Here is a 57,336-nt window from a genome sequence, read left to right on the forward strand (position 1 = left end):
CAGCATCGACGCGCCAGGAACGACGGGGTGGATCATGCATCAGAACGTGAAGAACCGCCGGCTCCTCCAGTCGGTGGGCACCGACGAGATCCTCGCGACCGCGGCGATGGTCGACATCGCCCGCGAGCTCGTCGTCACCGAGAAGCGGCAGCAGCCGACGGCCGCGACCGCTGGCCTCGCTCCGACCGCGGGTGGCCTCGCGTGAGCGCCCCGTTCATCCCCGTCGACGCCCCCTTCACCCGGGAGCAGCAAGCCTGGCTCTCCGGATTCATGGCAGGACTCGCCGCGATCCCCACCGCCGACAAGGAGGTGCAGGCCGCGACGCTGACGCTCGAGATCCTCATCGGCACGCAGACCGGGAACTGCGAGTTCGTTGCTGAGGACCTCGCGGCGGCGGCCCGAGCCGCCGGGCTCGCGGCGACGCTCGCCCCGCTCGACTCGGTCTCCCCCGAGGCGTTGAACGGCGAACGCAACATCGTCGTCGTCACGTCCACGTACGGCGAGGGTGAGATGCCGGACAACGCCGAGCTGTTCTGGGAGGAGCTGTCCGCTGACGGTGCTCCGCGCCTCGAGTCGGCGAAATTCGCTGTCCTCGCGCTCGGAGACAGCAGCTACGACGACTACTGCCAGGCCGGCAAGCTCATCGACACGCGCCTCGAGCAGCTCGGGGCGACTCGTGTCGTGCCGCGCGTGGACTGCGACGTCGACTACGAGGATGCAGCCGCCGAGTGGATCGCGGAGGTGGTCGAGCACTTCGCGGCCCTCCAGCCGAACACCGCCGCTCCAGCGCCAGCCGCTGCCGCTGCGCCGGCCCGAGTGCGCTCGCCGTGGAACAAGAAGACGCCGTACCCGTCGCGCCTCGCCGTCAACCGCGTCCTCTCCGGGCCACGAAGCTCGAAGGAGATTCGCCACTATGAGTTCGATCTCGGCGACAGCGGCATCACGTACGCGGCGGGCGACGCCCTCGCCGTCGTGCCGGTCAACGAGCCCGGTCTCGTCGACGAGCTGCTCGGGCACCTCGGCTTCTCCGGCGACGAAATGCTCGAGGGCGGCTCGATGCTGCGCACGGCGTTCGAGCGAGAGCTCGACATCACGGCCCCCTCAAAGGACCTGCTCGCGGAGCTCTCCGCGCGGGAGCCGAGCGGAGCTGTCGCGGAGCTCGTGCAACGCGGCGACAAGGCGCAGCTGGACAGCTGGCTGTGGGGCAGGGACACGCTCGACGTGCTCCGGGCGGCGCAGGGAGTGAGCTTCACCGCGGATGAGTTCGCGTCGCTGCTACGGCCCATGCAGCACCGCGCCTACTCGATCTCGTCGAGCCCGCTTGCCAGCCCGGACCGCATCCACCTCACCGTCGCCTCGGTGCGCTACGGAAACGAGGCCCGCCGGTACGGCGGCGTGTGCTCCACGTTCCTCGCGGACCGTGTCGGCGACCTCGACCCCGTGCACCTGTTCCTGCAGCCGAACGCGGCGTTCCGCGTGCCTGAGGATGACGACGCCCCCATGATCATGGTCGGCCCAGGCACGGGGATCGCCCCGTTCCGCGGCTTCCTGCACGAGCGTGAGGCGCGCGGCGCATCCGGACGCAACTGGCTGCTCTTCGGCGACCAGCACCGCGACAGCGACTTCATCTACGAGGAGGAACTCGCGGGGCTCAGCGAGCGCGGTGTCCTCGACCGCCTCGACCTGGCGTTCTCGCGCGACCAGGCGGAGAAGATCTACGTGCAGACGCGCATGCTCGAGCACGGCGCCGAGCTCTACGCCTGGCTCGAAGAGGGTGGGCATTTCTACGTCTGCGGTGACGCATCGCGCATGGCGAGAGACGTCGACGATGCCCTCCACGCGGTGGTCGCGCAGGAGCGAGGAGTGACGGCTGAAGGCGCGGCTGAGTACGTTGCCGCGTTGAAGCGCCAGAAGCGCTACGTGAGGGACGTGTACTGAGTCATGCTGCCGGAGGACACCGCGGGCCGGGATGAGGTCTGCGGGGCGGGCGGGGACTGCCCGTGCGCGCGGCGTCGCGGCGGTGGGCTCCGAGGTCTCGGGCGGGATGGCGCAGTCCGTGCGGGCCACTCCCGGCAGGTGAGCGCGCTCAACGCTGGGACGCTCGATCGGCTGCTTTCGTCCCCGCACACCATGCTCCGCAAGGTGACGCTGTCGCCGGAGGCGCTCGCCTACGGTCTTGTCGGGTTCGGCACGGCGACGGCAACCACCAGCAATGGCGCGTGCACGATCCACCAGATCGGCAGCTACGACCTGCCGACGGCGTGCGGTCGGGCGCTCCTCGCGCCCTCCGCCTGGATCACCTTGCGGGTTCGTCCGGCGTCGCTCGGCGTCGCGGTGATCGCCCACGAGGAGGGCCTGCAGGGCGCGCTCCCCGGCCTGTACGTCTATTCGAGCGGCGGGCGACTCGTGCATCGGGTGCTTGTCCACTCTGCCCAGGACGCCGGGCTGCTCGCGAACCTCGGACGTTCTCGGCCGCCGAGCGAGGCGCAGCTGCGCAACCTGCAGCTGCCCGGGGAAGTTGCAGCGGACTGGCGCGACGGCGATCAGCTCGCGCAGCTGGACGCGATTCTCGACGCGGGTGGATCCGATCGACACGCTGCGCTGGTGCGAGGGAGCGCTGCTCGCGGTGTCTGGGGTGTCGGTGGCGTCGGGAACAGCCGCCCCGTGGATTCCTCGCTGCTCCCCGCGGTGTTCGAGCACCTGAGCTCAGTCGGATTGCCGGTCTGCGTGGGTGTTGCGTCGAGTGCTGTGCTGCAGCTGAGCGCGGGGCCGGTGCACCTCGTGGAACGTGTTGGTGCGCTCCTGGTCGTCTCGCTTGGGGATGGCGTCATCGAGCTCGATCTCAGCGCGGTGCGCTCGTGTCTGCTCGTGGCGGCCTGCGGGCCGCGGGGTAGCACGTCGACGCTGGAGCTCTACGATGAGCGCGCCCGCTGCGTCGCCGTGTTGACGCAGCTCGGGCTGGTCTCGGCCGACGTGCATCGCGCCTGGGAGCACATGCTGGAGTCGTTGCCCGCTGCGTGAGGCAGGTGTGAGGTGCTCGAATGACCTCGCCTGGCCCTTGCATGGTCGCGTATGAACGCGTTCACTGAACTTGTTCGAGGTAGCCTTTCGGGCATGTCGACACCACGCGCAGAGATCAAGCAGCTCACGCACTCCCGCGTAGTGGACTCCGCGGCACACCTTTTCGTTGAGGAGGGGTTCGCTGGCACGAGCATCCGCGGAATCGCCCAGGCGGCGGGCGTGAGTGTCGGCACGGTCATGTCCGTGGGCGACAAGAGCGCGCTGCTGGTGCGTGTCTTCGACCTCCTCGTCGAGGCGGAGCTCGCCAAGCGGGCGGCCGTCGTCGATCAGACCAGTCCCGAGGTTGCCCAGCGGGCTGCATCTGCTGATATCGCCGGACTGGGCACGGGGGCTGGCAGAACCGGGGGCAATTGCCCCGACAGGCTCGTGGGCCTCACGGCACCGCTCGTCGCGCTGTTCACGCGTCACGACGAGCTTGCGCGCGCCTACGCGTCCATCCTCATCTCGGGCGGGCGCGAAGCGGGACTCTTCTCGGACCTGGCGACCAGTCTCACTGAGAAATTCCGCACCGTGATCACCGAGCGCGGATGCACCGCCGAGGGCGACGCCGCCGCGCGGGCGGGGGCGTTGTACTTCGCGTTCATCGGGCTGCTCTTCACGGCGGCCGCCGGTGGCACCTCTGACCCCGAAGCGCTCTCCGCGGACGTCCGCGGGGCGTTTGACGCGATCTGTGCTTGCCGGGAGTGACTAGGCGGAGGTCCGGGTCGAGCCCGACTCGCGTCGCTCCTCGCTCGGGCAGAGGATGCTGCTCGGCTGATTGGCGCCGACGCCTCGCCGGATCTCGTGCTCGGAGTACGGGTGTCCGCAGTCCCGGCAGGACGCGGGTGCTCGGACGGGATCCGTTCGCGCGACTCCCCCGGTGCCCACCTGTGCCGGCCCCATGAATGGGAACAGTAGCTGGTTCAGCCGATTCCACCATCCGGGCTGACCCTTGTAGGGGTTCGGGAGTCTGTCGCTGGCCATAATCGTTAGTGTACTAACTATTCGTGGTCTGTGTGCGCGACTAGTCTGGACCCGTGGATCTCCTCGCACTCGACAAGCAGCTCTGCTTCGCCTTGGCCGCGGCCAGTCGGAGCGTCATCTCGCTCTACCGACCCATCCTCGAGCCGCTCGGCCTCACGCATCCGCAGTACCTGGTGATGCTCGGGCTCTGGGAGAACGACGGACAGACACTCGGTCAACTCGCGAGGGCCCTTCATCTGGAGCCTGCCACGCTCAGCCCGCTCGTGAAACGACTCGAGACCTCCGGCCTGGTCACCCGCAGCCGACGACCAGACGACGAGAGAGCCGTCGAGATTCGACTCACTCCCCCGGGCCTCGAGCTGCGGGCCAAGGCCGAGGAGGTGCCAGTCAAGGTCGTCGCGGAGCTCGGGTGGACCCTCCCCGAACTCGAGGCGCTCAAAGACACGCTCACCCGGCTTCTCGACGACTCGACGACAGCCAGGGCCGAGGGGGCGCGCGAGCCCCGCAGCTAGCTCGACACCTGAGACACGACCGAGGAGCACCGGCCGGGGACACGCATCGACGCGATGGTTGACCTTGCACCTAGGTCAATGTCTATAGTCGAATGCCATGACCATTTCACTGATTGACAGCGCCTCCGCGATGGCGCGGGTTCTGGATGCGACCCCCCATAAGCGTGCGGATCTCGTGCGCGAGATGTGGGCGCCAATGGCGGGCATGTACCACTTCATTCCAGCCCAACTGGACATGGCCTCGATTCACCGTCAGAACTTCGGCTTCGACTGGGAGGAGTCCTCAGACCAGCTGCGCGAGGGGTTGCAGATGCTGGTGGATGCTGGTGCGTGGACCCGTGTCGCCGAGGCCCTTGAGGCGGGAGCAGCCGCATTGAAGGCCGCCGACCCGAGCGTGCTCGTGCCGGATCTCACGGTGTTGCTCCTGCTCGGCGATCCCGCTAGCGAGCATTTCCTCAACGAGGTTCAGGGCTTGTCGGGGTTCGGCGGGATCAGCGGCTACATAGCTATCACCGTGTGGCCCACTCAGCGTGTCCTCGACCGACTCGAAGCCATCGCCGTCCATGAGCTCCATCACAATATCCGCTACTCGCCAGGCGGTATCGCCTGGAACCCTGCCACGGTGACGGTTGGAGAGCACGTCATCTCCGAAGGACTCGCGGACACCTTCGCGATGGAACTCTACGGTGGCGCTGGACACACCCATTTCGTCACCGACGCGACTCGCTCCGATGACCAAGTGCTCGCGAAGGTCGCGACCGGGCTTGAAGTCACCGGGATGCAGGAGTTCGCCGGTTGGGTTCTCGGTGATGCCACGGCAAGACTGATGGGTGGCTCACCGGTGGGTCTGCCCACTGGAGCGGGCTACGCCGCTGGAGCGCGACTCGTTGCAGCGTACGTCGAGGCCACAGGCACGACGGCGGCGCAGAACGTTCGGACTCCTGCGGCGGAGATCTTGCTGTGGGCTCTGCCTCGCCTCGGCCTTGAAGGTTCCGAGCGGAGTTGACGGTCGAGAGACGCTGAGGAGTGCGGATGGAATGGACGGTCAAGGAGCTCGCCGAGAGAGCGGGGATAAGCGGCGCTGCATTGCGCCACTACCATCGCATCGGGTTGCTCCATCCCGACCGCGTCGGGTCGAACGGCTATCGCTACTACGGGCCCGCTTCGGTCGCACGACTGCAGCGTCTCCTTCTGCTTCGAGAGACGGGGATGGCCTTGACTGAGATCGCTGCAGTGCTGGATGCGCCGGAGACACCGTTCGCCGAGCGAGAAGCGCTGCAGACCCACCTGGAGCAGCTGAACGCGGACAAGGCGACGCTTGAGCGACGCATTGCCGCGGTTCAGCACACGTTGGCGATGCGCCAGGAAGGCCGTGAGCCTCGCATGGACATCATGCTTCAAGGCTTCAACGACGCCTACGAAGCCGAGGTCGTCGAGCGCTGGGGGCGCGACGCGTTCGACGCCTCGCATCAGTGGTGGCATGGCAAGTCCGTTCGCGAACAACGCGCGTGGAAAGCTGAAACGGAGGCTCTTCTGGCGCGCTGGCGAGAACTGCAAGAAGAAGGTCATGAGCCCGATTCCGCAGCGGCCCAGACACAGGCGAGCTCTCACCTGGACTGGTTCGCCCAGATCCCTGGAACACCAACGCATGCCGGCGACACGGAGAGGTCCACCGCAATGGTGCTCGGTATCGCGGACCAGTACGAGTCGGATCCGGATTTCCACGTGAGTTTCGGAAGCAGGGAAGCCGCAGGATTCGCCGCTGACGCGCTTCGCACTCACATCGGTCGGCTCCCGTGATGCCCTTGGCTCGGACGGTCAGTGGAGGCATGCAAACACTCGTGACGTCGGCGTACGGACTTCGGCCGCCACGTCCGCACCGATGAAGAATGGAACGGCGTGATCCGGGTCAGCGCGTCTAGCCCATGGTCGCGCGCCAGTACTGGGGTGCCACGAAGCCGACTTGCCCGTCTCCCAGCTGCACTGCGGCGTGCACCGGCCAGTTCGGGTTGGCGAGTGCGGCTCGGCCGACCGTGATCCCGTCGGCATCGCCGCCCACCAGGATCGCCTCGGCGTGGCGCGCTTCCGTGATCTGGCCGACCGCCGTGACAAATGCGGTCTCTGCGGGGAGCGCCTCGCGGACCGCCCGGGCGAGCGACACCTGGTAGCCGGGGCCGACCGGGCCAGTGAAGGCGCCGATGCCGCCGCTGGAGAGGTCGAACACGGTGACGCCCAGCGCGTGCACGAGCTGCGCGAGCACGACGGTCTCGGAGATCGTCCATCCGCCTTCCACCCAGTCTTCACCGGAGAAGCGAATCGCCAGAGGCTTCTCGGCTGGCCAGTTGCGCCGCACCTCTGCGACGACCTCGAGGACGAAGCGGGTGCGGTTCTCGAACGAGCCGCCGTACTCGTCACTCCGCTCGTTCGAGAGCGGCGACAGGAACTCATGAAGCAGGTAGCCGTGAGCCGCGTGGATCTGCAGCGCGTCGAAGCCGGCAGCGTCCGCGCGGCGGGCCGCTCTGCCCCAATCCGTCACGAGGTCCGAGATCTGCGTGACCGTGAGCGCGGCAGGGACGGCGAGTCCGAAGACGTCGGTGCTCGAAGGAGCCTGAGCGCTCCAACCGCCTTCGTCTGCCGGAACGGTACCTCGCGCCGTCTCGGGCAGGGCCGGGTAGGCGGATGCCTTGCCTCCGGCGTGGCCGAGTTGGATGCCCGCAGCAGCGCCCTGCTCATGCAGGAAGTCGACGATGGGTCGCCACGCCTCCGTGTGCTCGTCGCTCCAGATTCCCGTGTCCTCCGGCGAGATGCGGCCCTCAGGGACGATCGCTGTCGCCTCCGTCCAGACCAGCCCGAACCCGCCGCTCGCCCGCGCTCCCAGGTGCACGAGCTGCCAGGACGTGGGAAGACCGTCTCGGCGCGTCACCGAGTACTGGCACATCGGTGCGAGGAACGTCGCGTTGCGCAAGCGCAGGCCGCCACCTTCTACGCTCGGCAGGGTGACGGGTGACAGGAGACGGCTCATGCTGACCTTTCGACGTTGGGGCACACGCGGTCCAACAGCGAGACGGCCGCTGTTGTTCCCGCTGCCGATCAGCGGAGGTACGCTTTCAGCCACCGCGACATGGCCGCGAACGCCTCGGCACGCACAGGCGGGGCGGAGAGCAGAACGTCGTGCAGCGCGCCGTCCAGGCGACGAACCGTGACCGTGTCACCAAGATTGAGTGAACGCCGGGCGATGTCGTCGACGCGCAGCACGGAATCCGAGGTGCGCATCGACTCATGCCAGATCGGCGACAGCGTACTCCGCGACGAGAGGAGCGTCAGGACGGGCGCCCGGATGTCGAGCCCTACGGCGACCGCCGCGTGTCCGGCGAGGATGGCGTGGAGCCAGCCAGCTCGGACGGTGAAGCTCGGCGTCGGCCGCCAGCGGTCGTCGAACTCCCACTCGCCACCCAGCTCCTTCTTCACAGCCCGCGTGTAGAAGCCGAAGTCGATGTTGTTGAACGTATCCGTGGGGCGGAGCTGGGCCGCGAGCGTCATGAGCGGAGTCAGCGCCGTGCGGACCGCCGCTCTGGTCTGCAGCTCGAGCCACGGGCTGTTCAGGATGAGCGCATCCGCTCGACCGGGGTTCCGGTCCGCCCAGAGACTCAGCGTGAGGCCGCCCGTGGAGTGGCCGATCAGGATGAGCGGATGCCGACCCCGGCGGTGCCCGCCATGCCCATGCCCCATGACCTCGAGGGCACGTTCCAGCTCCTCGTCGTAGGTCGCGAGATCGGTGACGAATCCGGGCGTCTGATAGTCGCGGAGGCTCCGGCCGTATTTGCGGAGGTCGAGCGCGAAGAACCGTGCGCCTTCGCTCGCCCAGTGGTGCGCGTGGTGCTTCTGGAAGAAGTAGTCGGACCAGCCGTGCACGTAGAGGACGTCAGCTCCACGCGCTGGGCCCCGCGCGAAGCGGTCTGCCCGAGGCCCCCGCACGAGCGTTGCGACGACCGGGCCCTCGTGGTCGGGCTTGAGCGTCAGATCGAGTGCCGAGAAGCCGGAACCGAGGATATCCGGTCGCCATTCCGTCGCCGCGACAAGCGCGTCTCTGACATCCAGCTCGGTGGACCCCTGCACCGGACTCACGACTCGCTCCGCGTCTTGGCTATCGACATGGTGAAACGATACCCAACCGGGGGCCGCCGCGGGCTCGCACCGACGACAAGAGGCCGGTCAGGACCGTGGGGGTCCTGACCGGCCTCTCGGCGGCAGCGTGCGGCTAGCGGGTGTGCTTGCCCTCGTACGCGGGGACGACGCGGTCGTCATCGACGCCAACGCGGTGCACGCGGAGGTCGTTGGTGGTGCCAGCGCGGCCCGGGGGCATGCCGGCCACGACCACGACGACGTCGCCCGCCTGGGCGAGGCCGTTCTCCATGAGGTACTTGTCGACCTGCCCGATCATCTCGTCGGTGTGCGTGACGCGCTCCACGATGGCGGCCGTGACGCCCCAGTAGAGGTTCATGCGACGAGCGATGTGCGGCGACGGGGTGAACCCGAGCACGGGGATCTCGGTGCGCAGGCGCGCCATGCGGCGCACCGAGTCACCGGACTCCGTGAACACGCAGTAGTACTTCGCCTTGAGGAACTCGCCCACTTCCGACGCGGCGAGGGTGATCGCTCCGCCCTGCGTGAAGGGCTTCGTGCCCAGTGGCGGGATGCGGTCCAGGCCGTGCGTCTCGGTCGACTCGATGATGCGCGCCATGGTGCGCACCGCCTCGATCGGGAACGCGCCGACGCTGGTCTCACCGGACAGCATGAGCGCGTCGGCGCCGTCGAGGACGGCGTTGGCGCAGTCGGATGCCTCCGCGCGGGTGGGGCGCGGGTTCTCGATCATCGTCTCGAGCATCTGCGTCGCGACGATCACGGGCTTCGCCCAGCGGCGAGCCTGCTGGATCGCGTTCTTCTGCACGATCGGGACCTGCTCGAGGGGAAGCTCCACGCCGAGGTCGCCGCGGGCGACCATGATGCCGTCGAACGCGTCGACGATCTCGTTGAGGTTCTCGACGGCCTGCGGCTTCTCGATCTTCGCGATCACGGGAAGGCGGATGCCCTCCTCGTCCATGATCGCGTGCACCCGGTTGATGTCCTCCGCCGAGCGCACGAACGACAGGGCGATGATGTCGGCGCCGATGCGCAGACCCCAGCGCAGGTCGTCCTCGTCCTTCTCGGAGAGCGCCGGCACGTTCACGGCGACGCCCGGCAGGTTGATGCCCTTGTTGTTCGAGACCTTGCCAGGCACCTCGACGCGGGTCGTGACGGTCACGCCGTCGGTCTCCACGACGCGCACGAGCACCTTGCCGTCATCGATGAGCAGCGGATCGCCCGGCTTCACGTCGGTGGGCAGGCCCTTGTAGGTCGTCCCGACGAGCTCCTTCGTGCCGGGCACGTCCTGGGAGGTGATCTTGAAGATGTCCCCGACCGCGAGGTGGTGGGGGCCGTCCTCGAACTTCTCGAGACGGATCTTCGGTCCCTGCAGGTCGACCAGGATCGCGACGGGAACGCCGAGCTCCTCGGCGGCATCCCGGACGAGGGTGTAGTTCTCCGTGTGCACGGCGTGGTCGCCGTGGCTGAGGTTGAAGCGCGTGACGTTGACGCCGGCGCCGATGAGGGCGCGGATCCCTTCAGGGGTGTTGACGGCTGGACCGAGGGTGGCGACGATCTTCGCTCTACGGCTCATGCATTAACTCCGGTTCGTCGAAACTGTGGTGCGCCGAGAGGCGCGTGGTGGCGGATTCAGAGGGAGATCGCGCGCTCGGTGGCGAGGATCGGCTCCGGAAGCTCCGTCGACTGTTCAAGATACCGGTCGACGGAGGCGGCTGCCGCACGTCCCTCCGCGATCGCCCAGACGATGAGGGACTGACCGCGGCCCGCGTCGCCCGCGACGAACACTCCAGGGAGCTCCGTCTCGTACTCGGCAGTGCGGTCGAGGGCTCCCCGTGAGGTGAACGGGAGCTGCAGCTGAGGTTCGATCGTGTGCCGCTCCGGGCCCGTGAAGCCCATGGCCAGGAGCACCAGGTCGGCGGGAAGCTCGCGTTCCGTGCCCGCCTTCGGGCCTCGTGAGCCGTCAGCGCGGAACTCGGTCTCGGCGAGGCGGATCGCGCGGACCCGGCCGGACTCGTCGCCGATGAACTCGACCGTGGACGCCTGGAAGGCGCGCTCGCCGCCTTCCTCGTGCGAGGTCGAGACCTCGAAGAGGGTCGGAGTCGTCGGCCACGGCTGGTGCGCGGGACGCTCGGTCGGCGGCTCCTTGCCGATGGCGAGGTTCGTGACCGAGGCCGCGCCCTGGCGGTGCGAGGTGCCGATGCAGTCTGCACCGGTGTCTCCACCGCCGATGACGATGACGTGCTTGTCCTCGGCGTGGATCTGCGAGGCGAGGTCATCGCCCGCGACCACGCGGTTGGACTGCGTCAGGAAGTCCATCGCGTAGTGGACGCCCTTGAGCTCGCGGCCGGGCACGGGGAGATCGCGCGGGACCAGCGCTCCGGTGGCGACTACGACGGCGTCGTAGCGCTGGCGGAGGTTATCCCACGTGATGTCGCGACCGATCTCGATGCCGGTGCGGAAGCGAGTGCCCTCGGCACGCATCTGCGAGAGACGTGCATCCAGCACGGACTTCTCCATCTTGAAGTCCGGGATGCCGTAGCGCAGCAGCCCGCCGATGCGGTCGTCACGCTCGAACACCGCGACGGTATGGCCGGCGCGTGTCAGCTGCTGGGCGGCGGCGAGGCCCGCTGGCCCCGATCCGACCACGGCGACGGTCTTGCCCGTGAGCCGCTCGGGCGGGTGCGGACGAACGTTGCCCTCGGCGAAGGCCGTGTCCGCGATGGACTGCTCGACGCGCTTGATCGTGACGGCCGGCTGGTTGATGCCGAGCACGCACGACGACTCGCACGGGGCCGGGCACAGGCGTCCCGTGAACTCCGGGAAGTTGTTCGTGGCGTGCAGGCGCTCGCTCGCGCCCGCCATGTCACCGCGGAACGTGAGGTCGTTCCACTCGGGGATGATGTTGCCGAGCGGGCAGCCCTGGTGGCAGAAGGGAACGCCGCAGTCCATGCAGCGCCCAGCCTGCCGGCGCAGCTGGGTCGGCTCCTGCGGGTCGTAGACCTCGCTGAAGTCCATGATGCGCACGGGAACGGGCCGACGCTTGGGGAGCTCGCGTTCGCGATTGGTGAGGAATCCTCTCGGGTCAGCCACGGGTCGCCTCCAGAATCTCGTGCCAGGTCGTGCTGTCGTCGGGGTCGCCACCGCGTTCGATGGCTGCGTTGCGGATCTCGGTGACCTTCGCGTAGTCACGCGGGAGCACCTTCGTGAACTCCTTCGACACCGCGTCGAAGTCATCGAGCATCTCGCGAGCGAGCTGCGAGTCGGTCTCCGAGTAGTGGCGCTCGAGGATGTCGCGCAGGATGTCGGCATCGGCGCTGGTCAGCGTCGTCAGACCGAGCTCACCCGTCGAGACCATGTCGGGGTTGACGAGCTTCGGGTCGAGCTTGTGCACGTAGGCGATGCCGCCGGACATGCCCGCACCGAAGTTCTTGCCCGTCTCCCCCAGGATCACGGCGAGTCCGCCGGTCATGTACTCGAGCGCGTGGTCGCCAACGGCCTCCGCCACTGCGGTGGCGCCGGAGTTGCGGACGAGGAAGCGCTCGCCGACGACGCCGCTCAGGAACATGGTTCCGCTCGTCGCGCCGTAGCCGATGACGTTGCCCGCGATGACGTTCTCGTGCGATTTGAACGGCGCACGCTCGTCGGGCCTGAGGATGATCTCACCACCGCTGAGCCCCTTGCCGACGTAGTCGTTCGAGTCGCCGACGAGCCGGATGCGGATGCCGTTCGGCAGGAACGCGCCCAGCGACTGCCCCGCGGTCCCGCGCAGTTCGATGTCGATCGTGCCTGCGGGCAGGCCGTGCTCCCCGTGCTTGAGGGTCACGTGGTGCCCGAGCATCGTGCCGACGGCGCGATCGGTGTTGATGACATCCATCGAGACCTTGACGGACTCGCCGCGCTCGAGCGCCTGCTCGGCGAGCGTGAGCAGCTTCTGGTCGAAGTGCTGGTCGAGCTCGTGCTCCTGGGTGACGAGACTCCGAGTCGGCGCATCGCCGAACTCGTGGCCGGTGAGCACTCGAGAGAGGTCGAGCCCCTCGGTCTTCCAGTGATGCATCGCTTCGTCGACCTCGAGGAGCTCGCGCTTCCCGATGATCTCGTCCAGCGAGCGCACGCCGAGCTCCGCGAGGTACTCGCGGACTTCCTGCGCCACGAACTCGAAGAAGTTCACGACGTGGTCGGCCTGACCCGTGTAGCGTGCGCGCAGCTCAGGGTTCTGCGTGGCGACACCGACCGGGCATGTGTCGAGGTGGCAGACGCGCATCATGATGCAGCCAGAGACGACCAGCGCAGCGGTCGCAAAGCCGAACTCCTCGGCACCGAGCAGGGCGCCGACGATGACGTCTCGGCCCGTCTTGAGCTGACCATCCACCTGCACGACCACGCGGTCGCGCAGGCCGTTGAGCATGAGCGTCTGCTGCGTCTCGGCAAGACCGAGCTCCCACGGGGTTCCCGCGTGCTTGAGGGAGTTGAGCGGTGAGGCGCCCGTGCCGCCGTCGTGGCCCGAGACGAGGACGACGTCGGCAAGTGCCTTCGTCACACCGGCCGCGACTGCGCCGATGCCGTTCTCGCTCACGAGCTTCACGTGGATGCGCGCCGACGGGTTCGCTCGCTTGAGGTCGAAGATCAGCTGCTTGAGATCCTCGATGGAGTAGATGTCATGGTGAGGGGGCGGGGAGATCAGACCGACGCCAGGCGTCGCGTGGCGCGTCCGAGCCACCCACGGGTAGACCTTCGTCGGAGGCAGCTGCCCGCCTTCGCCCGGCTTCGCACCCTGCGCCAGCTTGATCTGGATGTCATCCGCGTGAGTCAGGTACATGCTCGTGACGCCGAACCGGCCCGAGGCAACCTGCTTGATGGCGCTGCGTCGCTCAGGATCGAGGAGGCGCTCCACGTCCTCGCCGCCCTCACCCGTGTTCGACTTGCCCCCGATGCGGTTCATCGCGATGGCGAGCGTCTCGTGGGCTTCCTTCGAGATGGAGCCGTAGCTCATGGCTCCCGTCTGGAACCGCTTCAGGATCTCGGAAGCCGGCTCGACCTCGTCGATCGGAATCGGAGTCCGGCCGCCCACCTTGAACTTGAAGAGTCCACGCAGCGTCATGGTCTCCGCGGCCTGGTCGTCGACGAGCTTCGTGTACTCCTTGAAGATGTCGTAGCGGCCCTCGCGCGTCGAGTGCTGCAGACGGAAGATCGTGTTCGGGTTGAAGAGGTGCGGTGGCCCCTCACGGCGCCACTGGTACTCGCCACCGATGTCGAGTGGACGGTGCGACGCGGGAGCAGCCTGAGCCGGGTACGCGTGGCGGTGGCGGAGCTGGTTCTCGCGGGCGATGCCCTCGAGCCCCATTCCGGAGATCTTGCTCGCCGTGCCCGTGAAGTACTCGCTGACGAGCTCGTTCGAGAGGCCGACGGCCTCGAAGCACTGCGCACCCGCGTAGGAGGAGACCGCGGAGATGCCCATCTTCGACATGATCTTCAGGACGCCCTTGCCGAGCGCCTTGATCAGGTTGGCGACCGCCTTCTCTTCCGAGACTCCGGTGAGCTTGCCCTGACGGACCATGTCCTCGCAGGACTCCATCGCCAGGTACGGGTTGACGGCGGAAGCACCGTAGCCGAGCAGCACTGCGACGTGGTGCACCTCGCGGACATCACCCGCCTCGATGACCAGGCCGACGCGCATCCTGCGCTCCGTGCGGATCAAGTGGTGGTGCACGGCACTCGTCATGAGCAGCGAGGGGATGGGCGCGTAGTCGCGGTTCGAGTCGCGGTCGGAGAGCACGATGAAGCCGGCGCCGGCGTCGATCGCGCGGTCGGCCTCCTCGCACAGCTCCTCGAGGCGCTTGCGCAGCCCCTCCACGCCGTCGTCGACCCGGTAGCAGCCGCGGAGGGTCTCCGCCGCGTCGATACCGGGGCGCTGCTCGATGTGCTGGATCTTCGCGAGCTGGTCGTTGTCGATGACCGGGAAGTCGAGCACGACCTGACGCGCGTGCTCGGGGCCAGCGCTGAGGAGGTTCTCCTGCGGCCCGATGCTCGTCGTGAGACTTGTCACGACCTCCTCGCGGATCGAGTCGAGCGGCGGGTTCGTCACCTGCGCGAAGTTCTGCGTGAAGTAGTCGAAGACGAGCCGTGGTCGGTCCGTGAGGATCGCGATGGGCGTGTCCGTCCCCATGGCGCCGATCGGCTCAGCACCGTTCTTCGCCATAGGGGCGAGCAGGATACGCAGCTCCTCCTCGGTGTAGCCGAAGGTGCGCTGGCGGCGTTCGACAGAGGCCGGAGTGTGCGTGACGTGCTCGCGCTCCGGGAGCTCAGCGAGGTTGATACGACCCTCGTCGAGCCAGTCCCCCCACGGCTGCAGCTCCGCGAGGTCGTGCTTGACCTCATCGTCCTCGATGAGGCGGCCGACCTCGGTGTCCACGAGGAGCACCTGGCCGGGGCGCAGACGCCCCTTGCGGATGACGGTCGCGGGGTCGAGGCTCGCGACGCCGACCTCGGAGCCCAGCACGATCAGGCCGTCGGCCGTCTGCACGAAGCGGCCGGGGCGAAGCCCGTTCCGGTCGAGCGTCGCGCACACGTAGCGGCCGTCGGTGAACGCCATAGCCGCAGGCCCGTCCCACGGCTCCATGATGAGCGAGTGGTACTCGTAGAAGTCACGCACCTCAGCGCTCAGGTCCTCTGCGGTCTCCCACGCTGCCGGCACCATCATGTGCACGGCGTGCGCGAGGGAGCGGCCCGAGAGGGTCAGGAGCTCCAGCACCTCGTCGAAGGAGGCCGAGTCGCTGGCGCCCTCGGTGACGATCGGGAACAGGTCCGCGACGTCGCCGAGGATCTCAGAGCGCAGCTGCGACTGCCGGGCGCGCATCCAGTTGCGGTTGCCACGAACCGTGTTGATCTCGCCGTTGTGCGCCATCATGCGCATCGGCTGCGCGAGCTGCCACGACGGGAACGTGTTCGTTGAATAGCGCGAGTGCACGATCGCGAGCTTGGAGGCGAAGCGCTCATCGCTCAGGTCCGGGTAGAACGGCTCAAGCTGCAGCGTCGTGACCATGCCCTTGTAGGTGATCGAGCGGCACGAGAGCGACATGAAGTACACGCCGAGCGAATGCTCGGCGCGCTTGCGCATGCGGTAGCACTGCCGGTCGAGGGACGCGCCCTTGCGCGGGTTCCCTCGGAAGTTCTGGCGCTCGCTGCGCACGAAGAGCTGTTCGATGACGGGCATCGCGGCTCGCGCCAGCTTGCCGAGCTCATCGGGCTGCACGGGAACCTCTCGCCAGCCGATGACGCGGAGGTCCTCTTCTGCCGCGAGCTTGGCGATGCCAGCCTTGACCCTGGCCCGCTCGTCCGCGTCCACCGGGAGGTAGGCGTTGCCGACCGCGTACCGGCCATCGGCAGGCAGATCGAAGCCGCTGACCGCGCGGAAGAAGTCATCCGGGATGGCCGTCAGGATTCCGGCGCCATCACCGGTGCCCGCATCCGAGCCGACGGCGCCGCGGTGCTCCATGTGGCGGAGCGCGTCGAGCGCGTGGTCGATGATGTCGTGACCCGGCGTGCCACGCAGGGTGGCGACCATCGCGAGCCCGCAGGCATCGCGTTCGTTGGCAGGGTCATACAGACCGGCTGCTGCTGGGTAGCCATTCGTTGGAAAGGCGGCGGAGGTCATAACTCGTCCCCTCGTCGGTGGTGCCATGGGTCGCTTGGCGGACTCGACAGAAGACTGATGTTGACGGAGCCCGTTCGGGGCGGGTGCCTACAGGCGTCCGTCGGTCCATTCAGCAGATTACGACCGCTGTGTTACTTCTGTGTTTCGAGGTGCACGAGCAAGGCCCGAGAGGGGTGGGGTGTTTCGCGTCAGTTCTTCGAAGAGGTAGAGACTTCTTCGCTCTCATCAGGGGTATTTTCCGCAGCGCCTGAGTTAGGCTTGGCTTCGGAAGTTTCCTCGTCGTGAACCGAAGATTGCGCGGAGGTTTCCTCGTCGGCGTCGAGCTCGCTTCCGTCTGCATCGAGTTCGTCGTCGCCGTCGGGCTCGTCGTCCCCGTCGAGTTCGTCAGCCTCAGCACCCTGAGCAGTCTCGGCGGCCCTGGCTGCCTCGGACTCCGGATCGCGTCCGGGAAGGTAGATGCTCGTGCTCAGCTGCGAGACCGGCAGGCGTGAGACGTAGATGAAGAGCGCGACGCCGACGATGACGAGGCACAGGGCCCCGAAGACGTTCGAGCGCATCCCGAGGATCACCTCGGAGTAGTCGACGCGGATGGACTCGATCCACATGCGTCCGGTTCCGTACCAGATGAGGTAGGCGGCGAGCGTCTTGCCCGTGCGCCACCTGAACATGCGCTCGAGGAGCACGATGAGGGCGATGCCGGCGAGGTTCCAGAGCATCTCGTACAGGAACGTCGGATGGAAGAGCGTCCCCTCCGGCAAGCCGACGGGGAAGGCTGGATTGCTCGCCTCGATCTGCAGGCCCCACGGCAGGTCGGTGGGCCAGCCGTAGAGCTCGTGGTTGAAGTAGTTGCCGAGACGCCCGACGGCCTGTGCCAGGAGGAGGCCCGGGATGAGCGCGTCCGAGAACGCGAGCATGCGGATGCCCGTCATGCGGCTCGCGATGAAGATGCCGATCGCTCCGCCGATGAGGGAGCCGATGATGGCGTTGCCACCCTCCCAGATGAAGAAGATCCGCCAGAAGTTGGCGCCCTCGAAGAAGTAGTCGGCCGGGTGCGTGAAGACGTGGTACAGACGCGCGCCGAGCAGCCCGAGCAGCACTGCCCAGATGGCGAAGTCGACCGTGATCCACTTCTCACCGCCACGCGCGGTGAGGCGCCGGTCCGTCCACAGCACGGCGAGGATCATGCCCGCCACGATGAAGAGCGCGTAGAGGTGCACCGTGAGCGGCCCGACCTCGAAGCTCGCCCACTCGAGGGGCGGGCTGGGGATTCCGGTCAGTGGCGTCATGCCTGTTCCTTCGAAGATGGAGCGTCGAGTGCTGTTCCGGTCGCGAGCTGGGCGGCGACCTCGGCGACCGCGGGCACGCCGCCGGAGGCGAGAGCCTTCACAAGCGCGGATCCGACGATGGCGCCCTCCGCATACTCGAGCACCTCGCGGACCTGCTCTGCGGTCGAGATGCCGAGGCCGACGCAGGCTCGTGTGCAGCCGTGCGCGTGGAGTCGGTCCGCGAGTGAGCGCGCGGCCTGGTCGACGTCCGCCCTGGCTCCCGTGATGCCCATGGTCGAGACCGTGTACACGAAGCCACTGCTGGAGTTGATGACCAGATCGAGGCGAGCGTCGCTCGAGCTGGGGGCCGCGAGGAAGACGCGGTCGAGCTCGTGCGCCTGCGAGGCGGCGATCCACTCGCCGCCCTCGTCAGGGACGAGGTCGGGTGTGATCAGCCCGTTGCCACCCGCTGCGGCGAGGTCGCGGGCGAACGCGTCGACGCCGTACTGCATGACGAGGTTCCAGTAGGTCATGACGACGATGGGCGCGTCCACCTCGGCACGGATCTGGCGGATGGCCTCGAAGACGTGCTCCGTCCGGAAGCCGCCCTCGAGCGCCTGGACAGCCGCAGCCTGGATGACGGGGCCGTCCATGACCGGGTCCGAGTACGGCATGCCGAGCTCGATGACGTCGACGCCAGCCTTGACGACCGCGATAGCCGCGGCCACGGAGGTGTCGAAGTCAGGGAATCCGACGGGCAGGTAGGCGACGAGCGCACCCCTGCGGTCTCTATTCGCCGTGTCGATGACCTGCTCGAGGGCAGACGTCGCGGACGGGATCGGGGAAGCCGCGGTGGTCGATGCTGAGGTCACTTGACTTCTCCCTCGGTGCGGTCCGGGTTGCCGAGACCGAAGTACTCGGCTGCGGTCTCCATGTCCTTGTCGCCGCGACCCGAGAGCGAGACCAGGATCGTCGCGTCCGGACCGAGCTCCTTGCCGAGCTCGAGCGCGCCGGCGAGGGCATGGCTGGATTCGATGGCAGGAATGATGCCCTCGGTGCGTGAGAGCAGTCGGAAGGCCTCCATAGCCGCCGCATCAGTCACCGGGAGGTACGTTGCTCGACCGACGGCGGCGAGGTGCGCGTGCTCTGGTCCGACGCCCGGATAGTCGAGGCCCGCCGAGATCGAGTGCGACTCGATGGTCTGTCCGTCGACGTCCTGCAGGAGCAGGGTGCGAGCGCCGTGGAGCACGCCAGGGCGACCGGCGCCGATCGTCGCGGCATGCCGTGGCGTGTCGACGCCGTCGCCAGCGGCTTCATAGCCGTAGAGCGCAACCGTGGGGTCGTCGAGGAACGCGCTGAAGATGCCGATCGCGTTGGATCCACCTCCGACACACGCGACGACGGCGTCCGGCAGGGCACCGGTGAGGTCGAGCACCTGCTGGCGCGCCTCCTCGCCGATGATGGCCTGGAGGTCGCGAACCAGCGCGGGGAACGGGTGCGGGCCAGCGGCAGTGCCGAACACGTAGTTCGTCGTGTCGACGGATGCGACCCAGTCGCGCATGGCGTCGTTGATCGCATCCTTGAGCGTCGCCGAACCCGACTCGACGGCCACGACCTCAGCCCCCAGGAGCCGCATCCGCGCGACGTTCAGCGCCTGGCGCGCAGTGTCGACGGCACCCATGTAGATCGTGCAGTCGAGGCCGAAGAGGGCCGCCGCAGTCGCAGTCGCGACGCCGTGCTGGCCTGCGCCCGTCTCGGCGATGACCCGCGTCTTTCCGATGCGCTTCGTCAGCAGAGCCTGCCCGAGCACGTTGTTGATCTTGTGCGATCCCGTGTGGTTGAGATCTTCGCGCTTGAGGATGATGCGGGCGCCGCCAGCGTGCGCGGCGAACCGCGGTGCCTCGGTGATGATCGAGGGGCGACCCGAGTAGTCGCGGTGCAGCCGGGAGAGCTCAGCCCAGAATTCGTCGTCAGCCTTCGCGGCCTCCCAGGCGCTCGACAGCTCGTCGAGAGCCGCCATGAGGCTCTCCGGGACGAAGCGGCCGCCGAACTCCCCGTAGTAGGGGCCAGAGGCGTTCCGCAGCGATGTGGTGTCTGGGGGCAAGGTGCTCATGCGAGGTGGAAGGTCTCCAAAGTAGATTCCGGGTTGCCGCCCGTCACGAGCGCCTCCCCGATGAGAACGGCGTCTGCGCCGGCGTCGCGGTAGCGGCGCACGTGAGCTGGTTCGAGGACCGCCGATTCGGCGACCTTGACGACATCGTTCGGGTAGAGGGGAGCAAGCTCCCCGAAGAGCTCCGGGTGGAGCTCGAAGGTCGCGAGGTTGCGAGCATTGACACCGAGGATCCTCGCGCCGGCGTCGAGACCGCGCAGCAGCTCGTCCTTCGAATGCGCTTCGACGAGCGCCGTCATGCCGAGCTGCTCGGTGAACTCCGCGAGGCGGACGAGCGTCGACTGGTCGAGCCCCGCGACGATGAGCAGGGCCAGGTCGGCCCCGCACGCGCGGGCCTCGAGCAGCTGGTACTCCTCAGCGATGAACTCCTTGCGGAGCACTGGGACGGCGACCGTGTCGCGCACGGCGCGGAGGTCGTCGAGCGAGCCGAGGAACTTGCGCTGCTCCGTGAGCACGGAGATCGCGGCCGCTCCCCCACGTTCGTAGGAAGCCGCCAGCACAGCGGGGTCGGGGATATCAGCGAGGCGACCCCGAGAGGGGCTGGCTCGCTTGACCTCCGCGATGATGTTGACGCGCTCCGAGCGGGCGAGTGCCCCGTACGCATCGAGCGCAGGGGCGACGTCGGAGATTCGAGCCTCGAGAACGCTCGAGGGAGTGCGCTCCCGCCGTTCAGCCGCGTCCTCGAGAGCGCCGTGGTACAGCGACTCGAGCAAGCTAGTGCGCCTTCGGCCCGAAGCCGAGACGAGCGAGCAGCGGCCAGGCGATGGCCCCGATCACGATCGCGACGACGCCGACCCAGGTGACGATGTTCTGGTCGAACCAGATGCCGAGCGTCCCGACGGTGAAGCCGACGAGCATGATGAGGACACCGGTCCACGCGGCAACCGAATGGCCGTGGCTCTCGTGGGGCTCCTGCAGCGGGGCCTCCTGGACCTCTTCTGCCTCTTCGATGCTCGTGGGTTCGTGGGACGTCTTCGCGGCCAGTTCAGTCATGAGGGTGCTCCTTGTCACGTGCGCTGGGATAAGTCTAGCTGGATGCTCGCGAGCCACCCGCGTCGGTGGGGTCGTCGCCGTGGCTCAGCGCATCCCATTGCTCGACACGTTGATCGCTGTCCGTCGGGGCATCCGCGTGAACGGCACCCGTCGGCTGTCCATTCTCGGGCATCTCGTCGGCGGCTTCCAGTGAAGTCGTCGAGAAGCGCCGTCCACTCGTCGGCCATCGGCGGGCCGTGACGATGGTGAGCACGCCGGCGAAGGCGAGGACGGCGCCGGCGACGACGGCCAGCCATGGCCAGAACGCGACAGAGACCGCTCCGGCGGCAACCGCATCCGCGATCGTCTGCTCGCCCGCGAGTCCCGACGCCGCCGTCACCTCAGGTGCGATGGCCGGGGCCGGGTTGCCGACCGCGATGAAGGCCTGCAGCACCAGGACCGCGCCGACGAGCGTGAGCAGCCCGCCGAGCACGAACCTGAACACGACTCCTGCGAGGGCCAGCGCCGCGAGGACTGCGAGGGCCGCCAGTGCGAGCGCCATGACAGCGGGGGCCGCGACGTCTCCGCGGACCTCGCCCGCGAACGTCTGCGCCCCGAGGGACAGCTCGAACGAGAACCACACCTGCGACCAGGCGAGGATCGCCAGACCCGCGCCGACGACGATCGCCAGGAGCGTGGCGCGCTTGCCGCGCTTGCCCGCAGCGTCAGGCGACGTCATGGGCCGGGAACTCGAGCGCGAGGTCGTCGCCGTCGAAGCAGGTTCGGGTACCGGTGTGGCAGGCGGGGCCGTGCTGGTCGACGCCGAGGAGGATCGTGTCGGCATCGCAGTCGAGCGCGAAGCTCACGAGGCGCTGCGTGTTGCCGGAGGTGTCGCCCTTGCGCCACAGCTCCGAACGAGAGCGCGACCAGTAGACGACGCGCCCCTCGGTCAGGGTCATCCGCAGCGACTCCGCGTTCAGCCAGGCGAGCATGAGCACCTCGCGGGTGTCGTGCTGCGTCACGACCGCCGGAACCAGGCCGCGGTCGTCGAACGAGACCCGCGAGAGGATCTCGTCGATCCGCAGCGCGGAGACAGGGAACGTGGAGGCTGTCATCGGACACTCCGCCTGACGGTGATTCCTGCTTCGGCCAGGGAATCCTTCACCTGGCCGATCGTGAACTGCCGGTGGTGGAAGACGCTCGCAGCCAGCACGGCGTCCGCGCCAGCCTCGACGGCGGGCGCGAAGTGCTCGAGCGCACCAGCTCCGCCGGACGCGATGACGGGGACCGTCGCCAGCTCGCGGACCAGGCGGGTCAGCTCCAGGTCGAAGCCGGCCTTCGTGCCATCAGCGTCCATGGAGTTGACGAGAAGCTCCCCCGCGCCACGCTCGATGGCCTCGCGGGCCCAGCTGAGCGCGTCGATCCCGGTGTCCGTGCGCCCACCGTGGGACGTCACGACGAACCCGGACTCCGTCGATGGCGAACGCTTCACATCGAGCGAGAGGACGAGGACCTGCTTGCCGAACGTCGACGAGATCTCGTCGACGAGCGCCGGCCGCGCGATAGCCGCGGAGTTGACGCCGACCTTGTCGGCGCCGCACGCGAGCAGCACGCGAACATCCTCGACGCTGCGCACCCCACCGCCGACGGTGAGCGGGATGAAGACCTGCTCCGCCGTCCGTGTGACGAGGTCGTAGGTGGTCCCTCGCCCCTCATTCGAGGCGGTCACGTCGAGGAAGGTGAGCTCGTCCGCACCCTGCTCGGCGTAGAGCGCCGCGAGCTCGACAGGGTCGCCCGCATCCTGGAGATCCAGGAAGTTGACCCCCTTGACGACGCGCCCCTCGGCCACGTCCAGGCAGGGGATGACGCGCGTTGCGAGCCCCGTGGACTTCTGGGCGGATGAGGAGACGGTCATCGTCATCACACCCGGACGGCTTGCAGCGCCGTCACGATGATGGCCTTGGCCCCCGCGTCCTGGAGCTGGTCCATGACCTGGTTGAGCTCGTTCTGCGGCACCATGGAGCGCACCGCGACCCAGTCCGAGTCGCGCAGCGGCGAGATCGTCGGCGACTGGAAGCCAGGCGTGATCGCCAGAGCCGCGTCGAGTTTCGACGATTCGATGTCGTAGTCCATGATCGCGTAGCGTCGCGCGACGAGCACGCCGTCGAGTCGACCGAGGAGGCGACGCGCAGCGTGCTCCTTCTCCGGCGTCGAGATGAGGACCGCCGTGGATTCGAGGATGACCGGCCCGAAGACCTCGAGGCCCGCCTTGCGCAGCGTGCCGCCCGTTGAGACGACGTCGGCGACGGCATCCGCGACGCCAAGCCGGATGGCCGACTCGACCGCCCCCTCCAGGGGCACCAGCTCAGCCTCGATGCCCGCCCGGGCGAACCAGGAGCCGAGCAGGCCCGTGTAGCTCGTCGCCACCCGCTTGCCCTGCAACTGGCTGACATCGGTGAATTCGCCGGCGGGGCCCGCGAATCGGAAGGTGGAGTCGCCGAAGTCCAGCGCACGGACCTCCTTGGCGGCCGACTCGGTGTTCAAGAGGAAGTCGCGGCCCGTGATGCCAGCGTCGAGGACACCCGAGCCCACGTAGGTCGCGATGTCACGAGGCCGAAGGTAGAAGAACTCGACATCGTTGATCGGGTCGATGGCGACGAGCTCACGGCTGTCGCCACGGCCGCGGTAGCCGGCCTCCTGCAGCATTTCGTTGGCCGTCTCGGCGAGCATGCCCTTGTTTGGCACGGCGATGCGAAGCATTGTTGGAACGTCCTTGGTTCTGGGAGTCATGAATCGGGATGGGTGCGCGCTGCCTGGTGACCTCACCGGCGTCGGCGCACGTGTCGCGCGGGCCGTTCGACGGCGCCGAGCTCGTGCCTGCTAGAGGTTGCGGTAGACGTCGTCGAGCGTGAGGCCCTTGGCGAGCATGAGGACCTGCAGATGGTAGAGCAGCTGCGAGATCTCCTCAGCCGTCTCCTCGTCGCTCTCGTACTCGGCGGCCATCCAGACCTCAGCGGCCTCCTCGACGATCTTCTTCCCGATCGTATGCACGCCCGCGTCGAACTCTCGGACCGTGCCTGAACCCTCTGGTCGGGAGGCGATCTTCTCGGAGAGCTCTGCGAACAGCGTGTCGAAGGATTTCACAGGCACAGCGTAGTCGCTTGGCGCCTAGTGCGCGTGCCGGGCATCCGCTGCAGCGGCGCGCAGCGCCGCGATCTGCTCACCGGGATCACCGCGGAACACGGCCGATCCGGCGACGAAGGTATCGGCGCCGTTCGCTGCCGCGAGCTCGATCGTGTCGAGCGAGATCCCACCGTCGACCTGGAGCCAGGTCTCGAGGCCGTGCGACTTCCTGAGTCTGTCGGCCCTCGCCAGCTTCGGCATCATGTCCGCCATGAAGGACTGACCGCCGAAGCCGGGCTCGACGGTCATGATGAGCAGCTGGTCGAAGTGGGGCAGGATCTCCTCGACGGCGCTGAGGGGCGTCGCCGGGTTGATGGCGATGCCAGCGCGCGCGCCTCGCTCCTTCAACCGCTTGGCTAGGGTCACGGGACTCGTCGCGGCCTCCGCGTGGAAGGTCACCGAGAACACGCCCATCTCCGCGAACTGGGGAGCCCAGCGGTCCGGGTCCTCGATCATGAGGTGCAGGTCGAGCGGCACGGGGCTGATCTCCTGCAGACGCTCCACCATCGGCTGGCCGAACGTGAGGTTCGGCACGAAGTGGTTGTCCATGACGTCGACGTGCGCCGCATCGGCTGAGGCGATGCGGCCGAGATCTCTCTCGAAGTTGGCGAAGTCGGCGGCCAGGATGCTGGGGTTGATGCGCGCGTTCACGGGGCGATCCTACGGGGTCGGGGTCTCCTGCTGAGCTGGTGCTCGGCGCAGGAGAGCGAGGAACATGGCGTCGGTGCCGTGGCGGTGGGGCCAGAGCTGCACGAGCGTGCCGTCGCCGAGGGGACGTTCGCCGAGGTCCAGTTCACCGGTCGTCGAGGCACGGTTCATGATCGCGGCCGCATCCAGCACCTCAGCGCCCGACAGCCGAACCGCGCGGCGCACGACACCGGTCGTCTCTGCCTGGTGGGGCGAGCAGGTGACGTAAGCCACGATGCCGCCTGGCTTCACGGTGGCGAGCGCCGCCTCGAGCAGTTGCTCCTGCAGTTGGACGAGCTCGCTCACGTCGCTGCTCTGCTTCCGCCAGCGTGCCTCCGGCCTGCGGCGCAGTGCGCCGAGGCCCGTGCAGGGGGCGTCGAGGAGGACACGATCGAACTCGCCAGGGTGGCTCTCGGCGAATGAGCGTCCGTCCTCGTTGGTGACGGAGACGGGAGCCGCGAGCGGGGCGAGCGCCGTGCGGACGAGCCCGGCGCGAGCCGGCACGAGCTCGTTGGCGGTGAGCTTGGCACCGAGCTCGGTGGCGCTGGCAGCGAGCAGGGCAGCTTTGCCCCCGGGGCCGGCGCACATGTCGAGCCAGCGCTCGCCGGCGAGGACCGGCGCCGCCTCGAGCAGCGCGAGCGTGACGAGCTGCGAGCCCTCGTCCTGGACGCGTGCCCTGCCCGCCTTGACCTGAGGGACCCAGGACGGGTCGCCCGAGGCGAGCGTCAACCCGCGAGGCGAGACTCGGCCTGGCGCGAGGAGGTCGGCGTTCGTCTCGATGAGCTCGCCGGGCGTGTCGAAGCCGGGGAGGGACACGATGCTGACGGCTGGCGACTCATTGTCAGCGGCGAGTGTCGCGGCGAGCTCGTCGCCGCGCTCTTCCGCGGCGAGCGAGTCGCGCAGTGCGCGCACGATCCAGTCCGGATGCGAGTGCCGGACCGCGAGAGTCCGCTCCTCGCTCTGCCCCGTCGTGATCTCGTCGAGCCATTCGTCGAGTCCGGTGCGCGAGATCTTCCGAAGGATGGCGTTGACGAACCCGGAAGCGCCTCTGGACGCGATGCGGGCGGCCTGCTCGACCGACTCGTTGACCGCAGCGTGACTCGGCGTGCGCATGCTCAGCAGCTGGTGCGCGCCCAGCCGAAGGACATCGAGGATCGGCGGGTCGATGTCGCGGACGTCGCGTCCGGACGCCTCGGCGATGATCGCGTCGTACGTGCCTCGACGACGAAGCGTCCCGTAGGTCAGCTCGGTCGCAAGGCCCGCATCCGACGGGGAGAGCCGTGCCGCCGAGATCCGGTGCGGAAGCAGGAGGTTTGCGTAGGCGTCGTCTTCGTCGACCGCTCTGAGAACCTCGAACGCCACCTGGCGTGAGCGCGTGACGGAGCGACCGGCTGTCGGCTGGTCAGGGCGTCGCCTGCCTTCGAAGGGGCGGTTCCCGCGACGTCCTCCTGCACCCGCCGGGCTCATGCGAGCACCAGCGTCTCGGCATCGCGCCTGCCGCGGAGCCAATCTCGCGCTGGCATCGGCTTCTTCCCGGCGGGCTGGACGGTGAGGAGCTGCAGGGGCTGCGTGCCCGTGCCCACGAGGACGTCCTGGCCGACGACGGCGAGCTGCCCCGGTGCAAGCGGCGGCGCGTCTATCGCCTCGCTCGGGCGTGAGGTGCGCAGGATGCGCAATGGCTGTCCGTCGACGTGCGCGACCGCGCCCGGTTCTGGAGTCACGCCGCGGATGTGCGCGTCCACGCTCACGAGCGGAGCCGCCCAGTCGACTGCGGAATCCTGCTTCCGCAGCTTCGCCGCGGTGGTGGGTTCGCCGACCTGCGGCTTGGCGCTTAGCGCGTCTTCGCTGATCCCCTGCACCGTCTCCGCGAGGAAGGCCGCTCCCTCCCCCGCGAGGCGCTCGAGGAGCTCCCCCGAGGTCTCGGTCTCGCCGATCGGCGAAGCCTGGGTCGCGAAGACCGGCCCCTCGTCGAGGCCGACCGTCAGCTGGAAGATGGTCATACCCGTCGACGAGTCGCCACGCATGACGGCACGCTGGGCCGGGGCGGCGCCGCGCAGGTCGGGGAGCAACGAGAAGTGCAGGTTGATCCAGCCGCGCTCGGGCGCATCGAGCGTCGCGGCGTCGATGAGCGCCCCGTAGGCGACGATGACGCCGAGCTCGGCGTCGAGGCTCGCGAGCTCAGCGGTCACGTCCGGGGACATGCGGTTGCTCTTGATCACCCGAAGGCCGAGCTCCGCCGCGCGGGCCGCCACCGGGGATGGCGTGAGCGCCCTCGAGCGACCCACCTTGGCATCGTCGCGAGTGAGGACCGCCGCGATCTCGTGACCGTCGTCCACCAGCGCCTCAAGGCTGAGGACGGCGGTGGATGGGGTGCCGGCGAAGACGAGCCGCATAGCTGGTGCCTCTCGAGGTTGGTGCGAGTGTGGTGCTGGAGCGCGGGTCAGAAGATGCCCGGCGGGTCAAATCGTACGCGCAGGGTCGAGGCGTGCCCGCCGCCGCGACCCGCGACGCGCGGGCGCCGGCTAGTTGCCGCTCGGACGAGCTCGCTCTTCAGCAGCTTCGCCAGCGGGGCGCCGAGCGAGTAGCTGAACTTGAGAACTGCTCGGCTTCCGACCTCCTGGGGCGTCGGTCCGAGGATCTGCATGGCCCCAGCCTGCTTGAGCTCGGCGGAGGCCTCGACGGTCGCAATGGCGTGGCGGACTTCCTCGTCGCTCCCGGAGATGGCGGCGACGCGAATCGCCGGTGGGAAGTGGAGATCGCGCCGCTCCTCGAGCTCGCGCGTCGAGAAGGCCGGCTGCTGCCAGGTGCGGAGCGCGTGCGCTGCCGGATTGTCGGCTCCGACGATGACGACCTTGGCGCCGCCCGACGCCAGCGCCGCGGCGTTCGACCATCCGCGGAGCGCGTCGACGCCAGCATCGAGGCGCTCCTGAGCGAGCGAGCGCTCCGTGTCGAGCAGGACGATGCCGGCGTAGCCGGAGCTCGGAACCGGCTCGGCGCCGCGCGTTGCCACGACGAGACAGGGGCGGTCGTCGATCGTCACGGTCTCTGAGGCTCCATCGGCCACGACGACACGAGTGCCGGGGAAGGCGCGTCCGAGCTCCTCTGCGGTCCGCTCCGCGCCGAGTGACGTGTTCCGGAGGCGCCGGTCGTCGCACTCGGGACACTGCCACTCGGGATGGAGGGCGTCGCACACCCTGCAGGAAGGGGGCGCTCCCGGGCGCGAGTACTCGAGGGCTCCGCCGCAGACCGTGCAGCGAGCTGGCGTGCGACACCTGGCGCAACTGAGGCTCGGGATGTAGCCGGCACGCACGACCTGGAGCAGCACCGGCCCGTGCTCGAGCGCGCGCCTCGCCTCCTGCCAGGCGAGCGCTGGGATGCGCGCGTGCGCCGCCGGGGTCTCCTCGGCGAGTGCCTGGCTGCCCGAGATGACCTTGGGAGCCTCCGGTCGCGTGAGGGGCACCGGAGTGAGCCACCGCATGCCCACGAGGCGGGCGACCTCCAGGCTCGGGGTGTGCGCCGCGAAGATGAGCGTGAGCGACTCGCGCTCAGCGCGGAGCAGGGCGACGTCACGGGTGCTGGCGTAGGGAGCGAGCTGCTCGGTGAAGCTCTCGTCGCCGTCGTCCCAGACGAGCACAGCGCCGAGGTTCGAGGCCGGAGCGTAGACGACGCTCCTCGTGCCCACGACGACACCCGGTGTCTCGTCGAGGCAGGCGAGGAACGCCGCGTAGCGGTCGGCGGGCTTGGCGCGGGTGTCGAGTCGGCGGACCTGACCGGCATCGAGGAACCTGCCGAGCGCGCGGAGGGCCAGCTCGACGTCGCGGTAGTCGGGGACCGCCAGGATGACGGACTGCCCGGCGGCGACGCGAACCGCTGAGATGGCTGCAAGGGCGAGGAGCGAGCGGGGAACTCCCGCGTCGACGCCGACCGGGGCGTCGACAGCGAACCGCGCCGCTGGGCCCCGCCCGAGGATCTCGGCTGCCTCTGCCCCGTACATGGGAACGAGCGTCGCTTCCGGGGCATCGTGGACCTCGTCCGCTGTGGACGCGGGCTCGTCGGCATCGCTCAACGGCGCGTCCTCGCCGCCAGGAGCTTCCGCCGTCGCTGGAGCTGCCTGGGCGCGTGCCTCCAGCCACCGCTGCTCGACGCGCACGGACCTCGCCGGGATGGCGAGGCGCAGCACGTCCGCCGCGCATCCGGCCTGCCGGTCGGCGACCGCCCGGGCGAGGCCAGCGATCTCGGGCGTGAGCACCCTGGCCGTCGAGACGAGCTCGATGATCGGCGCGAGCTTGCCCGTGTACTCAGCGACTCGCTCGACGGCCACGACGAACCCCTGCAACTGGCGGTTCGACGTGCGAAGCGGAACCGCAACCCTCATTCCGACGCCGATGCTCCCGCGCAGCTCGACGGGGATCTCGTACTCGAGCTCCCGGTCGAGCTGCGGAAGCGGGGAGGCGACGACGACGCGCGCGACCCTCGGCAGGGTGTCGTCCACAGCTGGCTCTGCGATCAGAGGCCAGCGGCTCGGCGGAGCTCCTCGGCCCGGTCGGTGCGCTCCCACGTGAAGTCGGGCAGCTCACGACCGAAGTGGCCGTAGGCGGAGGTCTGGGCGTAGATCGGGCGACGCAGGTCGAGGTCCTCGACGAGCGCACCTGGGCGGAGATCGAACGTCGAGAGAATCGCCTCGATGATCGTGGCGTCCGCCACCCTGCCGGTGCCGAAGCTCTCGACGTAGAGGCCAACCGGCTCAGCCTTGCCGATGGCATACGCGATCTGCACTTCGAGGCGATCGGCGAGCCCCGCCGCGACAGCGTTCTTCGCCACCCAACGCATGGCGTACGCGGCCGAGCGGTCGACCTTCGAGGGGTCCTTGCCGCTGAAGGCGCCGCCACCGTGGCGCGCCATGCCGCCGTACGTGTCGACGATGATCTTGCGTCCGGTCAGGCCCGCATCGGCGCGGGGCCCTCCGTCGATGAAACTGCCTGACGGGTTGACGAGGAAGGTGGGCTCGGCGTCCGCGAACCCGTTGCGCTCCAGCACCGGGCGGACGACGTGCCTGATGACGTCTTCGCGGATCTGCGCCTGCTCGAGGCCAGGGTCGTGCTGCGTGGAGACCACGACGGTCTCGATGGAACGGGGCACGCTCCCCTCGTAGCCGACGGTGACCTGCGTCTTGCCGTCTGGGCGCAGGTAGGCGACCTCGCCGGACTTCCGGACGGCCGCGAGCTGCTGCGCGAGCTGGTGCGCGAGGTGGATCGGCAATGGCATGAGGGCTTCGGTCTCCCGGGTCGCGTAGCCGAACATGATGCCCTGGTCTCCCGCACCCTGCTTGGCGATCGCGTCTTCCGAGCTCTCGGAGCGGTGCTCCAGCGAGGTCGTGACGCCCTCGCCGATCTCGGGAGACTGCTCTCCGACCGAGATCGAGACACCGCACGAGGAGCCGTCGAAGCCGACGTCGCTCGACGTGTAGCCGATCTCGCTGATGGTGCGCCTGACGATGCCGGCGATGTCGGAGTAGGCCTTGGTCGTGACCTCACCGGCGACGTGCACCTGGCCCGTCGTCACGAGCGTCTCGACGGCGACGCGGGACGCCGGGTCCTGTGTCAGGAGGTCGTCGAGGATGCGGTCGGAGATCTGGTCGCAGATCTTGTCGGGGTGACCCTCGGTGACCGACTCAGAGGTGAACAGGCGAAGAGAAGACAAGAAGAACCCCTTGCGGTGAGTGTTGCGGCTGCTGGTTGGCGACGCCGGCGTGACTAGACGTTGGCGAGCAGATCCAGGATGACATCGGCCACCGACATCTTGTCGCCAGTGTGACGCGAGACAACGTCGCCAGACGCCGCGAGGATGAAGACGGAGTTGTCGTCCGACTGGAAGCCGAGGCTCCAGCCGACCCTGTTGACGACGAGGTAGTCGCATCCCTTCCTCGCGATCTTGGCCCGACCGAGCTCGAGGAGCGCAGCGTCGTCGGTCTCGGTCTCGGCCGCGAAGCCGATGATGACCTGATCGGCACCACGTGACGCGGACAGATCCTGCAGGATGTCGGGATTGCGGGTGAAGGTGAGTGTCAGCTCTTCGCCCGCCTGCTCCTTCTTGATCTTGCCTTCGGCAACGGTCACCGGACGGTAGTCCGCGACCGCCGCGGCCATGATGACGACATCGTGACGTGGGGCGATCTCGGCGCAGGCCTGCGCGAGCTGCTGCGCGCTCGAGACGGTGACGAGCTTGACCCCGTCGGGTGGCCGGACCTCCGCGTTGGCGGCGACGAGGGTGACCTCAGCGCCACGCGCGAGGGCACGCTCGGCGAGCGCGAAGCCCTGCCTGCCGCTCGATCGGTTGCCGATGAACCGCACAGGGTCGAGCGGCTCGCGGGTGCCTCCCGCTGTGATGAGGACGCGCCTCCCGCGGAGGTCGCTCACCAGTTCCGCGTCGCGGCGGCGTCGGCGTTCGCCGCGTCCGGCGCTCAGGATCGTCGCAACGATCTCGGAGGGCTCCGCCAGGCGACCTGGTCCGGAGTCGCTGCCGGTCAGCTGGCCGTCGGCCGGACCGACGAGCACCACTCCGCGCGCGTCGAGACGCGCCGCGTTGGCCTGCGTCGCCGGGTTGAGCCACATCTCCGTGTGCATGGCTGGTGCGAGGATCAGCGGAGCCGTCGACGCCAGGATCGTCGTGCCGAGCAGGTCGTCCGAGAGGCCTGCGGCGATCTTTGCCATGGAGTTCGCGGTCGTCGGCACGACGGCGATGACATCAGCCTGCTGGCCGAGCGCGACGTGCCGAACCTCAGCGACGTCATCGAAGACGTCGGTTCGAACGGGGTTGCGTGAGATGGCCTCGAACGTCGGACGCCCCACGAACCGCAGCGCGGACTCAGTGGGCACGACGTCGACGTGATGTCCGAGAAGAACGAGATCGCGGATGACCTGGACCGCCTTGTAGGCGGCGATACCGCCCGTCACGCCGATGACGACGCGCATCGGCTGCCCGTCAGACGCATCGGTCTGGGGGGCGGCAGCCGGATGCGCGCCAGCGATCTCGCTCACGGTCGTGCTATGCCTGCGGTGCGTCGTCTTCGAAGTTGATCTCGTCGTCGAAGACGATGACGTCGTCCGGCGTCTCGAGCGGACGCGCCTCGACCATGACGATCTTCTGCTCGTTGATCTCGTGCAACGCGATCGAGAGCGGCTTGTCGTCGATCGAGGAGTCGATCAGCGGGCCGACGTTCTGGTAGATCGCACCGTCGTGCAGATCGGAGTAGTAGTCGTTGATCTGACGCGCGCGACGCGATGCGAAGATGACCAGCTGGTACTTGTTGTCGACGCGCTGCAGCAGCTCGTCCATGGGCGGGTCAATGATGCCCTTGGGCTTCTCAATCATGCGTGCTCCTTGTTCAGTCCCAGATGTTCGACTACGCGTGCCGCAGCCTCAGGCACGGAGTCGTTGACGACCAGTGCATCGAACTCGTCCTGGGCGGCGAGTTCGATCTTCGCGGTTTCGAGGCGCCGAGCCTGTTCTTCGGGTGATTCTGTGCCGCGCCCCACGAGGCGCCGCACAAGCTCGTCCCAGCTCGGAGGCAACAAAAATACCAGTCTAGCCTCAGGCATGCGCGATCTGACCTGTCTGGCGCCCTGAATGTCGATTTCCAGCAGGACGGATCGGCCGGAGGAGATGGCTTCGTCGATTGGTCCGCGCGGGGTGCCGTACCTGAAGGCGTTGTGGACGGTCGCGTACTCGAGCAGCTGCTCCTGGTCGACGAGCCGGTCGAAGCCGGCGTCGTCGGTGAAGTGGTAGTTGACCCCGTCGACCTCGCCGGGCCGGGGTGAGCGCGTCGTGGCGGAGACGGAGAGCTCCACTTCGGGGTAGTGCTCGCGGATGTAGTTGGCGACCGTGCCCTTGCCGACTGCCGTGGGGCCAGCCAGGACGACGAGGCGATTCCCGGTGCTCTGCGCACCGAGTCGTTCCTCCAGGAAGGCGCGGAGGCGGATGCGCTGGTTGCGTCCGAGCCCACCGAGGCGCTTGGACGGTGAGATGGCCAGCTCCTCGAGGATGCGGGCCTGCTTGGTGGCTCCGATGTGCGGGATGCTCAGGAGGAACTGGGTCACGCGCAGCGAGTGCTCGGCTGCGTGTTCCGGGGACTGGCTCGCATCGAGCACCGAGATGGGGCTGCGAGCGCCGGTCGCGAGCGCTCGCTTGACCTCGGCTCGGGCCTGGCGGGCGAGGACCGCAGCCCTGGAGGCTGCGATGCGGTCGACGGGGGGTGGCACCTGGGTCATGAGAGGGCGTTCTCCAGCTCTGCGGTCTGCTGGTCGATGGCGTCGGCGATGCCGTTGGGTCCTGCGGCCAGGACGCTCCGGGAGACGTTCACGATGAGCGACTCGGTGGCTGCACCGAACGTGCTTCTGATCTGCGCGAACTCAGCCCCCTGGTGGCCGAAGCCCGGAGCGAGGATCGGGGTGCGGGGTGCGCCGCCGAGGGCGGGAAGGTCGACGCCGAGGGCGTCGAAGTCGACGGTGCCGCCGAGGACGACCCCGATCGAACCGAAGTCGCCGCTCGCGTGCTGCGTGTTCCAGGCGACCGCACGATTGGCGATGCCTCCCGCGACCGTCTCGCCGCGCTGCGTCCCGCGATCACGTCGAGCCGTCTGGATCGAGGTCGACTCGGGGTTCGACGTCGCAGCGAGCACGAACAGTCCCTTCCCGAGCCGCTCGGCGAGCTCGAGCGCCGCGGCGAGCGAGTCGAAGCCCTGGTAGGGGTTCACCGTCATGGCGTCGGCCTCAAGCGGAGACCCCGCTTCGAGCCACGCTTTCGCATAGGCCTCGAGGGTCGTGCCGACGTCGCCGCGCTTGACGTCGGCGATCACGAGCAGGTCCGCGTCCCGAGCCGCAGCGAAGACTGTCTCGAGCGCCGCGAAGCCAGCCGAGCCGAAGCGCTCGAAGAAGGCGATCTGCGGTTTGACGACGCCGACGCGCCCGGCTGCTGCCTCGATGACGCGAAGGCCGAACTCCTCGGCTCCGGTCGCGGTGTCGGGCAGCCCCCACGAGGTGAGCAGGAACTCATGCGGATCGATGCCGACGCAGAGCCGGCCCCGCTCCTCCAGGGCGTGCTGGAGTCGGGGGCCGAACCCGCCCACTCCAGCACGCGACGCCATCGCTGCAGTCAACTAGCTTTCCCCCCTCTGGGTGTTGTACTCCTGCAGGCTCGTGACGGTGAACCCGCTGCGGAGAGCAGAGAGGGAACCGACGGCGGCAGAGAGCTCCGAGATCGTCGTGAAGATCGGCAGATCGGCGGAGACCGCAGCCATGCGGATCTCATAGCCATCGGCTCGAGACGCCCGGCCGGATGGCGTGTTGATGACCATGTCGACCTCTCCCCCGTGGATCATGTCCACGATGTTGCGGTCCTGGCCCGGCGTCGTTCCATCCGGAGAGTCCGGGGTGAACTTGCCGACGACCTTCGCCGAGATGCCGTGGCGTGCGAGGACCGCAGCCGTGCCCTCGGTGGCGGCGATCGAGAAGCCGAGCTCCACGAACTTCGCGACGGGCAGGACGATGGCGCGCTTGTCGCGGTCGGAGACGGACACGAAGACCGTGCCCGACTTCGGGAGGCCACCGTAGGCCGCGAGCTGGCTCTTCGCGAACGCGGTCGGGAAGTCCGTGTCGATGCCCATGACCTCGCCGGTCGAGCGCATCTCCGGGGAGAGCAGCGAGTCGACGATGCGGCCGTCCTTCGTGCGGAAGCGCTTGAACGGCAGCACTGCCTCCTTCACCGCGACGGGACTCGACGCAGGCTGGTGCGTGCCGTCCTGCTCACGAAGGAGACCTTCCGCCTTGAGCTCCGCGATGCTCACGCCGGTCATGACGCGCGCGGCGGCCTTGGCGAGCTGGGTTCCGAGCGCCTTGGAGACGAACGGCACGGTCCGGGATGCACGCGGGTTGGCCTCGAGTACGTAGAGCTTTCCTCCGGAGAGGGCGAACTGGACGTTGAGCAGGCCGCGAACGCCAACACCCTCCGCGATGGCCAGTGTCGCGTCCCGGACGTTGTTGAGGACAGCGTTCGAGAGCGTGACGGGAGGCAGCGTGCAGGCCGAGTCGCCCGAGTGGATGCCCGCCTCCTCGATGTGCTCCATGATGCCGCCGATGTACAGCTCGTCGCCGTCGAACAGCGCGTCGACGTCGATCTCGGTCGCCTCGTCGAGGAAGCGGTCGACGAGCAGCGGGTGGGCGGGCCCGACGATTGCCTGGCCCTCGATGCGCGAGAAGTAGTCACGCATCTGCTCGGCGTCGTAGACGATCTCCATGCCTCGGCCACCGAGCACGAAGCTCGGGCGGACGAGGACCGGGTAGCCGATGCCGGTGGCGACATCGAGCGCACCGTCGAGGTCGGTCGCCGTGCCGTTCTCCGGGGAGATCAGGCCGGCGCGGTCGAGGACACCCGAGAACAGACCGCGCTCCTCGGCGAGGTCGATGGCGGCGGGGCTGGTGCCGAGAATCGGCACGCCAGCGGCTTCGAGGCCCTTCGCGAGGCCGAGTGCCGTCTGACCGCCGAGCTGCACGACGACGCCGAGCAGCTCGCCGGCTCCGCGCTCGACCTCGACGATCTCCAGCACGTCCTCGAGGGTGAGCGGCTCGAAGTAGAGCCGGTCGCTCGTGTCGTAGTCGGTCGAGACCGTCTCCGGGTTGCAGTTGATCATGATGGTCTCGAAGCCGGCGTCCGAGAGAGCGAACGAGGCGTGCACACACGAGTAGTCGAACTCGATGCCCTGGCCGATCCGGTTCGGGCCGGAGCCGAGAATGATGACCTTCCGCCGGTCGCTCGGGGTGACCTCTGACTCCTGGTCGTAGCTGGAGTAGTGGTACGGCGTGAACGCGGGGAACTCCCCGGCGCACGTGTCGACCGTCTTGAAGACCGGGCGCACGCCGAAGTTGTGACGGATGGCGCGGACCTCGTCCTCGCTGAGCCCGCGCAGCTCGGCGATCTGCGTGTCCGAGAACCCGTGTCGCTTGGCGTTGCGGAGGAGTCGCGCGTCGACGACGTCGGCGGAGGCGATCTGATCGGCCACCTCGTTGATGAGCACGATCTGGTCGATGAACCAGGGGTCGATCGCCGTGGACTCGAAGACCTGCTCGGGCGTCGCACCCTTCCAGAGCGCGCGCTGGACGTTGACGATTCGGCCGTCGGTCGGGACCTTGATGATCTCGAGCAGTTCCTCGACGGAGGCCTCGTCGGCAGCCCAGGTGAAGGAGGACCCTCGCTTCTCCAGCGACCGCAGTGCCTTCTGCAGCGCCGTAGAGAAGTTGCGGCCAATGGCCATGGCCTCGCCGACCGACTTCATGGTCGTCGTCAGCGTCGTGTCGGCGGCCGGGAACTTCTCGAAGTTGAAGCGCGGCACCTTGACGACGACGTAGTCGAGCGTCGGCTCGAAGCTGGCGGGCGTCACCTTCGTGATGTCGTTGGGGATCTCGTCGAGTCGGTAGCCGATCGCCAGCTTGGCGGCGATCTTCGCGATCGGGAAGCCCGTGGCCTTCGAAGCGAGCGCCGACGAGCGGGAGACGCGCGGGTTCATCTCGATGACGATGATGCGACCGTTCGAGGGGTCGATGGCGAACTGGATGTTGCATCCGCCCGTGTCGACGCCGACGAGGCGGATGATCGCGATGCCGATGTCGCGGAGGCGCTGGTACTCGCGGTCGGTGAGCGTGAGAGCCGGCGCAACCGTGATGGAGTCTCCCGTGTGGACGCCCACCGGGTCGACGTTCTCGATGGAGCAGACGACGACCGTGTTGTCGGCCGTGTCGCGCATGAGCTCGAGCTCGTATTCCTTCCAGCCGAGGATCGACTCCTCGAGGAGCACCTCGCCGGTCGGGCTCGACTGGACTCCGTCGGCGACGAAGCGGATCAGGTCCTCTTCGTTGTAGGCGAAGCCCGAACCGAGGCCGCCCATCGTGAAGGACGGCCGCACGACGAGCGGGTAGCCGAGGTCATCGGCGAAGCCGATGGCCTGCTCGACGCTCGTCGCGATGTGCGAGCGCGCGACCTCTGCGCCGGCCTCGATGACGAGGTCCTTGAAGATCTGGCGGTCCTCGCCGCGGCGGATGGCCTCGACCTTGGCGCCGATGAGCTCGACGCCGTGGCGCTCGAGGATGCCCTGCTCGTGGAGGGCGATGGCGGCGTTGAGCGCCGTCTGCCCGCCGAGGGTGGGGAGGATCGCATCAGGGCGTTCCTTGATGATGATCGACTCGATGATGTCGGGGGTGATCGGCTCGACGTAGGTGGCGTCTGCGAAGTCCGGGTCGGTCATGATCGTCGCCGGGTTCGAGTTCACGAGGATGACGCGGACGCCCTCCTCGCGGAGCACTCGGCAGGCCTGCGTGCCCGAGTAGTCGAACTCGGCAGCCTGGCCGATGACGATGGGGCCGGAGCCGATGACGAGGACGCTTGAGATATCTGAGCGCTTTGGCATGCTTACGCGTTCTCCTGGCCGTTGGTGTGGGTGGATGGGGAGGCGAGGTGCTCGAGCACCATCTCCCTGAACTGGTCGAAGAGCGGCGCGGAGTCGTGGGGGCCCGCCGCCGCCTCTGGGTGGAACTGCACGCTGAACGCCGGGATGTCGAGGCAGCGGAGGCCTTCGACAACCTGGTCGTTGAGTCCGATATGGCTCACCTGGGCGCGCCCGAAGCCTGCTGGCGTCTCGACAGGCCCGTCGAGCGGCGCCTGGACCGCGAAGCCGTGGTTCTGCGCGGTGATCTCGATGCGTCCCGAGAACGTGTCGACGACGGGCTGGTTGATGCCGCGGTGCCCGAAGGGGAGCTTGTAGGTGTCGAACCCGAGTGCGCGGCCGAGCAGCTGGTTGCCGAAGCAGATGCCGAAGAAGGGCGTTCCGTCGCGGAGGACGTTGCGGAGCAGCTCGACGTGGGCTTCGCTCGAGGCAGGGTCTCCCGGTCCGTTCGAGTAGAAGACGGCGGTCGGTGCGAGCTCGCGGAGCTGCTCGATCGTCGTGGCGTGCGGGAGCACGTGCACGTCGAAGCCGCGTTCGGCGAGCGCCTTGATCGTTGCGGTCTTGATGCCGAGGTCGATGATCGCGACGGATCCGATGGGCTCGGCTCCCGTGGAGGGGTGCACGACGGCCTCCGGCGTGGAGACCAGGTCGCTGAGGTTGCGTCCCGCCATGGTCGGCTGGGAGCGCACCTTCTCGAGCAGGGTGTCGTCGTCGGCCGCGGCCGCGTCTCCCGAGAAGATGCCGCCTCGCATCGAGCCTTCGCTGCGGATGCGGCGCGTGAGCGCCCGAGTGTCGACACCGGAGATGCCGACGATGCTCGTCGACGTCAGCGCGTTCTCGAGGGTGTCCTCTGCCCGCCAGTTGGAGACGACGCGGGAGGGGTCGCGCACGACGTAGCCGTCGACCCAGATCTGGCGCGACTCCATGTCTTCGTCGTTGACGCCCGTGTTGCCGATGTGCGGAGCCGTCTGCACGACGATCTGGCCCGCGTAGCTCGGGTCGGTCAGGGTCTCCTGGTAGCCGGTCATGCCTGTCGAGAAGACGACCTCGCCAAGCGTTTCACCGACGGCGCCGTAGGCGTCGCCCTCGTATCGCGTGCCGTCCTCCAGAACGAGCACGGCGGGAATTGGTGGCGTCATGAGGACTCCTCGGTCGTGGGGGCTGGTGTCAGCTGCAGCGAGTGCAGCGCGGTCTTGAGCTGTTCGCGCGCAGTGGCGTCGACAACTCGGAGTGAAGTCTCGACGCTTACGCGCGGGTTCGCGTGCTCGTCGGCGGGCAGGAGCCAGCGGATGATCGTCAGGCCGCCGTTCTCGACGACACGGTCGATCGTGACCGTTCCGTCGATCGTCGCCTCGATGTCTCCCGCTGGGATGAAGAAGGCGCGCTCACCGGCGATCTGGACGACTGGCCCCTCGCGGAGGACGGTGACCTCCGCTCGTCCTCGGAAGCCGAGCGGCGGTACGACGATCCGGTCAAGCGCGTCGCCCGTGCGGCTAGTCGACACGTAGTGGACGTCATGCCAGTGTCCGAGCGGCTGCTGCGTCGAGTGGGGTGCTTCGAGGGGCGTCGAGATGCCGGCCTGCCCTCGAACGCGGCGGCGCCAGCCGAGCCACATGAGCACGACGATGATGAGGAAGGCGACGATCGTGAGCGTCGCGGGGAGTACGCGATCGTCCATCAGGCGATGTCCTTCGCTCTGGCCTTGGCGGCGGCGGCAGCACCCTCGGCGGACAGCAGCGCGCCATCGTCCAAGGTGCGTGTGCCCCGGTAGACCGTGTGGACGACCCGGCCGGGCAGCGGCATGCCGAGGAAGGGCGAGTTGATGCTCTTCCCGCCGAGCGAGTCCGTCGTGAAGTCGGCGGTGGGAGCGGGATCGTAGAAGACGAGACTGGCGAGCTCGCCGGCCGCGACTGGGCGGCCTGAGATGGCATCGCCGCCGATTCGGGCTGGGGTCTCCGACATGATCCGGGCGACGTCGGCCCACGTGAGCGCGCCGGTGTCGACCATGGTGTGCTGCACGACGCGGAGGGCTGATTCGAGGCCCACCATGCCCATCGCAGCCTGATCCCACTCGGTCTCCTTGGCATCCACCGGGTGCGGCGCGTGGTCGGTCGCGACGATGTCGATCGTGCCGTCGGCGAGCGCCTCGCGCACGGCGATCACGTCGTCCTGGGTGCGCAGCGGCGGGTTGACCTTGAACCTCGCGTCGTAGCCGCGGACGAGCTCCTCGGTCAGCAGGAGGTGGTGCGGCGTCACCTCTGCCGTGATGTCTATGCCTCGCGACTTGGCCCAGCGGACGACGTCGACGCCCTCCCTGGTCGAGACGTGGCAGACGTGGAGCCGCGACCCGACGTGGTCGGCGAGGAGCGCGTCGCGCGCGATGATCGACGATTCGGCGACGGCGGGCCACCCGCCGAGACCGAGCTCTGCGGAGAGGGCGCCCTCGTTCATCTGCGCGCCGGCGGTGAGGCGCGGGTCCTGCGCGTGCTGTGCGACGACCCCGCCGAAGGCCTTCACGTATTCGAGTGCGCGGCGCATGATCAGGGGGTCGAAGACGCACTTGCCGTCATCCGAGAACACCCGGACCTCGGCGTTCGACTGGGCCATCGCCCCGATCTCCGAGAGCTGCTCTCCCCCGAGCCCGACCGTGACGGCACCGATCGGTCTCACGTCTGCGTAGCCGGCGGATCGGCCGAGCGCTGCTACCGCCTCCACGACACCTGCGGTGTCCTGCACCGGTGAGGTGTTCGCCATGGCGAACACCGTGGTGTAGCCGCCGAAGGCTGCTGCGCGCGTCCCGGTCAGGACCGTCTCGCTCGACTCGAAGCCCGGCTCGCGCAGGTGGGTGTGGAGGTCGACGAGCCCGGGGAGCACGACGAGTCCCTCGACGTCGATCACGTTCTCCACGCCCTCGAGGCCGATCGTGCCTGCCGGCGCGACCTCGGTGATCGTCGTCCCGCTGACGAGCACGTCGACGGGGTCGACGCCAAGCAGCTGGGCGCCTCGGTACAGCGTGGTCATGGTGCCTCTCTCGTTTCCTTGGCCCTGGTTCACGAGCCGCTCCCCGCGCGTTCGCCCGAGCAGAGCACGTAGAGCGCTGCCATGCGGACGGCGACGCCGTTCGCGACCTGCTCGAGCACTGTCGACTGCGGTGAGTCGGCGGCGATGGAGGATATCTCCAGGCCGCGGTTCATCGGGCCCGGATGCATGACCATCGTAGTCTCGGGCAGGCCTCGGAAGCGGGCCTCACCGAGGCCCCAGTTCTTCGCGTACTCCCTGGTGTTCGGGAAGAACGCGTCGTGCATCCGCTCTGCCTGGATGCGCAGGAGCATGACCGCGGTTGGCTTGGTCGCGAGCGCGCCGTCGAGGTCGCTCGTGATGGTCGCTGGCCAGGCCTCCGTGCGGACCGGGACGAGCGTCGGGGGCCCGACGAGCGTGACCTCGGCGCCGAGCGTGGTCAGGAGCCAGACATTCGACCTGGCGACACGGGAGTGCAGTATGTCGCCGACGATGACGATGTGGCAGCCGTCGAGGCCCTTGCCGCGTGCCGCGGCGCGCCCGTGGACGCGTCGACGCAGCGTGAAGGCGTCGAGCAGGGCCTGTGTCGGATGCTCGTGCATGCCGTCGCCGGCGTTGAGGATGGGGGCGTCGATCCAGTCGCGCTCGGCCAGCAGCTGCGGCGCCCCGCTCGAGGGGTGCCGGATGACGACGGCGTCGGCACCGATGGCTTTGAGGGTCTGGGCCGTGTCCTTGAGCGATTCTCCCTTGGAGACGCTCGAGCCCTTGGCCCCGAAGTTGATGACGTCGGCGGACAGGCGCTTCTCGGCTGCCTCGAAGGAGATCCGTGTGCGCGTCGAGTCCTCGTAGAACAGGTTGACGACGGTGATGCCGCGCAGGGCGGGGAGTTTCTTCACCTCGCGGTCGCCGACGTCGGACATGTCCTCGGCCATGTCGAGGAGCATGATGGCATCGTCGCGCGACATGCCCTTCGTGGAGAGCAGGTGCTTCATGCGCGAGCTCCGTCCGTGATGACCACGCGGTCGCCGCCGTCGAGCTCGGTGAGCTCCACGCCGATTCGCTCGCTCCGTGCGGATGGCAGGTTCTTGCCCACGTAGTCGGCGCGGATGGGCAGCTCTCGGTGGCCTCGGTCGACGAGCACGGCCAGTTGCACGGCGCGCGGGCGGCCGGTGTCGCTCAGTGCGTCGAGCGCAGCGCGCACGGTCCGACCCGAGAAGAGCACATCGTCGACGAGCACGATCGTCTTGCCGTCGATGCCGCCCACGGGGATGTGCGTCGGCTGCGAGACGCGCGCCGGGCCCCTCCGCAGGTCGTCGCGGTACATCGTGACGTCGAGAGCACCGGCGATGTCGGCGGCTTCGACGTGGGTTCCGGTGGAGGCCTCGAAGCCAGCGATGAGGCTGGCGAGGCGCTTCGCGAGGGGAACTCCGCGGCTCGGGATGCCGAGCAGGAGCAGGTCCTTCGACCCGCGGTTCTGCTCGAGGATCTGGTGCGCGATGCGCACGAGGGCTCTGTGAACGTCGTCGTGATTCAGCACGGTTCGCTGGGACACGTCGACCTCCTTCCCCGCCTCACTGGACGGTGTTAAAGGATGTCTGGACTGAAGCCGCCGGGACTGCAGGCGAGCTGCAGGGAAACCGGTCGGCCGGAACCCGACTGGGGCCTGGGTCTCCACCGCTCTCGCGGCATCGACCCAGGCCACCAGCCTAGCACCGGGCTACTGCTCGCTGATGCGGCCGAGCACTCCGTGGATGAACTTGCCCGAGGCATCCGTCGAGTACTCGCCAGCTGCGCTGACCGCCTCGGTGATGGCGACCGCAGCGGGGATCTCGTCGTTGTACTTGAGCTCCCAGATGGCGACCCTGAGGATCGACCTGTCGAGTGCTGGCATGCGTTCGAGCGTCCAGTCGCGGGCCGTCTCGACGATGTAGCCGTCGATCTCGTCAGCGTGCTCGATGACGCCGAGCACGATCTCCCTGGCGTAGCGCCAGCTCGCGGCGCGGTCGGGCTCATCCGCTGCCCGTTCTGCTTCCTGTCCGAGGAGCTCCGGAATCGGGGTCCCCCGTACATCCGACGCGAACAGGATGTCCATGGCGCGCTTGCGCGCCTTCGTGCGCGCGCTCACTAGTCGTTGACGCGGCCCAGGTAGTCGCCCGTGCGGGTGTCGATCTTGACCTTGGTGCCGGCGTTCAGGAAGAGCGGGACCTGGATCTCGGCACCCGTCTCGACGGTCGCAGGCTTCGTGCCGGCGTTCGAGCGGTCGCCCTGGAGACCCGGCTCCGTGTACGTGATCTCGAGGACCACGGACGGCGGGAGCTCGATGTAGAGCGGCTCGCCCTCGTTGAGCGCGATCTGCACGCTCTGCTGCTCGAGCATGTACTTCGCAGCGTCGCCGACGATCTTCTCGTCGAGCGTGATCTGGTCGTAGTCGCTCTGGTCCATGAAGACGTAGCCGTCTCCGTCGCGGTAGAGGTACTGGAAGTCGCGCCGGTCGACGGTCGCGGTCTCGATCTTGGCGCCAGCGTTGAACGTGCGGTCGACGGTCTTGCCGCTGACGACCTGCTTGAGCTTGGTGCGCACGAACGCACCACCCTTGCCGGGCTTCACGTGCTGGAAGTCGATGACCTGCCAGAGTTGTTTCTCGATGAGGAGTACAACGCCGTTCTTGATGTCTGCCGTAGTTGCCATGGAAGTTTCTCCGTGTCCATCCCGCGGTGCTGCGGGATTCTTCAGTTATTGGCACCTGGTTGAGGTACGCGCGAGCTGTCGGCGCGAGGCGTTTGCCCCAGCGGCCCCGGAGAAGTCTAGTGCAGGGTCTCTGGAGAGGGCCGCGTTGCCTCGATCATCGCCCGAATGCCCTCGAGCGCGGCGAGGTACGAACCGGCGCCGAGCCCTGCGACGACGCCGGTCGCGACCGGCGAGATGACACTCGTGTGGCGGAAGACCTCACGAGCGTGGGGGTTCGACAGGTGCACCTCGATGAGCGGGGTGCCGGTCTCCGTCACGATGGAGACCGCGTCACGCAGTGCGATCGAGTAGTGCGTGAGCGCTGCGGGGTTCAGGATGACCGGGGTGCGCGCATCGGCCGCCTCGTGCAGCCACTCGACGAGCTGCCCCTCGAAGTTCGACTGGCGGGCATCGATCTCGACGCTGCTCCCCGCTCGCTTGCGGAGGAGTTCGATGATGTCGTCCAGGGTCTGGGTGCCGTAGGTCTGGGGCTCGCGGGTGCCGAGCCGGTTGAGATTCGGGCCGCCGAGGACGAGGATGCGCATGCTGGCCAGTCTAGCGATCGGCCTCAGACGTACGCGGCGGTCGGCGCCACCGAGGCGTCTGCGGTGATCAGGCCGTTGCGGACGAACGCGTTCCACACCCCGTTGTCGTCGACGCCCGTCGTGACCTGGTCCGCGTGGGCCTTGATGGAGTCCGGGGCGTTGCCCATGGCGATGCCGATGCCCGTGACCTGGAGCATCTCGACGTCGTTGATGCTGTCGCCGATGCCGATCGTGTTCGCCGGGTCGAGATCCTGGATCCGGCAGACCTCGAGAATCGCGCTCCCCTTGTTGACGCCGAGCTGCAGGAGCTCCCCGCTCTGGGGGCCGAGAACGGGCACGGTGGCGTTGATGACGTCGAAGCGGCCCGCGAACGCCGCGCGGATCTCGGCGATCGACGTGTCCGCGCTCAGGAAGCACATCTTGCCGATGTCGTCGCGCAGCACCTCGCCTCCATCGTCGAAGAACTTCTCGAACTGCAGCTCGCCGTCAGACTCGACGCGGTTCGAGTCAGCGACCTCAGCTGCGAGGAGCTGGCGCAGGTGCGCGCGGAACCCCGGGCTGGCGACGACGGCGGCGTCGCTCTGCACGTAGAAGTCGATGCCGGCGCCCGTGAAGAAGTCGATGGCGAACGCGGCGTCCTCGAGTGACATGGTCTGCGAGACGCGGGTCTCGCCGTCGAGCCAAACGAAGCTCCCGCCTGCGCTCACGATCCCGTCGAAGCCGAGATCGAGGATCTGCGGGTAGATCTCACTGCGGGACCGGCCGGTGCAGATGAAGAGCAGGTGTCCCGCTTCCCTGGCTCGGGACACGGCTTCGACGGTCGAGGGCTGGATGTGCTCCTGCTCGTCGATGAGCGTGCCGTCGATGTCGAGGAAGACGATGCGCCTGGTCAACTGTGGATCCTCCTGCTCGATGCATGCGGTCACTGCGTCTGCGTCCCGCGAGAGCGAGGCATGCCGTCAGCTCCGCCGTCCAGGCTAGACGATGTCGCGAGCGGTCCCGGCCGAGCATGCTGGCGCGGCTGCTCGCCTGCCCGTAGCCTCGAATCCATGACCGTGGAACGAGGGCCCACCGCCGAGGCGCCAGCGCTGCTGCCGACGGTCGCGCAGGCCACCTCGGTGCTGATGGCGAGCTGGCCCGCTCTGGACGAGCGGAGAATCGGCGGGTGGCGCCTCGGATTCGCAGAGGGATTCACGAGGCGCGCCAACAGCGTGTGGATGCTCGGCCCCGCCGAGGACACGCAGCTCGCACTCGGTGCCGCCGAGGAGGCATACCGCGTGCGTGGGCTCCCCAGCCAGTTCCTCGCGACGGAGACCGCGGATCCCCGCGACGTCGCCGCCCTCGAGGCGTTCGGCTACTCCCCCACTCTCACGGGCAGGATCCTCTGCCGCTCGCTTGGCGGCGAAGAGCCGGCAGGTCTCGAAGGCGCGTCGGGCGGCGACCTCGTCGCGGTCACGCAGGCTGGTCCCGAACTCCCTCCGGACTGGCTCGACGCCTGGCTCAGCTGGAGCGAGCGCAGACTGGCGCGCGACCGGCGCCTCGCCCCGCTCATCCTCAGCTCCGGAGCCTCGAGCTTCCTCGGCGTCCGGCAGGAGGGAACCCTTGTGGCGCTCGCTCGGGTCACGGTGATCGACGGCACCGGGGTCATCGACTGCCTGGTCACCCAGAGCGCACACCGAGGGCGCGGCCACGGTCGGCTGCTCCTGCACCACGCCCAGCAGGAAGCGGCTCAGCGCGGCGCGACCTCCTGCCTCGCGATGGTGGTCGAGAGCAACGCCGTCTCCCGGCGGCTGTTCCACCGAGCAGGCTTCACAGCCCTGGGCTCCTTCACCTACCTGCAGGCGCCGGAGCGCGTGAGCTGCTGCTGACCGGCGGCCGACGCCGATCTAGCTGGCGATCTCCTGGTACGCGGCGAACAGCAGGCTCTCGTCCGGCGCCTGCATGATCGTCGGACGACCGAGCCCGTCGAGCACAACGAAGCGCAGCATTGCTCCGCGAGCCTTCTTGTCCCGACGCATTGTCGCGAGGAGCGTCTTCCAGCGGCCGGCCGGGTAGCTCGTGGGCAGGCCGAGCAATTCGAGGATCGACTTGTGTCGATCCGCCGTGGCGTCGTCGAGGCGCCCCGAGAGGCGGGCCAGCTCGGCGACGAACGCCATGCCGATGGAGATGGCGGCGCCATGACGCCATTGGTACCGTTCCGCGTTCTCGATGGCGTGGCCGAGCGTGTGCCCGTAGTTGAGGATCTCGCGCAGGCCCTGCTCGGTGAAGTCCTCGCCGACGACCCGCGCCTTGACTCGGATCGCGAGCTCGAGCACCCGCAGGAACTCGGGCGTGGTCGGGTCGGTCGCCCGCTCCGGGTCGAGCTCGATGATGTCGAGGATCTCGGGCTCGGCGATGAAGCCGGCTTTCACGACCTCGGCGAAGCCAGCCAGCAGCTCATTGCGAGGGAGTCCAGCCAGGATCTCCGGGTCGATGACAACCCCCGCCGGCGGGTGGAAGGAGCCAACGAGGTTCTTGCCCTCGTTCGTGTTGAGGCCCGTCTTGCCGCCGATGGCCGCGTCCACCATGGCGAGCACCGTCGTCGGCATGTGCACGACCTTCACACCACGCAGCCACGTCGCGGCGATGAAGCCGCCGATGTCGCTCGTCGCTCCCCCGCCGATCGTGATGACCGCGTCGGACCTCGTGAAGTCGGCCTGGCCCAGGATCTGCCAGCAGAACGCCGCGACCTCGATGCGCTTCGCCCCCTCGGCATCCGGGATCTCCGCGATGAGTACCTGGTTGTACTCGCCGACGAGCTGCTCGCGCACCCGCTCGGCGACATCCGCCAGGTGGGGCGCGTGCACGATCAGGACCTTGGCGACGCCTTCCCCGAGCAGGCCGGGGATGACCGCAGCCGCCTCGCGGAACTGGCCAGCCCCGATGATGATGTCGCCATGGGCGCCGGGAACCTCGATGATCTCAGGCAACGTCGCTTGGTCCTTCCTTGGTCTGCTGCTCCAGCCACTCCACGATGTCTTCGACGACGCGGACCATGGGCCGGAATGAAGTGTCGAACGTCGCATCCGCGAGACGTTCGTAGGTCTCGCGGCGTGCTTCGTAGATCTGGGTCCAGCTCTCGATGCCCGTGATGAGCGGGCGCTTCGCGTTGCCGGTGATGCGCTCGGCGATCGCGGCGGGAGTCGCCGTCAGGAGCACGACCGTGTGCCCGCCGAGGCGGGACTGGGTCTGCGCATCCATCACGGCACCACCACCGAGCGACAGGACCTCGGTGGTCTCGAGGTGCTCGGCGATGACGTCCCGCTCGAGACGCCGGAACTCGGTCTCTCCGTGCTCGACGAAGATCTCGGGAATCGCGCCGTGGCGCGCGACGATCACCTTGTCGGTGTCGACGTAGCTCACGTCCAGAACCTTGGCCAGGCGTCGGCCCGCCCTCGACTTGCCCGCGGCAGGCGGGCCGATGAGCACGACGCTCATACTCGCCACTCGCTGAGCGAGTCCCCCATCGGCGTCTCGTCGACGGGACCGGCCTGCAGCTCGGCCTCGGAGACGGACTCGCTCGACGTGCGCAGCAGCGGCGGGATGCTCGCGAGGTAGCTCTCGATGTTCCGCTTCGTCTCGCCGACGGAGTCGCCCCCGAACTTCTCGAGGATGGAGTCGGCGATCGTGAGAGCCACCATCGCCTCGACGACGACACCGGACGCTGGGACCGCGCAGACGTCGGAACGCTGGTGGTGCGCAGCCGCATCCGCGCCCGTCGCAACATCGACGGTGTGCAGGGCCTTCGGGACGGTCGCGATCGGCTTCATGCCAGCCCGGACCCGGAGCACCGTGCCGGTCGCCATGCCGCCCTCGATGCCACCCGCACGGTCGCTCGAGCGCACGATGGAGCCGTCGCGGACGTACAGCGGGTCGTGCGCCGCGGTGCCTGGACGACGTGTGGTCTCGAAGCCGTCGCCGACCTCCACCCCCTTGATCGCCTGAACGCTCATGAGCGCCTTCGCGAGTCGCGCGTCGAGGCGGCGGTCCCAGTGCACGTAGGAGCCGATGCCGGGCGGCAGGCCCCAGACGAGCACCTCGGTCACGCCGCCGAGCGTGTCGCCGCTCTTGCGGACCTCATCGATGAGGGCGACCGCGGCAGCGGAGGTCTCCCCGTCGAACACGCGAACCGGATCCGCGTCGATGGCGGCCAGGTCGCCGTAGGCGGGCAGCGGCGCGTCCTCGGGCACACGGACCGTCCCGATGGCGAGCGTGTGGCTCAACGTCGTGATCCCGAGTTCGGAGAGGAAGCGCTTCGCGATCGCGCCGAGCGCGACACGCGCCGCCGTCTCGCGTGCACTCGCGCGCTCGAGGACCGGGCGCGCCTCGTCGAAGCCGTGCTTCTGCATGCCGATGAGGTCGGCGTGCCCCGGTCGCGGACGCGTGAGCTTCGCACCGCGTCCCGTGTCGAACACAGCCGCGTCGACCGGCTCGGGGCTCATGACCTCGACCCACTTGGGCCACTCGGTGTTGCCGATGCGGATGCCGATCGGCGACCCCATCGTGAAACCGTGCCTGACGCCGGCGGACAGCGTGAGCTCGTCCTGCTCGAACTTCATTCGTGCGCCTCTGCCATGGCCGAGCTTTCGGCGGGCGAGGTCGGTGCGGAGATCGTCGAGGGAAAGTGGGACACCAGCTGGGAGTCCCTCGAGGATCGCAAGGAGTTCTGGGCCGTGGGATTCCCCGGCCGTGAGCCATCGAAGCATTGGACTATTCTGACACGCGCAGCGCGGCGGTTCGCATCGCCGAGCGAACCTCGGCCTCCCTGGGGAGCACTTCCGACTCATCGCGGCCGGTGAAGAGCCGAACCTGCACGAGTGCCTGGGCCAGGAGGAGCTCGAGTCCCGAGACCACCTGACCACCGGCGGCCTGCCAGCGCGTCGCGAGCTTCGTGGGCCACGGGTCGTAGAGCACGTCGAACAGCACCGCCCCCTGCACCCACGATGCATCGATGCCGATGTGGTCCCGGTCTCCCGGCACGGTGTTGACGACGAGCTCCGCGGCGCGCGCCTCGGCAGGACGCGCGTCGAATTCAGCGAAGGTCAGCACCTCGACCTCGACCCCCAGCGAGCGCGCGAGCGCCACCATGCCCTGCGCTCGTTCCGGCGATCGGACGACGATGGAGAGCTCGGTCGCTGCCAGCGAGGGCAGCGCGGCGATGACGGCGGCCGCCGTGCCGCCAGCGCCCAGCAGTCGCACCCGAGGAGCCGAGTCAACGCCAGCCTCATTGAGCGCCGCGACGAAGCCCGTCACATCCGTGTTCCACCCTCGAGACGGGGCGCCCGCGTCCGCCCCGTCGAAGATTAGCGTGTTGACGGCGCCGATCTCCGTTGCGGCGGGGGCGAGCGTCGAGGCGAACGCGCGAGCCTCGTGCTTCAGGGGCATGGTCACGGAGAACCCGCGCCATCCCGGCCCCCTTGAGGCGAGGAAATCTGCAAGCCCGCCCTGCGGAACGTCGAAGCGCTCGTAGCTCCAGTCGAGACCGAGGACCTCGTACGCGGCCGAGTGGATCGCTGGAGACTTCGAGTGTCCGATCGGAGACCCCAGGACGGCGAGCCTCGTCGAAGCCTCACCCATATTCGGGGTGCTCGGCCATCCACGCCAGCCACTTGGCGACCGCGACCTCGTGCTCCTCGAACGTCTCGGAGAAGATGGTCTCCCCCGTGTCGAGGTTCCAGGTCACGAAGTACACCCAGGGGCCGTCTGCAGGGTTCACCGCCGCGTCGATCGCGATGTCGCCGGGGTTCGAGATGGGGCCGACCACCATCCCGGGATGCACATAGGTGTTGTAGGCGTTCGCCGCGTCGGCGCGCTCGGCATCGCTCGTCGAGACCCGGTGCGTGTTGCCCGTTCCGTAGGCCACCGTGGCGTCCGACTGGAGGAGCATGCCCATGTCGAGTCGGTTCAGGAAGACCCTCGAGACCTTGTAATAGTCCTCTCTGAGCCCGGCTTCCTTCTGGATGAGCGAGGCGAGGCGCACCGTGTCCCAGCGGGCTTCCGGAGCTACCCCGTGCTCGTCGAGCGACTGGAACATGCGGTCAACCAGGGTCTTGAGCACCGTCGTGGCGTCGACGCCGGGATCGAAGCTGTAGGTCGCCGGGAACAGGAAACCCTCGAGGGTCGTGGCTTCGGCAGGAAGACCGAAGTTCGCGGGAACCGCGGCGGCCTCAAGGTCGGCGACGGGGATGCCGACGCCGCCCTCGATGAGGGCGTAGACGTCCTGGAGGGCGGTCCCCTCCGGGATCACGACCGTCGACTCCTGACGGTTCGCAGGGTCGAGGAGCGACACGAGCGCTGATTCAGCGCTCATCTCCTCCTGCATGCCGTAACTGCCCGGGATGAACACCGGGTCCTCGGGCTGAGCCAGCACCTCATCCACGAAGGCACCGGAGGTCTTCACGATGCCCACGTCGGCGAGGCGCTCACCGATCGAGGTCCCGGTGTCGCCGGACTCGATCGTGAAGGCGAGCTCCGTGCCGTTTCCCGACCCTTCGAAGTCGGCGGAGGCGGCCCCGCCCCCGAAGATGCTGCGCAGCTGCGAGCCGAAACCGAACCACACGACTGCCGCGCTCACGGCGACGACGACGACGAGCACGAGGATGACGAGCAGACTCCGCTTGCCACGGCGTGCCGCAGTCGACTCGCGCCGCCGGTTGCCGCCTGCCCTCCTCGGGCTGGCACCAACGGCATCCGTCGCCGGGGCCGCCTCGTCGGAGAGGAGATCACCGAATGGGTCGTCCGGTGTGAAGCGCTTTCGTCCGTCGTGGCTACTGGGGGTCTGGTTGTCCGACAGAGTCCTGATCCTTTCGGGAGAGGAGCTCACCCGGTGCACGTCCGGATTGGCGCTCCGCGTCGAGCGAGGTTTGCAAGATGACCACTGCGGCCATCTGATCGATGATGTGCCGAGACCTGGAGGCCTTCCGGCCGACGTCTCGGAGCTGGCGGCTTGCGCTCACCGTCGTCAGACGCTCGTCCACCAACCTGAGTGGCACCGGAGAGCTCGACGCGATCTGCTCTGCGACAGCCCTCGCGTCGGCGGTCGAGGCGGTCTCCGCACCCGACAGCGACAGGGGCAGGCCGACGACGATCTCGATGGCGTCGTACTCGGCGACGAGTTCCGCGATGCGTCTGGCGTGCGCGTCGCCCTTGGCGCCGTCGCGCGGCACGGTCTCGAGGGGGGTGGCGAGCATGCCGTGCGGATCACTCCGGCTGACGCCGACGCGGGCTTTGCCCACGTCGACGCCGAGTCGGGTGCCGATCCGGAACTCAGTCATTCGCCAGTGCTGAGCGGATGGCAGCAAGCGCGTCGTCGAGACGATCGACGTCGGTGCCGCCGCCCTGGGCGACATCCGGCTTCCCGCCGCCACCGCCACCGAGGATCGGGGCGGCGATGCGGACCAGAGCGCCTGCCGCTGCCCCGGTGTCCCGGGCGGCGGCGTTGGTCGCGACGAGCACGATCGGCTTGCCGTTCGATGCGGCCCCGAGGGCGATGACGGCCGGACACTCGCCGAGCTGCTCGCGGACGGCGAGCGCGAGCGAGCGGAGCTCGTCGGCACTCCGAACCTCACCGAGGTGCTTCGCGACGAGCGCGACGCCTCCAGCGGTGCTCGCCTCAGCGGCAAGAGCCGGTACGCGCTGCATGGCCTCCGCCGCCTCGAGCTCCGCTATGCGCTTCTGCGCAGTCTTGAGGCTCGCGGCGAGGTCCTGCACGCGATCGGCAAGCTGCTCCCGCGGCGCCTTCAGGCTGCTCGTGAGCTGCGAGACGATGGCGCGCTCGACGGCGAAGTCCGCGAAGGCATCGCGGCCCACGAGCGATTCGATGCGCCGGTTGCTGGAGCCCACGGATGACTCGCCGATGAGGTTCACGATCCCCACCTCGGAAGAGCTGCCCACGTGGGTGCCGCCGCAGAGCTCGCGCGACCAGGGCCCGCCGATGTCCACCATCCGTACGCGGCTGCCGTACTTCTCGCCGAACAGCGCGCGAGCGCCCAGGGACTTCGCCTCGTCGAGGTCCATCTCCCGGGTCGAGACGGCATGGTTTGCGCGGATCGCGTCGTTCACGATGCCCTCGAGCTCGGCTCTCGTGTCGATTGTGAGCGCCTGGCTCCAGGAGAAGTCGAGCCGCAGGTAGCCGGCCTTGTTGTAGGAGCCGGACTGGTGGGCGTCCGGCCCGAGAACGTCGCGCAGCGCGGCGTGCAGCAGGTGCGTCGCCGTGTGAGCCTGGTTGGCGCTGCGTCGGTAGGCGGGGTCGACGATCGTCTCGACTCGGTCGCCGACCGCGACCTCGCCGGAGACGACGGTGACGGTGTGGCTGACGAGTCCGGCGATGGGCCGCTGGACGTCGACGACGTCGGCGACGAGCCCGCGGGCCGCGGAGGTGATCTGGCCGGAGTCGGCCTCCTGTCCCCCGGACTCCGCGTACAGTGCGGTGCTCGCGAGGATGATCTCCACCTGCTGCCCCGTTCCCGCGCTGACGGCGGGGACACCGTTGACGATGAGACCGAGGACCTCGCTCTCGTGGGCGAGATCGGTGTAGCCGACGAATGTCGTCTCGCCGAGCGAGCGGAACTCGCTGTAGACCGAGACATCGGCGAGGGCTGAGCGCTTGGACTTGGCGTCCGCCTTCGCCCTCGTGCGCTGTTCGCTCATGAGGCGCTCGAAGGCCTCGCGGTTGACGCTGACTCCTGCCTCCTCGGCGATTTCGACGGTCAGGTCGATGGGGAAGCCGAAGGTGTCGTGCAGCTTGAACGCGGTCTCACCGGAGAGGTGCTGCACGCCGCTGGCCCGCGTCTCGGTGACCGCGGTGTCGAGGATCGCGGTGCCCGCCGTGAGCGTTCGGAGGAAGGTCTCCTCCTCGGCGTACGCGAGGCGCGAGATGCGCGGGAACTCATCGACGAGCTCCGGGTAGGCGTCCTGCATGGCGTCCTTGGATGCGGGGAGCAGCTGAGGCAGGCTTGCACCCTCGAACCCGAGGAGCCGCATGGCGCGAACGACTCGACGGAGCAGGCGACGCAGGATGTAGCCACGTCCTTCGTTGCCCGGCTCGACGCGGTCGGCCATGAGCATGAGCGATGAGCGCACGTGATCGGCGACGACGCGCATTCGCACATCGTCGGTGTGCACCGCACCGTAGCGCTTGCCGGAGATCTCGGCGGCCTTGTCGAGCACAGGTCGGACCTGGTCGATCTCGTACATGTTGTCGACGCCCTGCTTGATGAAGGCGATGCGCTCGAGACCCATGCCAGTGTCGATGTTCTGCTTGGGCAGGTCGGCGACGATCTCGTAGTCGTCCTTCGTCGTGCCTGCGCCTCGCTCGTACTGCATGAAGACGAGGTTCCAGATCTCGACGTAGCGGTCGTCGTCGGTGGCGGGGCCGCCGTCGACACCGTACTCGGGGCCACGGTCGAAGAAGATCTCGGAGCAGGGGCCAGCGGGGCTGCCGGGGCCTCCGGCGGACCAGAAGTTGTCCTTCATCCCGAGGCCCTGGATGCGGTCGTCGCTGAAGCCCGTCACCTCGCGCCAGATGCCGCGAGCGACGTCGTCCTTCTCGTACACCGTGATCCAGAGGTCTTCGGGCTTGAAGCCGAGACCGCCGGAGCTCTCCGGGGAGGTGAGGAGCTCCCAGGCGAACTCGATCGCTCCCTGCTTGAAGTAGTCGCCGAACGAGAAGTTGCCGCACATCTGGAAGAACGTTCCGTGCCGAGGCGTCTTCCCGACCTCTTCGATGTCGTTGGTCCTGATGCACTTCTGCACGCTGACGGCGCGATCGAACGGAGGCGGCACGATCCCGGTGAAGTAAGGGATGAACGGCACCATGCCGGCGATCGTGAACATGATCGTCGGGTCGTCGCTGACGAGGGGCGCGGAAGGGACGACGGTGTGCCCGCGCTTCTCGAAGAAGTCGAGGTAGCGGCGACGGATCTCAGCGGTTTGCATCGTGCGGTGTGGCTCTTTCTCTGGCGACGGGCGACGGAGGCCGCCCAGGCGACGGGGGATGTGCTGGTCGCGCTACTTGATGTCGGCGATGGCCGCGGAGAGGTCCTGCGTGCGGGCGCGGTAGCCCTCTGCGACGGCCTCGGTGAACTCGTCGACGCGGCCGTTCACGCCGGCGAAGAACTTGCGCCCTGCCGGAGTCGAGTTGACGAGGTGAGCGAGGGCGAACCCTGCGGCGATGCCGCCGATGATGCTGAGTGCTGTGCGCATGCGAACTCCTGTGAAGAGGGGTGAGGGGGTCGGACGGGTCAGCGCGTGGCGCGCGGCTTCGGCTTCTTCGGCGTGGACTTGGCCTTGGGCTTGGTCGGTCCGTCGCTCTTGAAGCTCGAGATGCCGGCACGCACTGCCGCGGAGAACCCAGCGAGCTTGATGAGGGGGCCGCCGACGCTGGCGGCGGTGAGCGCGACGAGGCTGGAGACGTTGCTCGTCGTCTCGGAGACGTGAGTGGTGATGCTGTCGATCTTCGCGAGCTGCTTGTTGGCTTCGAGCACGGTGACCTGCGTCTCGGCCAGCGTGGGGGTGATCGCATCGACCGACTCGCGGATGCCGCTGCGCACCTCGTCGAGGACGCCGCCGAGCTTCAGCAGAGGTACTGCGAGCAGAAGGACGAGGACGAGGAAGACTCCGGCCGCGATGAGGCCGGCGATGTCGCCACCAGACATGGTGCTCCTTACTGAGTGCAGCGAGCTGCCGCACGGGTAGACGAACGGGGCTGCCGCACGGGTAGACGAGCGGCGCAGTGCCGCAGGACAGACAAAGGGGCGGGCCATCTTGCGATGACCCGCCCCTATGTTAGTTGGCTCTCGCGGCTCGGGCTGTCCCGAACTGCCAGTTCCGGCGAACCGGAGCGCCTGCTTGGCTAGCGAGCAGCGTAGTACTCGACGACGAGCTGGACTTCACACGTCACCGGGACCTCAACGCGCTTCGGACGGCGCACGAGGCGTGCCTGGAGCGTTGCGAGGTCGACATCGAGGTACGCGGGGACCTTGGGGAGGACGTCCGCGTGGCCACCGGCGGCGGCGACCTGGAAGACCTCGAGGGCCTCCGAGCGCTGCTTGACCTGGACGAGCTGTCCCGGCTTCACGCGGAAGCTGGGACGGTCGACGAGCTTGCCGTCGACGAGGATGTGACGGTGCACGACGAGCTGACGAGCCTGTGCCGTGGTGCGGGCGAAGCCCGAACGCAGGACAAGCGCGTCGAGGCGCATCTCGAGCAGCTCGACGAGGTTCTCACCCGTCAGGCCTGCCGCGCGACGCGACTCTTCGAAGACGATGCGAAGCTGCTTCTCGCGGAGCCCGTACTGGGCGCGCAGGCGCTGCTTCTCGCGCAGACGGACGGCGTAGTCGCTATCGGTCTTGCGACGCGTGCGGCCGTGCTCTCCCGGTGCGTACGGGCGCTTCTCGAGCGCGCGCTCTGCCTTCGGGGTGAGTGCGATGCCGAGTGCGCGGCTGAGGCGCACCTTGCTGCGTGAACGTGAGGTCTTGGACACAATTGCCTTTCGAGCGAAGTTTGGCGCGCGTGAGCGCGCAGAAATGAAGTTGCTCTCCGCCAAGGCCATGCCCCGGCGTCAAACTTGAGCAGTGTCGCGCGTGCGTCGGCTACAGACTGCACGCCTTGCTCTCGGACGCGCAGCCGCACGCGACCCCGGGAGGTAGACCGAGAAAGACTAGCACAACTGGAGTCGCGCTCAGAGCCCTGGCTTGGTGATGGCCCGCAGCTTCTCGAGCCTCGCAGCGATCTCCCGCTCTTCGCCGAACCGGGTCGGCGAGTAGTACTCACGCTGGCTCAGCTCGTCCGGGAGGTACTGCTGCTCGGAGACTCCCCGCGCGTCGTCGTGCGGGTACCGATATCCCTTGCCATGACCGAGGCGCTTGGCACCGGCATAGTGCGCGTCCCTGAGATGCTTCGGCACGCGGCCGATCCCGCCAGCCTTGACATCGGCGATCGCCGCGTTGATCCCAGAGTAGGCGGCGTTCGACTTCGGGGCAGTCGCCAGGAAGACGGTCGCCTGGGCAAGCGGGATGCGTCCTTCGGGCATGCCGATGAGCTGGACGGCGTCGGCTGCCGCCACCGCCATCTCGAGCCCCCGCGGCTCGGCGAGGCCGATGTCCTCGCTCGCGAGCACGATGAGCCTGCGGGCGATGAAACGCGGGTCCTCCCCCGCCACGATCATGCGTGCCAGGTAGTGGAGGGCAGCATCTGGGTCACTGCCTCGCACCGACTTGATGAACGCACTGATGACGTCGTAGTGCTCATCGCCGTCCCGGTCGTAGCGCAGCAGCGCCTGGTCCGAGGCACTCGAGACGATCTCGGCATCGATCGTCGTCTGCTCGGAGGCCTGAGCGGCGGCCGCCGCCGCTTCCAAGGTCGTGAGTGCCCGCCGTGCGTCACCCGAGGAGAACTGCACGATCGCGCGCTTGGCGTCATCCGCGACCTCGAAGGCGCCGCCGAGGCCGCGCTTGTCTGCGGTCGCGCGGTCGAGCAGCTCGATGAGGTCTGCCTCGTCGAGCGGCTGCAGGGTGAGCAGCAGACTCCTGGAGAGCAGCGGGCTGATGACCGAGAACGAGGGGTTCTCCGTGGTCGCCGCGACGAGCGTGACCCAGCCGTTCTCCACGCCGGGAAGCAGCGCATCCTGCTGCGCCTTGGTGAACCTGTGGATCTCGTCGAGGAACAGCACCGACTGGATGCCGTACAGGTCACGTTGGGTCAGTGCCTCATCCATGACCTGCCGCACGTCCTTCACACCGGCGGAGATCGCGGAGAGCTGCGTGAATCGTTTGCCGGAGGTGTGCGCGATGGCCTGGGCAAGGGTCGTCTTGCCCGTGCCGGGCGGCCCCCAGAGGATGACGGATGTTCCCGCGCGAGTGTCCTGCTCGGGTGAGGCGAGCGCGCGCAGGGGTGAGCCGGGGCGCAGCAGGTGCCGCTGACCCACGACCTCGTCGAGGGATCTCGGGCGCATCCGCACCGCGAGGGGCGCAGTTGTGCCCGCAAGGCTTGGCGCGTCACCTGTCATGAAGCCCGATGTTAGTAAACTCCCCTCTGGTGCCTGCACGGCATGCTGAAGACAAGCGAATGAGGCACAGTGGCAACTTCGGACAAGAACTCCCGCGAACAGCGTCGGCGAACCCGCGAGTACGAGGCGCGCGTCGCTGTCCACGAGCGCGGCGTCCGGCGCCGCAGCCGCGACAATCGCACGTGGACGATCGCTCTTGTCGTGGTCGCCCTCGTCGTCGGCGCACTGCAGGTCTTCTACTTCACGGGCGGTCCCGGAGCGCCGGCACCCGCTGCAGACGCCACGACGTCCCCGGCGGCCACTCCGTCCGGTGAGGTACCGGACCCGGCCCTCGCCGAGGGACGCACCTGGACGGGCGAGATGACCTTCAACGACGACCTCACGCTCGGCATCGAGCTCGATGGCGCCGCGGCCCCGCAGGCGGTGGCGAACATGGTCTCGCTCAGTGGCGAGAACTACTTCACCGATACTTCCTGCCACCGGCTCACGACCGAGGGACTCTTCGTCCTGCAGTGCGGCGATCCGACAGGAACGGGAACGGGCGGGCCCGGCTACAGCTGGGGCCCCATCGAGAATGCGCCGGAAGACGGTGTCTACCCCGCCGGCACGATCGCCATGGCTCGCCAGGGCGGCAACGCTGAGAGCATGGGCAGTCAGTTCTTCATCGTCTACGAGGACACCATCCTCCCGGGCGATGCCGCAGGCGGCTACACCGTCATGGGAAAGGTCACGGGCGGCCTTGACGAGTTCATCGCGGGGATCGTCGAGCCGGGCGTGGACCCGGCTGCCGGCGGCGGCGACGGCGCCCCAGTGGCGCCCGCCGTCATCACCTCGCTCTCCCTGCAGTAGCGGATAGAGCGGGCCGCCTGCTGGAGCGGGACGGC

General features: G+C 68.4%; 54 protein-coding genes (1 of these 54 running past the window's edge). 9 read left to right on the forward strand and 45 right to left on the reverse strand.

Features of this window, described 5'->3' with window-relative positions:
* The 7 genes from GV007_RS07735 to GV007_RS07765 all read left to right on the forward strand — a co-directional run.
* On the forward strand, window positions 1-205 hold the 3' portion of the coding sequence (locus GV007_RS07735; RefSeq protein WP_236558413.1) for a glutamate synthase-related protein. It extends 5,393 nt beyond the left edge of the window; 205 of the gene's 5,598 nt are visible here — the last part of the coding sequence; its start codon lies off the left edge, out of view; it ends in the stop codon at window positions 203-205.
* Window positions 202-1,938 carry a diflavin oxidoreductase gene (locus GV007_RS07740; RefSeq protein ID WP_236558415.1) on the forward strand — a complete coding sequence of 579 codons (1,737 nt, stop codon included), beginning with the start codon at window positions 202-204 and terminating at the stop codon, window positions 1,936-1,938. Before GV007_RS07735 ends, GV007_RS07740 begins: the two co-directional genes overlap by 4 nt.
* Window positions 1,939-2,076: 138 nt before the next feature.
* Window positions 2,077-3,021: a hypothetical protein gene (locus tag GV007_RS07745; RefSeq protein WP_160071768.1), complete on the forward strand. Its 945-nt coding sequence runs from the start codon at window positions 2,077-2,079 to the stop codon at window positions 3,019-3,021.
* A gap of 93 nt (window positions 3,022-3,114) precedes the next feature.
* Window positions 3,115-3,768 (forward strand): TetR/AcrR family transcriptional regulator, encoded by a 654-nt coding sequence (locus tag GV007_RS07750; protein WP_160071769.1) that lies wholly within the window; start codon window positions 3,115-3,117, stop codon window positions 3,766-3,768.
* A 329-nt stretch (window positions 3,769-4,097) separates the two neighbouring features.
* A complete protein-coding gene (locus tag GV007_RS07755) occupies window positions 4,098-4,556 on the forward strand; it encodes a MarR family winged helix-turn-helix transcriptional regulator (protein WP_104241249.1) in 459 nt (152 codons plus the stop codon).
* Between the two features lie 97 nt (window positions 4,557-4,653).
* Window positions 4,654-5,562: a DUF2268 domain-containing protein gene (locus tag GV007_RS07760; RefSeq protein WP_160071770.1), complete on the forward strand. Its 909-nt coding sequence runs from the start codon at window positions 4,654-4,656 to the stop codon at window positions 5,560-5,562.
* A 26-nt stretch (window positions 5,563-5,588) separates the two neighbouring features.
* A complete protein-coding gene (locus GV007_RS07765; protein WP_160071771.1) occupies window positions 5,589-6,356 on the forward strand; it encodes a MerR family transcriptional regulator in 768 nt (255 codons plus the stop codon).
* Between the two features lie 118 nt (window positions 6,357-6,474).
* Here GV007_RS07765 and GV007_RS07770 read toward each other — a convergent pair whose 3' ends face one another.
* The 34 genes from GV007_RS07770 to GV007_RS07935 form a co-directional block, all read right to left on the reverse strand.
* Complete coding sequence (locus GV007_RS07770; RefSeq protein WP_160071772.1) at window positions 6,475-7,578, reverse strand: NADH:flavin oxidoreductase/NADH oxidase; 1,104 nt, start codon at window positions 7,576-7,578, stop codon at window positions 6,475-6,477.
* 68 nt (window positions 7,579-7,646) lie between these two features.
* Complete coding sequence (locus GV007_RS07775; protein WP_236558417.1) at window positions 7,647-8,681, reverse strand: alpha/beta hydrolase; 1,035 nt, start codon at window positions 8,679-8,681, stop codon at window positions 7,647-7,649.
* A gap of 133 nt (window positions 8,682-8,814) precedes the next feature.
* Window positions 8,815-10,272: a pyruvate kinase gene (gene pyk / locus GV007_RS07780; protein ID WP_160071773.1), complete on the reverse strand. Its 1,458-nt coding sequence runs from the start codon at window positions 10,270-10,272 to the stop codon at window positions 8,815-8,817.
* A 56-nt stretch (window positions 10,273-10,328) separates the two neighbouring features.
* Window positions 10,329-11,789: a glutamate synthase subunit beta gene (locus GV007_RS07785; protein WP_104241252.1), complete on the reverse strand. Its 1,461-nt coding sequence runs from the start codon at window positions 11,787-11,789 to the stop codon at window positions 10,329-10,331.
* On the reverse strand, window positions 11,782-16,350 hold the full coding sequence (gltB, locus tag GV007_RS07790) for a glutamate synthase large subunit (protein WP_201297637.1): 4,569 nt from the start codon (window positions 16,348-16,350) through the stop codon (window positions 11,782-11,784). The genes GV007_RS07785 and gltB overlap by 8 nt, the downstream gene beginning before the upstream one ends.
* Before the next feature lie 188 nt (window positions 16,351-16,538).
* A complete protein-coding gene (lgt, locus tag GV007_RS07795) occupies window positions 16,539-17,636 on the reverse strand; it encodes a prolipoprotein diacylglyceryl transferase (RefSeq protein WP_160071775.1) in 1,098 nt (365 codons plus the stop codon).
* Complete coding sequence (gene trpA / locus GV007_RS07800; RefSeq protein ID WP_160074142.1) at window positions 17,633-18,454, reverse strand: tryptophan synthase subunit alpha; 822 nt, start codon at window positions 18,452-18,454, stop codon at window positions 17,633-17,635. The genes lgt and trpA overlap by 4 nt, the downstream gene beginning before the upstream one ends.
* A 29-nt stretch (window positions 18,455-18,483) precedes the next feature.
* Window positions 18,484-19,728, reverse strand: coding sequence for a tryptophan synthase subunit beta (gene trpB / locus GV007_RS07805; RefSeq protein WP_160071776.1), 1,245 nt, complete (start codon window positions 19,726-19,728; stop codon window positions 18,484-18,486).
* A complete protein-coding gene (trpC, locus tag GV007_RS07810; protein ID WP_160071777.1) occupies window positions 19,725-20,498 on the reverse strand; it encodes an indole-3-glycerol phosphate synthase TrpC in 774 nt (257 codons plus the stop codon). The genes trpB and trpC overlap by 4 nt, the downstream gene beginning before the upstream one ends.
* Before the next feature lies 1 nt (window position 20,499).
* Window positions 20,500-20,778, reverse strand: a complete 279-nt coding sequence (locus GV007_RS07815) for an HGxxPAAW family protein (protein WP_146080203.1) — start codon at window positions 20,776-20,778, stop codon at window positions 20,500-20,502.
* A gap of 34 nt (window positions 20,779-20,812) precedes the next feature.
* On the reverse strand, window positions 20,813-21,496 hold the full coding sequence (locus GV007_RS07820) for a Trp biosynthesis-associated membrane protein (RefSeq protein WP_160071778.1): 684 nt from the start codon (window positions 21,494-21,496) through the stop codon (window positions 20,813-20,815).
* Window positions 21,483-21,872 (reverse strand): phosphoribosyl-AMP cyclohydrolase, encoded by a 390-nt coding sequence (gene hisI / locus GV007_RS07825; RefSeq protein ID WP_160071779.1) that lies wholly within the window; start codon window positions 21,870-21,872, stop codon window positions 21,483-21,485. Before hisI ends, GV007_RS07820 begins: the two co-directional genes overlap by 14 nt.
* Window positions 21,869-22,672: an imidazole glycerol phosphate synthase subunit HisF gene (gene hisF / locus GV007_RS07830; protein ID WP_160071780.1), complete on the reverse strand. Its 804-nt coding sequence runs from the start codon at window positions 22,670-22,672 to the stop codon at window positions 21,869-21,871. Before hisF ends, hisI begins: the two co-directional genes overlap by 4 nt.
* Before the next feature lie 5 nt (window positions 22,673-22,677).
* Window positions 22,678-23,517: an ATP phosphoribosyltransferase gene (hisG, locus tag GV007_RS07835; RefSeq protein WP_104306636.1), complete on the reverse strand. Its 840-nt coding sequence runs from the start codon at window positions 23,515-23,517 to the stop codon at window positions 22,678-22,680.
* A gap of 120 nt (window positions 23,518-23,637) precedes the next feature.
* Window positions 23,638-23,901, reverse strand: a complete 264-nt coding sequence (locus GV007_RS07840) for a phosphoribosyl-ATP diphosphatase (protein ID WP_104241260.1) — start codon at window positions 23,899-23,901, stop codon at window positions 23,638-23,640.
* A gap of 24 nt (window positions 23,902-23,925) precedes the next feature.
* Window positions 23,926-24,591, reverse strand: coding sequence for a ribulose-phosphate 3-epimerase (rpe, locus tag GV007_RS07845; RefSeq protein WP_104241261.1), 666 nt, complete (start codon window positions 24,589-24,591; stop codon window positions 23,926-23,928).
* Between the two features lie 9 nt (window positions 24,592-24,600).
* The gene (locus GV007_RS07850; protein WP_442960373.1) at window positions 24,601-25,989 is read right to left on the reverse strand and encodes an RsmB/NOP family class I SAM-dependent RNA methyltransferase; all 1,389 of its coding nucleotides are present in this window, start codon (window positions 25,987-25,989) and stop codon (window positions 24,601-24,603) included.
* A 101-nt stretch (window positions 25,990-26,090) separates the two neighbouring features.
* Entirely contained in the window at window positions 26,091-27,020 is a 930-nt protein-coding gene (fmt, locus tag GV007_RS07855) for a methionyl-tRNA formyltransferase (RefSeq protein WP_160071782.1), read from the reverse strand.
* Window positions 27,021-27,067: 47 nt separating this feature from the next.
* Window positions 27,068-29,119, reverse strand: coding sequence for a primosomal protein N' (locus tag GV007_RS07860; RefSeq protein ID WP_160071783.1), 2,052 nt, complete (start codon window positions 29,117-29,119; stop codon window positions 27,068-27,070).
* 14 nt (window positions 29,120-29,133) lie between these two features.
* Entirely contained in the window at window positions 29,134-30,327 is a 1,194-nt protein-coding gene (gene metK / locus GV007_RS07865; protein WP_160071784.1) for a methionine adenosyltransferase, read from the reverse strand.
* Window positions 30,328-30,380: 53 nt separating this feature from the next.
* The gene (gene coaBC / locus GV007_RS07870; protein ID WP_160074144.1) at window positions 30,381-31,598 is read right to left on the reverse strand and encodes a bifunctional phosphopantothenoylcysteine decarboxylase/phosphopantothenate--cysteine ligase CoaBC; all 1,218 of its coding nucleotides are present in this window, start codon (window positions 31,596-31,598) and stop codon (window positions 30,381-30,383) included.
* A 73-nt stretch (window positions 31,599-31,671) separates the two neighbouring features.
* Window positions 31,672-31,998, reverse strand: coding sequence for a DNA-directed RNA polymerase subunit omega (gene rpoZ / locus GV007_RS07875; RefSeq protein WP_068484449.1), 327 nt, complete (start codon window positions 31,996-31,998; stop codon window positions 31,672-31,674).
* On the reverse strand, window positions 31,995-32,894 hold the full coding sequence (gene gmk / locus GV007_RS07880; RefSeq protein ID WP_160071785.1) for a guanylate kinase: 900 nt from the start codon (window positions 32,892-32,894) through the stop codon (window positions 31,995-31,997). The genes rpoZ and gmk overlap by 4 nt, the downstream gene beginning before the upstream one ends.
* Window positions 32,891-33,769, reverse strand: a complete 879-nt coding sequence (gene pyrF, locus GV007_RS07885; RefSeq protein ID WP_160071786.1) for an orotidine-5'-phosphate decarboxylase — start codon at window positions 33,767-33,769, stop codon at window positions 32,891-32,893. Before pyrF ends, gmk begins: the two co-directional genes overlap by 4 nt.
* Before the next feature lie 12 nt (window positions 33,770-33,781).
* A complete protein-coding gene (carB, locus tag GV007_RS07890; RefSeq protein ID WP_160071787.1) occupies window positions 33,782-37,081 on the reverse strand; it encodes a carbamoyl-phosphate synthase large subunit in 3,300 nt (1,099 codons plus the stop codon).
* A 2-nt stretch (window positions 37,082-37,083) separates the two neighbouring features.
* Window positions 37,084-38,256 carry a glutamine-hydrolyzing carbamoyl-phosphate synthase small subunit gene (gene carA, locus GV007_RS07895; RefSeq protein ID WP_160071788.1) on the reverse strand — a complete coding sequence of 391 codons (1,173 nt, stop codon included), beginning with the start codon at window positions 38,254-38,256 and terminating at the stop codon, window positions 37,084-37,086.
* The gene (locus tag GV007_RS07900; RefSeq protein WP_160071789.1) at window positions 38,253-38,795 is read right to left on the reverse strand and encodes a PH-like domain-containing protein; all 543 of its coding nucleotides are present in this window, start codon (window positions 38,793-38,795) and stop codon (window positions 38,253-38,255) included. Before GV007_RS07900 ends, carA begins: the two co-directional genes overlap by 4 nt.
* On the reverse strand, window positions 38,795-40,138 hold the full coding sequence (locus tag GV007_RS07905) for a dihydroorotase (RefSeq protein WP_160071790.1): 1,344 nt from the start codon (window positions 40,136-40,138) through the stop codon (window positions 38,795-38,797). Before GV007_RS07905 ends, GV007_RS07900 begins: the two co-directional genes overlap by 1 nt.
* Before the next feature lie 29 nt (window positions 40,139-40,167).
* Window positions 40,168-41,127: an aspartate carbamoyltransferase catalytic subunit gene (locus GV007_RS07910; RefSeq protein WP_160071791.1), complete on the reverse strand. Its 960-nt coding sequence runs from the start codon at window positions 41,125-41,127 to the stop codon at window positions 40,168-40,170.
* The gene (pyrR, locus tag GV007_RS07915; RefSeq protein ID WP_160071792.1) at window positions 41,124-41,687 is read right to left on the reverse strand and encodes a bifunctional pyr operon transcriptional regulator/uracil phosphoribosyltransferase PyrR; all 564 of its coding nucleotides are present in this window, start codon (window positions 41,685-41,687) and stop codon (window positions 41,124-41,126) included. The genes GV007_RS07910 and pyrR overlap by 4 nt, the downstream gene beginning before the upstream one ends.
* 165 nt (window positions 41,688-41,852) lie before the next feature.
* Window positions 41,853-42,260, reverse strand: a complete 408-nt coding sequence (gene nusB, locus GV007_RS07920; RefSeq protein WP_068484434.1) for a transcription antitermination factor NusB — start codon at window positions 42,258-42,260, stop codon at window positions 41,853-41,855.
* A complete protein-coding gene (efp, locus tag GV007_RS07925) occupies window positions 42,260-42,823 on the reverse strand; it encodes an elongation factor P (RefSeq protein ID WP_104241274.1) in 564 nt (187 codons plus the stop codon). Before efp ends, nusB begins: the two co-directional genes overlap by 1 nt.
* Window positions 42,824-42,939: 116 nt before the next feature.
* Complete coding sequence (gene aroQ, locus GV007_RS07930) at window positions 42,940-43,407, reverse strand: type II 3-dehydroquinate dehydratase (protein ID WP_194677672.1); 468 nt, start codon at window positions 43,405-43,407, stop codon at window positions 42,940-42,942.
* A gap of 23 nt (window positions 43,408-43,430) precedes the next feature.
* Window positions 43,431-44,300, reverse strand: a complete 870-nt coding sequence (locus GV007_RS07935) for an HAD family hydrolase (RefSeq protein WP_160071793.1) — start codon at window positions 44,298-44,300, stop codon at window positions 43,431-43,433.
* Between the two features lie 156 nt (window positions 44,301-44,456).
* On the opposite strand from GV007_RS07935, the gene GV007_RS07940 reads away from it, so the two are divergent.
* Complete coding sequence (locus GV007_RS07940) at window positions 44,457-45,275, forward strand: GNAT family N-acetyltransferase (RefSeq protein WP_160071794.1); 819 nt, start codon at window positions 44,457-44,459, stop codon at window positions 45,273-45,275.
* 18 nt (window positions 45,276-45,293) lie between these two features.
* On the opposite strand, the gene aroB is transcribed toward GV007_RS07940, so the two are convergent.
* The 11 genes from aroB to GV007_RS07995 all read right to left on the reverse strand — a co-directional run bounded on the left by aroB (window position 45,294) and on the right by GV007_RS07995 (window position 56,452).
* On the reverse strand, window positions 45,294-46,376 hold the full coding sequence (aroB, locus tag GV007_RS07945; protein ID WP_228502686.1) for a 3-dehydroquinate synthase: 1,083 nt from the start codon (window positions 46,374-46,376) through the stop codon (window positions 45,294-45,296).
* The gene (locus GV007_RS07950) at window positions 46,369-46,884 is read right to left on the reverse strand and encodes a shikimate kinase (protein ID WP_160071796.1); all 516 of its coding nucleotides are present in this window, start codon (window positions 46,882-46,884) and stop codon (window positions 46,369-46,371) included. The genes aroB and GV007_RS07950 overlap by 8 nt, the downstream gene beginning before the upstream one ends.
* On the reverse strand, window positions 46,881-48,152 hold the full coding sequence (gene aroC, locus GV007_RS07955) for a chorismate synthase (protein WP_160071797.1): 1,272 nt from the start codon (window positions 48,150-48,152) through the stop codon (window positions 46,881-46,883). Before aroC ends, GV007_RS07950 begins: the two co-directional genes overlap by 4 nt.
* Before the next feature lie 4 nt (window positions 48,153-48,156).
* Window positions 48,157-49,023, reverse strand: a complete 867-nt coding sequence (locus GV007_RS07960) for a shikimate dehydrogenase (RefSeq protein ID WP_160071798.1) — start codon at window positions 49,021-49,023, stop codon at window positions 48,157-48,159.
* Complete coding sequence (mltG, locus tag GV007_RS07965) at window positions 49,016-50,269, reverse strand: endolytic transglycosylase MltG (protein WP_201297639.1); 1,254 nt, start codon at window positions 50,267-50,269, stop codon at window positions 49,016-49,018. Before mltG ends, GV007_RS07960 begins: the two co-directional genes overlap by 8 nt.
* Window positions 50,214-50,720 (reverse strand): Holliday junction resolvase RuvX, encoded by a 507-nt coding sequence (gene ruvX, locus GV007_RS07970; RefSeq protein WP_104241282.1) that lies wholly within the window; start codon window positions 50,718-50,720, stop codon window positions 50,214-50,216. Before ruvX ends, mltG begins: the two co-directional genes overlap by 56 nt.
* Complete coding sequence (alaS, locus tag GV007_RS07975; RefSeq protein ID WP_160071799.1) at window positions 50,713-53,382, reverse strand: alanine--tRNA ligase; 2,670 nt, start codon at window positions 53,380-53,382, stop codon at window positions 50,713-50,715. The genes ruvX and alaS overlap by 8 nt, the downstream gene beginning before the upstream one ends.
* Before the next feature lie 72 nt (window positions 53,383-53,454).
* Complete coding sequence (locus GV007_RS07980) at window positions 53,455-53,649, reverse strand: Na+ dependent nucleoside transporter N-terminal domain-containing protein (RefSeq protein ID WP_104241284.1); 195 nt, start codon at window positions 53,647-53,649, stop codon at window positions 53,455-53,457.
* 38 nt (window positions 53,650-53,687) lie between these two features.
* Window positions 53,688-54,101, reverse strand: a complete 414-nt coding sequence (locus GV007_RS07985) for a DUF948 domain-containing protein (protein ID WP_160071800.1) — start codon at window positions 54,099-54,101, stop codon at window positions 53,688-53,690.
* Between the two features lie 197 nt (window positions 54,102-54,298).
* Window positions 54,299-54,928 (reverse strand): 30S ribosomal protein S4, encoded by a 630-nt coding sequence (gene rpsD, locus GV007_RS07990; protein ID WP_104241286.1) that lies wholly within the window; start codon window positions 54,926-54,928, stop codon window positions 54,299-54,301.
* 198 nt (window positions 54,929-55,126) lie between these two features.
* Window positions 55,127-56,452 (reverse strand): replication-associated recombination protein A, encoded by a 1,326-nt coding sequence (locus GV007_RS07995; protein WP_160071801.1) that lies wholly within the window; start codon window positions 56,450-56,452, stop codon window positions 55,127-55,129.
* Between the two features lie 69 nt (window positions 56,453-56,521).
* On the opposite strand from GV007_RS07995, the gene GV007_RS08000 reads away from it, so the two are divergent.
* A complete protein-coding gene (locus GV007_RS08000) occupies window positions 56,522-57,301 on the forward strand; it encodes a peptidylprolyl isomerase (protein WP_160071802.1) in 780 nt (259 codons plus the stop codon).
* Window positions 57,302-57,336: the final 35 nt, after the last annotated feature.

The sequence above is a fragment of the Pseudoclavibacter sp. 8L genome (assembly GCF_902506465.1).
Lineage (GTDB): Bacteria > Actinomycetota > Actinomycetes > Actinomycetales > Microbacteriaceae > Pseudoclavibacter.

Bases quoted from the DNA above. Each gene is read 5' to 3' on its own strand.
- hisG (WP_104306636.1), bottom strand. From the start codon at position 23,517: ATGCTTCGCATCGCCGTGCCAAACAAGGGCATGCTCGCCGAGACGGCC.
- GV007_RS07950 (WP_160071796.1), bottom strand. From the start codon at position 46,884: ATGAGCGTCGTGCTCATCGGCCCGCCTGCCGCGGGCAAGTCGAGGGCG.
- lgt (WP_160071775.1), bottom strand. From the start codon at position 17,636: ATGACGCCACTGACCGGAATCCCCAGCCCGCCCCTCGAGTGGGCGAGC.
- fmt (WP_160071782.1), bottom strand. From the start codon at position 27,020: ATGCGGCTCGTCTTCGCCGGCACCCCATCCACCGCCGTCCTCAGCCTT.
- carB (WP_160071787.1), bottom strand. From the start codon at position 37,081: ATGCCAAAGCGCTCAGATATCTCAAGCGTCCTCGTCATCGGCTCCGGC.
- GV007_RS07750 (WP_160071769.1), top strand. From the start codon at position 3,115: ATGTCGACACCACGCGCAGAGATCAAGCAGCTCACGCACTCCCGCGTA.
- GV007_RS07960 (WP_160071798.1), bottom strand. From the start codon at position 49,023: ATGGGTGAGGCTTCGACGAGGCTCGCCGTCCTGGGGTCTCCGATCGGA.
- GV007_RS07910 (WP_160071791.1), bottom strand. From the start codon at position 41,127: ATGAAGCACCTGCTCTCCACGAAGGGCATGTCGCGCGACGATGCCATC.
- coaBC (WP_160074144.1), bottom strand. From the start codon at position 31,598: ATGCGCGTCGTCATCGGCGTGACGGGCGGTATCGCCGCCTACAAGGCG.
- GV007_RS07985 (WP_160071800.1), bottom strand. From the start codon at position 54,101: ATGTCTGGTGGCGACATCGCCGGCCTCATCGCGGCCGGAGTCTTCCTC.
- hisF (WP_160071780.1), bottom strand. From the start codon at position 22,672: ATGACCGTCTCCTCATCCGCCCAGAAGTCCACGGGGCTCGCAACGCGC.
- carA (WP_160071788.1), bottom strand. From the start codon at position 38,256: ATGACGCCACCAATTCCCGCCGTGCTCGTTCTGGAGGACGGCACGCGA.
- GV007_RS07820 (WP_160071778.1), bottom strand. From the start codon at position 21,496: ATGACGTCGCCTGACGCTGCGGGCAAGCGCGGCAAGCGCGCCACGCTC.
- GV007_RS07900 (WP_160071789.1), bottom strand. From the start codon at position 38,795: ATGGACGATCGCGTACTCCCCGCGACGCTCACGATCGTCGCCTTCCTC.
- pyrF (WP_160071786.1), bottom strand. From the start codon at position 33,769: ATGGCGTCGCGTGCTGGAGTGGGCGGGTTCGGCCCCCGACTCCAGCAC.
- GV007_RS07980 (WP_104241284.1), bottom strand. From the start codon at position 53,649: ATGCGCACAGCACTCAGCATCATCGGCGGCATCGCCGCAGGGTTCGCC.
- aroC (WP_160071797.1), bottom strand. From the start codon at position 48,152: ATGCTTCGATGGCTCACGGCCGGGGAATCCCACGGCCCAGAACTCCTT.
- alaS (WP_160071799.1), bottom strand. From the start codon at position 53,382: ATGCAAACCGCTGAGATCCGTCGCCGCTACCTCGACTTCTTCGAGAAG.
- GV007_RS07815 (WP_146080203.1), bottom strand. From the start codon at position 20,778: ATGACTGAACTGGCCGCGAAGACGTCCCACGAACCCACGAGCATCGAA.
- gltB (WP_201297637.1), bottom strand. From the start codon at position 16,350: ATGACCTCCGCCGCCTTTCCAACGAATGGCTACCCAGCAGCAGCCGGT.
- rpoZ (WP_068484449.1), bottom strand. From the start codon at position 31,998: ATGATTGAGAAGCCCAAGGGCATCATTGACCCGCCCATGGACGAGCTG.
- GV007_RS07905 (WP_160071790.1), bottom strand. From the start codon at position 40,138: ATGACCACGCTGTACCGAGGCGCCCAGCTGCTTGGCGTCGACCCCGTC.
- trpB (WP_160071776.1), bottom strand. From the start codon at position 19,728: ATGAGCACCTTGCCCCCAGACACCACATCGCTGCGGAACGCCTCTGGC.
- GV007_RS07770 (WP_160071772.1), bottom strand. From the start codon at position 7,578: ATGAGCCGTCTCCTGTCACCCGTCACCCTGCCGAGCGTAGAAGGTGGC.
- aroQ (WP_194677672.1), bottom strand. From the start codon at position 43,407: ATGCGCATCCTCGTCCTCGGCGGCCCGAATCTCAACCGGCTCGGCACC.
- GV007_RS07760 (WP_160071770.1), top strand. From the start codon at position 4,654: ATGACCATTTCACTGATTGACAGCGCCTCCGCGATGGCGCGGGTTCTG.
- gmk (WP_160071785.1), bottom strand. From the start codon at position 32,894: ATGACCCAGGTGCCACCCCCCGTCGACCGCATCGCAGCCTCCAGGGCT.
- ruvX (WP_104241282.1), bottom strand. From the start codon at position 50,720: ATGACTGAGTTCCGGATCGGCACCCGACTCGGCGTCGACGTGGGCAAA.
- efp (WP_104241274.1), bottom strand. From the start codon at position 42,823: ATGGCAACTACGGCAGACATCAAGAACGGCGTTGTACTCCTCATCGAG.
- pyk (WP_160071773.1), bottom strand. From the start codon at position 10,272: ATGAGCCGTAGAGCGAAGATCGTCGCCACCCTCGGTCCAGCCGTCAAC.
- GV007_RS07995 (WP_160071801.1), bottom strand. From the start codon at position 56,452: ATGACAGGTGACGCGCCAAGCCTTGCGGGCACAACTGCGCCCCTCGCG.
- GV007_RS07940 (WP_160071794.1), top strand. From the start codon at position 44,457: ATGACCGTGGAACGAGGGCCCACCGCCGAGGCGCCAGCGCTGCTGCCG.
- hisI (WP_160071779.1), bottom strand. From the start codon at position 21,872: ATGACAGCCTCCACGTTCCCTGTCTCCGCGCTGCGGATCGACGAGATC.
- GV007_RS07765 (WP_160071771.1), top strand. From the start codon at position 5,589: ATGGAATGGACGGTCAAGGAGCTCGCCGAGAGAGCGGGGATAAGCGGC.